The sequence below is a fragment of the Kitasatospora sp. NPDC054795 genome, from assembly GCF_053611565.1.
In genome coordinates, this window is record NZ_JBSHAP010000059.1 from 1 (window position 1) to 54,652 (window position 54,652).

General features: G+C 74.3%; 58 protein-coding genes and 1 pseudogene. 40 read left to right on the forward strand and 19 right to left on the reverse strand.

Annotation, left to right across the window (positions count from 1 at the left end):
- From ACWGJO_RS21630 to ACWGJO_RS21640, 3 genes and pseudogenes are all read left to right on the forward strand, one after another.
- A pseudogene (locus ACWGJO_RS21630) lies at positions 1-546 on the forward strand (NmrA family transcriptional regulator); the annotation flags it as partial.
- A 178-nt stretch (positions 547-724) separates the two neighbouring features.
- On the forward strand, positions 725-1,327 hold the full coding sequence (locus ACWGJO_RS21635; protein ID WP_452185961.1) for an anthrone oxygenase family protein: 603 nt from the start codon (positions 725-727) through the stop codon (positions 1,325-1,327).
- A 198-nt stretch (positions 1,328-1,525) separates the two neighbouring features.
- Positions 1,526-2,221 carry a polysaccharide deacetylase family protein gene (locus ACWGJO_RS21640; RefSeq protein WP_452185963.1) on the forward strand — a complete coding sequence of 232 codons (696 nt, stop codon included), beginning with the start codon at positions 1,526-1,528 and terminating at the stop codon, positions 2,219-2,221.
- A 74-nt stretch (positions 2,222-2,295) separates the two neighbouring features.
- Here the strand turns inward: ACWGJO_RS21640 and ACWGJO_RS21645 are convergent, their stop codons facing one another.
- A complete protein-coding gene (locus tag ACWGJO_RS21645) occupies positions 2,296-2,790 on the reverse strand; it encodes an anthrone oxygenase family protein (RefSeq protein ID WP_452185965.1) in 495 nt (164 codons plus the stop codon).
- A 177-nt stretch (positions 2,791-2,967) separates the two neighbouring features.
- Here ACWGJO_RS21645 and ACWGJO_RS21650 point away from each other — a divergent pair, with 177 nt between their 5' ends.
- The 4 genes from ACWGJO_RS21650 (at position 2,968) to ACWGJO_RS21665 (ending at position 6,137) form a co-directional block, all read left to right on the forward strand.
- Positions 2,968-3,975: an AraC family transcriptional regulator gene (locus ACWGJO_RS21650; RefSeq protein ID WP_387687813.1), complete on the forward strand. Its 1,008-nt coding sequence runs from the start codon at positions 2,968-2,970 to the stop codon at positions 3,973-3,975.
- 120 nt (positions 3,976-4,095) lie between these two features.
- The gene (locus tag ACWGJO_RS21655) at positions 4,096-4,674 is read left to right on the forward strand and encodes a TetR/AcrR family transcriptional regulator (protein WP_452185967.1); all 579 of its coding nucleotides are present in this window, start codon (positions 4,096-4,098) and stop codon (positions 4,672-4,674) included.
- Positions 4,675-4,715: 41 nt separating this feature from the next.
- The gene (locus ACWGJO_RS21660) at positions 4,716-5,873 is read left to right on the forward strand and encodes a GDSL-type esterase/lipase family protein (RefSeq protein ID WP_452185969.1); all 1,158 of its coding nucleotides are present in this window, start codon (positions 4,716-4,718) and stop codon (positions 5,871-5,873) included.
- Between the two features lie 120 nt (positions 5,874-5,993).
- The gene (locus ACWGJO_RS21665; protein ID WP_452185971.1) at positions 5,994-6,137 is read left to right on the forward strand and encodes a hypothetical protein; all 144 of its coding nucleotides are present in this window, start codon (positions 5,994-5,996) and stop codon (positions 6,135-6,137) included.
- Positions 6,138-6,367: 230 nt separating this feature from the next.
- On the opposite strand, the gene ACWGJO_RS21670 is transcribed toward ACWGJO_RS21665, so the two are convergent.
- The 6 genes from ACWGJO_RS21670 to ACWGJO_RS21695 form a co-directional block, all read right to left on the reverse strand.
- Positions 6,368-7,033: a 4'-phosphopantetheinyl transferase family protein gene (locus ACWGJO_RS21670; RefSeq protein ID WP_452185973.1), complete on the reverse strand. Its 666-nt coding sequence runs from the start codon at positions 7,031-7,033 to the stop codon at positions 6,368-6,370.
- Positions 7,034-7,038: 5 nt separating this feature from the next.
- Positions 7,039-7,932 (reverse strand): alpha/beta fold hydrolase, encoded by an 894-nt coding sequence (locus ACWGJO_RS21675; RefSeq protein ID WP_452185975.1) that lies wholly within the window; start codon positions 7,930-7,932, stop codon positions 7,039-7,041.
- Between the two features lie 26 nt (positions 7,933-7,958).
- Positions 7,959-8,429: an SRPBCC family protein gene (locus ACWGJO_RS21680; protein WP_452185977.1), complete on the reverse strand. Its 471-nt coding sequence runs from the start codon at positions 8,427-8,429 to the stop codon at positions 7,959-7,961.
- 93 nt (positions 8,430-8,522) lie between these two features.
- Positions 8,523-9,998: an FAD-binding protein gene (locus ACWGJO_RS21685; RefSeq protein ID WP_452185979.1), complete on the reverse strand. Its 1,476-nt coding sequence runs from the start codon at positions 9,996-9,998 to the stop codon at positions 8,523-8,525.
- Between the two features lie 451 nt (positions 9,999-10,449).
- Positions 10,450-12,399, reverse strand: coding sequence for a flavin-containing monooxygenase (locus ACWGJO_RS21690; protein WP_452185981.1), 1,950 nt, complete (start codon positions 12,397-12,399; stop codon positions 10,450-10,452).
- A 44-nt stretch (positions 12,400-12,443) separates the two neighbouring features.
- The gene (locus ACWGJO_RS21695) at positions 12,444-13,337 is read right to left on the reverse strand and encodes a class I SAM-dependent methyltransferase (protein ID WP_452185983.1); all 894 of its coding nucleotides are present in this window, start codon (positions 13,335-13,337) and stop codon (positions 12,444-12,446) included.
- 1,757 nt (positions 13,338-15,094) lie between these two features.
- Between ACWGJO_RS21695 and ACWGJO_RS21700 the strand changes: the two genes are divergently transcribed.
- The 5 genes from ACWGJO_RS21700 (at position 15,095) to ACWGJO_RS21720 (ending at position 19,216) form a co-directional block, all read left to right on the forward strand.
- On the forward strand, positions 15,095-15,355 hold the full coding sequence (locus ACWGJO_RS21700; protein ID WP_224279085.1) for a hypothetical protein: 261 nt from the start codon (positions 15,095-15,097) through the stop codon (positions 15,353-15,355).
- A 43-nt stretch (positions 15,356-15,398) separates the two neighbouring features.
- Positions 15,399-16,385 (forward strand): 3-oxoacyl-ACP synthase III family protein, encoded by a 987-nt coding sequence (locus ACWGJO_RS21705; protein ID WP_380355169.1) that lies wholly within the window; start codon positions 15,399-15,401, stop codon positions 16,383-16,385.
- On the forward strand, positions 16,382-17,137 hold the full coding sequence (locus ACWGJO_RS21710) for an SDR family NAD(P)-dependent oxidoreductase (protein ID WP_452185985.1): 756 nt from the start codon (positions 16,382-16,384) through the stop codon (positions 17,135-17,137). The genes ACWGJO_RS21705 and ACWGJO_RS21710 overlap by 4 nt, the downstream gene beginning before the upstream one ends.
- A 1,532-nt stretch (positions 17,138-18,669) precedes the next feature.
- Positions 18,670-18,798 (forward strand): DUF6191 domain-containing protein, encoded by a 129-nt coding sequence (locus tag ACWGJO_RS21715; RefSeq protein ID WP_452185987.1) that lies wholly within the window; start codon positions 18,670-18,672, stop codon positions 18,796-18,798.
- A 148-nt stretch (positions 18,799-18,946) separates the two neighbouring features.
- Positions 18,947-19,216, forward strand: a complete 270-nt coding sequence (locus tag ACWGJO_RS21720; protein WP_452186057.1) for a terpene synthase family protein — start codon at positions 18,947-18,949, stop codon at positions 19,214-19,216.
- 758 nt (positions 19,217-19,974) lie between these two features.
- On the opposite strand, the gene ACWGJO_RS21725 is transcribed toward ACWGJO_RS21720, so the two are convergent.
- From ACWGJO_RS21725 to ACWGJO_RS21735, 3 genes are all read right to left on the reverse strand, one after another.
- Positions 19,975-20,682, reverse strand: coding sequence for an SDR family oxidoreductase (locus ACWGJO_RS21725; protein WP_452185988.1), 708 nt, complete (start codon positions 20,680-20,682; stop codon positions 19,975-19,977).
- 368 nt (positions 20,683-21,050) lie between these two features.
- Entirely contained in the window at positions 21,051-21,551 is a 501-nt protein-coding gene (gene tpx, locus ACWGJO_RS21730; protein ID WP_452185990.1) for a thiol peroxidase, read from the reverse strand.
- A gap of 140 nt (positions 21,552-21,691) precedes the next feature.
- Positions 21,692-22,630 (reverse strand): oxidoreductase, encoded by a 939-nt coding sequence (locus ACWGJO_RS21735; protein WP_452185992.1) that lies wholly within the window; start codon positions 22,628-22,630, stop codon positions 21,692-21,694.
- A gap of 82 nt (positions 22,631-22,712) precedes the next feature.
- On the opposite strand from ACWGJO_RS21735, the gene ACWGJO_RS21740 reads away from it, so the two are divergent.
- Both ACWGJO_RS21740 and ACWGJO_RS21745 read left to right on the forward strand, forming a co-directional pair.
- On the forward strand, positions 22,713-23,417 hold the full coding sequence (locus tag ACWGJO_RS21740) for a TetR family transcriptional regulator (RefSeq protein ID WP_452185994.1): 705 nt from the start codon (positions 22,713-22,715) through the stop codon (positions 23,415-23,417).
- A gap of 119 nt (positions 23,418-23,536) precedes the next feature.
- The gene (locus ACWGJO_RS21745) at positions 23,537-24,058 is read left to right on the forward strand and encodes a hypothetical protein (RefSeq protein WP_452185996.1); all 522 of its coding nucleotides are present in this window, start codon (positions 23,537-23,539) and stop codon (positions 24,056-24,058) included.
- A 209-nt stretch (positions 24,059-24,267) separates the two neighbouring features.
- On the opposite strand, the gene ACWGJO_RS21750 is transcribed toward ACWGJO_RS21745, so the two are convergent.
- Positions 24,268-24,630 carry a hypothetical protein gene (locus tag ACWGJO_RS21750; RefSeq protein ID WP_452185998.1) on the reverse strand — a complete coding sequence of 121 codons (363 nt, stop codon included), beginning with the start codon at positions 24,628-24,630 and terminating at the stop codon, positions 24,268-24,270.
- Positions 24,631-24,940: 310 nt separating this feature from the next.
- Between ACWGJO_RS21750 and ACWGJO_RS21755 the strand changes: the two genes are divergently transcribed.
- The 3 genes from ACWGJO_RS21755 to ACWGJO_RS21765 all read left to right on the forward strand — a co-directional run bounded on the left by ACWGJO_RS21755 (position 24,941) and on the right by ACWGJO_RS21765 (position 27,605).
- Positions 24,941-25,258: an ArsR/SmtB family transcription factor gene (locus ACWGJO_RS21755; protein WP_387690705.1), complete on the forward strand. Its 318-nt coding sequence runs from the start codon at positions 24,941-24,943 to the stop codon at positions 25,256-25,258.
- A gap of 163 nt (positions 25,259-25,421) precedes the next feature.
- Positions 25,422-26,660 (forward strand): MFS transporter, encoded by a 1,239-nt coding sequence (locus ACWGJO_RS21760; protein ID WP_452186000.1) that lies wholly within the window; start codon positions 25,422-25,424, stop codon positions 26,658-26,660.
- Between the two features lie 360 nt (positions 26,661-27,020).
- On the forward strand, positions 27,021-27,605 hold the full coding sequence (locus tag ACWGJO_RS21765) for a S1 RNA-binding domain-containing protein (protein WP_452186001.1): 585 nt from the start codon (positions 27,021-27,023) through the stop codon (positions 27,603-27,605).
- A gap of 163 nt (positions 27,606-27,768) precedes the next feature.
- On the opposite strand, the gene ACWGJO_RS21770 is transcribed toward ACWGJO_RS21765, so the two are convergent.
- The 3 genes from ACWGJO_RS21770 to ACWGJO_RS21780 all read right to left on the reverse strand — a co-directional run bounded on the left by ACWGJO_RS21770 (position 27,769) and on the right by ACWGJO_RS21780 (position 30,556).
- Positions 27,769-28,737, reverse strand: coding sequence for a phosphotransferase family protein (locus tag ACWGJO_RS21770; RefSeq protein ID WP_452186003.1), 969 nt, complete (start codon positions 28,735-28,737; stop codon positions 27,769-27,771).
- Positions 28,738-28,839: 102 nt separating this feature from the next.
- A complete protein-coding gene (locus tag ACWGJO_RS21775; RefSeq protein WP_359911921.1) occupies positions 28,840-29,211 on the reverse strand; it encodes an ArsR/SmtB family transcription factor in 372 nt (123 codons plus the stop codon).
- Positions 29,212-29,683: 472 nt separating this feature from the next.
- Positions 29,684-30,556, reverse strand: coding sequence for an AfsR/SARP family transcriptional regulator (locus ACWGJO_RS21780; RefSeq protein WP_452186059.1), 873 nt, complete (start codon positions 30,554-30,556; stop codon positions 29,684-29,686).
- A gap of 468 nt (positions 30,557-31,024) precedes the next feature.
- On the opposite strand from ACWGJO_RS21780, the gene ACWGJO_RS21785 reads away from it, so the two are divergent.
- The 14 genes from ACWGJO_RS21785 to ACWGJO_RS21850 all read left to right on the forward strand — a co-directional run bounded on the left by ACWGJO_RS21785 (position 31,025) and on the right by ACWGJO_RS21850 (position 44,351).
- Positions 31,025-32,236: an aminotransferase class I/II-fold pyridoxal phosphate-dependent enzyme gene (locus tag ACWGJO_RS21785; protein WP_452186004.1), complete on the forward strand. Its 1,212-nt coding sequence runs from the start codon at positions 31,025-31,027 to the stop codon at positions 32,234-32,236.
- Between the two features lie 73 nt (positions 32,237-32,309).
- Positions 32,310-33,545, forward strand: a complete 1,236-nt coding sequence (locus ACWGJO_RS21790) for a beta-ketoacyl-[acyl-carrier-protein] synthase family protein (RefSeq protein ID WP_452186006.1) — start codon at positions 32,310-32,312, stop codon at positions 33,543-33,545.
- 44 nt (positions 33,546-33,589) lie between these two features.
- The gene (locus tag ACWGJO_RS21795) at positions 33,590-34,408 is read left to right on the forward strand and encodes a MaoC/PaaZ C-terminal domain-containing protein (protein ID WP_452186008.1); all 819 of its coding nucleotides are present in this window, start codon (positions 33,590-33,592) and stop codon (positions 34,406-34,408) included.
- A gap of 5 nt (positions 34,409-34,413) precedes the next feature.
- Positions 34,414-35,991, forward strand: a complete 1,578-nt coding sequence (locus ACWGJO_RS21800) for an AMP-binding protein (protein WP_452186010.1) — start codon at positions 34,414-34,416, stop codon at positions 35,989-35,991.
- Between the two features lie 86 nt (positions 35,992-36,077).
- Positions 36,078-36,359: an acyl carrier protein gene (locus tag ACWGJO_RS21805; RefSeq protein ID WP_452186012.1), complete on the forward strand. Its 282-nt coding sequence runs from the start codon at positions 36,078-36,080 to the stop codon at positions 36,357-36,359.
- Positions 36,360-36,364: 5 nt separating this feature from the next.
- A complete protein-coding gene (locus tag ACWGJO_RS21810) occupies positions 36,365-37,486 on the forward strand; it encodes a hypothetical protein (RefSeq protein WP_452186014.1) in 1,122 nt (373 codons plus the stop codon).
- On the forward strand, positions 37,479-38,363 hold the full coding sequence (gene trpA / locus ACWGJO_RS21815) for a tryptophan synthase subunit alpha (RefSeq protein WP_452186016.1): 885 nt from the start codon (positions 37,479-37,481) through the stop codon (positions 38,361-38,363). The genes ACWGJO_RS21810 and trpA overlap by 8 nt, the downstream gene beginning before the upstream one ends.
- The gene (locus ACWGJO_RS21820) at positions 38,357-38,731 is read left to right on the forward strand and encodes an ectoine synthase (RefSeq protein ID WP_359911895.1); all 375 of its coding nucleotides are present in this window, start codon (positions 38,357-38,359) and stop codon (positions 38,729-38,731) included. The genes trpA and ACWGJO_RS21820 overlap by 7 nt, the downstream gene beginning before the upstream one ends.
- A 226-nt stretch (positions 38,732-38,957) precedes the next feature.
- Entirely contained in the window at positions 38,958-40,103 is a 1,146-nt protein-coding gene (locus ACWGJO_RS21825; protein WP_452186018.1) for an acyl-CoA dehydrogenase family protein, read from the forward strand.
- Positions 40,100-40,819: a phosphoribosylanthranilate isomerase gene (locus tag ACWGJO_RS21830; protein WP_452186020.1), complete on the forward strand. Its 720-nt coding sequence runs from the start codon at positions 40,100-40,102 to the stop codon at positions 40,817-40,819. Before ACWGJO_RS21825 ends, ACWGJO_RS21830 begins: the two co-directional genes overlap by 4 nt.
- The gene (locus tag ACWGJO_RS21835; protein ID WP_380546407.1) at positions 40,816-41,517 is read left to right on the forward strand and encodes an indole-3-glycerol-phosphate synthase; all 702 of its coding nucleotides are present in this window, start codon (positions 40,816-40,818) and stop codon (positions 41,515-41,517) included. The genes ACWGJO_RS21830 and ACWGJO_RS21835 overlap by 4 nt, the downstream gene beginning before the upstream one ends.
- Positions 41,514-42,455 (forward strand): alpha/beta hydrolase, encoded by a 942-nt coding sequence (locus tag ACWGJO_RS21840; RefSeq protein ID WP_452186022.1) that lies wholly within the window; start codon positions 41,514-41,516, stop codon positions 42,453-42,455. The genes ACWGJO_RS21835 and ACWGJO_RS21840 overlap by 4 nt, the downstream gene beginning before the upstream one ends.
- 205 nt (positions 42,456-42,660) lie before the next feature.
- Positions 42,661-43,455, forward strand: coding sequence for an MBL fold metallo-hydrolase (locus ACWGJO_RS21845; protein ID WP_452186024.1), 795 nt, complete (start codon positions 42,661-42,663; stop codon positions 43,453-43,455).
- Positions 43,456-43,721: 266 nt separating this feature from the next.
- Entirely contained in the window at positions 43,722-44,351 is a 630-nt protein-coding gene (locus ACWGJO_RS21850) for an AraC family transcriptional regulator (RefSeq protein WP_452186026.1), read from the forward strand.
- Positions 44,352-44,364: 13 nt separating this feature from the next.
- On the opposite strand, the gene ACWGJO_RS21855 is transcribed toward ACWGJO_RS21850, so the two are convergent.
- Positions 44,365-45,033: a hypothetical protein gene (locus ACWGJO_RS21855; protein ID WP_452186028.1), complete on the reverse strand. Its 669-nt coding sequence runs from the start codon at positions 45,031-45,033 to the stop codon at positions 44,365-44,367.
- Positions 45,034-45,176: 143 nt separating this feature from the next.
- On the opposite strand from ACWGJO_RS21855, the gene ACWGJO_RS21860 reads away from it, so the two are divergent.
- The gene (locus ACWGJO_RS21860) at positions 45,177-46,649 is read left to right on the forward strand and encodes a hypothetical protein (protein ID WP_452186030.1); all 1,473 of its coding nucleotides are present in this window, start codon (positions 45,177-45,179) and stop codon (positions 46,647-46,649) included.
- A gap of 217 nt (positions 46,650-46,866) precedes the next feature.
- Here the strand turns inward: ACWGJO_RS21860 and ACWGJO_RS21865 are convergent, their stop codons facing one another.
- Positions 46,867-47,073 carry a DUF397 domain-containing protein gene (locus ACWGJO_RS21865; protein ID WP_452186032.1) on the reverse strand — a complete coding sequence of 69 codons (207 nt, stop codon included), beginning with the start codon at positions 47,071-47,073 and terminating at the stop codon, positions 46,867-46,869.
- The gene (locus ACWGJO_RS21870) at positions 47,063-47,899 is read right to left on the reverse strand and encodes a helix-turn-helix domain-containing protein (RefSeq protein ID WP_452186034.1); all 837 of its coding nucleotides are present in this window, start codon (positions 47,897-47,899) and stop codon (positions 47,063-47,065) included. The genes ACWGJO_RS21865 and ACWGJO_RS21870 overlap by 11 nt, the downstream gene beginning before the upstream one ends.
- A gap of 115 nt (positions 47,900-48,014) precedes the next feature.
- Between ACWGJO_RS21870 and ACWGJO_RS21875 the strand changes: the two genes are divergently transcribed.
- The 7 genes from ACWGJO_RS21875 to ACWGJO_RS21905 all read left to right on the forward strand — a co-directional run bounded on the left by ACWGJO_RS21875 (position 48,015) and on the right by ACWGJO_RS21905 (position 51,888).
- Positions 48,015-48,212, forward strand: coding sequence for a hypothetical protein (locus ACWGJO_RS21875; protein ID WP_452186036.1), 198 nt, complete (start codon positions 48,015-48,017; stop codon positions 48,210-48,212).
- 5 nt (positions 48,213-48,217) lie between these two features.
- Positions 48,218-48,463, forward strand: a complete 246-nt coding sequence (locus tag ACWGJO_RS21880) for a hypothetical protein (protein ID WP_452186038.1) — start codon at positions 48,218-48,220, stop codon at positions 48,461-48,463.
- Positions 48,464-48,476: 13 nt separating this feature from the next.
- On the forward strand, positions 48,477-48,944 hold the full coding sequence (locus tag ACWGJO_RS21885) for an NUDIX domain-containing protein (RefSeq protein ID WP_452186040.1): 468 nt from the start codon (positions 48,477-48,479) through the stop codon (positions 48,942-48,944).
- Positions 48,945-49,229: 285 nt separating this feature from the next.
- Positions 49,230-49,751, forward strand: a complete 522-nt coding sequence (locus tag ACWGJO_RS21890) for a MarR family winged helix-turn-helix transcriptional regulator (RefSeq protein WP_452186042.1) — start codon at positions 49,230-49,232, stop codon at positions 49,749-49,751.
- On the forward strand, positions 49,748-50,590 hold the full coding sequence (locus ACWGJO_RS21895; RefSeq protein ID WP_452186044.1) for an ATP-binding cassette domain-containing protein: 843 nt from the start codon (positions 49,748-49,750) through the stop codon (positions 50,588-50,590). The genes ACWGJO_RS21890 and ACWGJO_RS21895 overlap by 4 nt, the downstream gene beginning before the upstream one ends.
- Positions 50,550-51,431 carry an ABC transporter permease gene (locus tag ACWGJO_RS21900; RefSeq protein WP_452186046.1) on the forward strand — a complete coding sequence of 294 codons (882 nt, stop codon included), beginning with the start codon at positions 50,550-50,552 and terminating at the stop codon, positions 51,429-51,431. The genes ACWGJO_RS21895 and ACWGJO_RS21900 overlap by 41 nt, the downstream gene beginning before the upstream one ends.
- Before the next feature lie 145 nt (positions 51,432-51,576).
- Complete coding sequence (locus tag ACWGJO_RS21905; protein ID WP_452186048.1) at positions 51,577-51,888, forward strand: hypothetical protein; 312 nt, start codon at positions 51,577-51,579, stop codon at positions 51,886-51,888.
- Between the two features lie 62 nt (positions 51,889-51,950).
- On the opposite strand, the gene ACWGJO_RS21910 is transcribed toward ACWGJO_RS21905, so the two are convergent.
- The gene (locus ACWGJO_RS21910; protein WP_452186050.1) at positions 51,951-52,679 is read right to left on the reverse strand and encodes an SDR family oxidoreductase; all 729 of its coding nucleotides are present in this window, start codon (positions 52,677-52,679) and stop codon (positions 51,951-51,953) included.
- Positions 52,680-52,909: 230 nt separating this feature from the next.
- Between ACWGJO_RS21910 and ACWGJO_RS21915 the strand changes: the two genes are divergently transcribed.
- Complete coding sequence (locus ACWGJO_RS21915; RefSeq protein WP_452186053.1) at positions 52,910-53,452, forward strand: HEAT repeat domain-containing protein; 543 nt, start codon at positions 52,910-52,912, stop codon at positions 53,450-53,452.
- 114 nt (positions 53,453-53,566) lie between these two features.
- Here ACWGJO_RS21915 and ACWGJO_RS21920 read toward each other — a convergent pair whose 3' ends face one another.
- The gene (locus ACWGJO_RS21920; protein ID WP_452186055.1) at positions 53,567-54,511 is read right to left on the reverse strand and encodes a hypothetical protein; all 945 of its coding nucleotides are present in this window, start codon (positions 54,509-54,511) and stop codon (positions 53,567-53,569) included.
- Between the last annotated feature and the right edge of the window lie 141 nt (positions 54,512-54,652).

Sequence of the window (54,652 nt, forward strand, 5' to 3'; positions counted from 1 at the left end):
CGGTTGGTGCTGCTGTCGGGGCGTGGTGAGGAGGCGGCGGAGGCGGGGGAGAAGGCGGTGATGGAGTCGGGGGCCGCGTGGACGGTGGTGCGGTGCGCGTGGTTCGACCAGAACTTCAGCGAGTCGTTCTTCCTGGAGCCGGTGCTGGAGGGGGTGTTGGCGTTGCCGGTGGGTGGGGCGGTGGAGCCGTTCGTGGACGTGGAGGACATCGCGGACGTGGCGGTGGCGGCGTTGACGGAGGCGGGGCACGCGGGGGAGGTGTACGAGGTGACGGGGCCGCGGCTGCTGTCGTTCGCGGACGTGGCGGTGGAGTTGTCGGGGGCGACGGGGCGTGAGGTGCGGTTCGAGGCGGTTTCGCGGGAGGCGTACCGGGGGGTGCTGGAGGCGGCGGGGCTGCCGGCGGACTTCGCGGAGCTGTTCTCGGTGATCCTGGACGGCCGCAACGCCTCGCTGGGCGACGGTGTGCGGCGGGCGCTGGGGCGTGAGCCGCGGGACTTCGCCGACTACGCCCGCGAGGCCGCCGCCTCCGGCGTGTGGAACGCGTGACCATCCGGAAGGGCAACACCTGCCGTCCGTACGGCAGTTCAGTAGATCGTCGGTGCCGGGCCGCACCGGCCACCTGACCAGCCCCCGGCCGCGGCCGGGAGCGGTGAGGAGGCCGGCGGCCCGGACGCCGGGAGAGTCCCCGCACTGGGCGGGGACCGGGGAGACCGAAGGAATACCCATGCGCTCGAACCAGACCGCGACCCCTGCTTCCTACACCGTCGCACAGTCCTTCACCGGCCTCGCGCCGGGCGGCACGGCCCCGGCCGTGCCCGGCACCCGGAGCAAGGCCGCCGGCCCGCTCCTGGTGGGCGCCACCATCGCGATGGGCCTGATGGCCGGACTGTTCTTCGCCTTCGACGTCTCGGTGATGCCGGGCCTCGCGGAGGGCGACGACGGCACCTACGTGACGGCGATGCAGCACATCAACAAGTCGATCGACGGGAACGGGCTGTTCGGCCTGGTCTTCATCGGCGCCTTCCTCGCCACCGGCATCGCCGCCTGGCTCCAGCACAAGGCCGGCCGGCGGCAGGCGGCGCTCTGGGCGGCGGCCGCGACGCTGCTGTACGTGGTGGCGCTGATCGTCACCATGGGCGTCAACATCCCGCTCAACAACGAGCTGGCGGCGGCCGGCGACGCGGCGCAGATCCACGACCTCGCCGCCGTGCGGGCCAAGTTCGCGGACACCTGGGTCCCGGTCAACATGCTCCGCACCGCGCTCTGCGCCGGCGGCCTGCTCGCCCTGACCCGCTCCCTGGTGCTGCACGGCCGCGCCGGGCGCTGAACGCCGCTCCCGCACAGGGCCCCCGACGGATCCCGTCGGGGGCCTTCGGTCTGCCGGCGGGCAACTGTCGCCCGGCATCCGCCACCCGGCGCCCGACTGGCCGATTCCGTTCGCTCGCGACCGACGAAGGGTCGCGGCGGACGGGCCCGCGGGCGCAGACTGGCCGGTGCACGGGAGTTCCGACCGCAGGGGGCAGGCATGTCCGTACCACCCGTCAGGCGCAGGGCAGTTGGCAGGATCCGGACCGCGATCGGCGCACTGGTCGTCGCCCTGGCGGCGGGAGCGGCGGTCACCCTTCCGGCCGCCGAGGCGCAGGCGGCCGGCGCCAAGGGCGGCAAGGTGGTCTACCTGACCTTCGACGACGGCCCCAGCCCCGCCTACACGTCCAAGGTCCTGGCGACGCTCGGCCGGTACGGGGTGCGCGCGACCTTCTTCGAGATCGGGCAGAACGTCTCCGCCCACCCCGCGGTGACCGCGCAGGTCGCCAAGCAGGGCCACAGCGTGCAGAACCACTCCTGGTCCCACCCGGACCTGAGCAGGCTCTCCGCGGCCGCGTTCAACGCGCAGGTGGCCGACACCGACAAGGCCATCCGCGCGCAGACCGGCCGTACCCCGAGCTGCCTGCGCCCGCCGTACGGCGCCGTCAACGGCACGGTGCGTTCGAAGGCCGCGGCGCTCGGCAAGCAGATCGTGCTCTGGTCGGTGGACCCGGCGGACTGGTCCCGCCCCGGCGCGGCCGCGATCAGGTCGCGGGTGCTGAACAACGTCCGTCCCGGTTCGGTGATCCTGCTGCACGACGGCGGCGGCGACCGCAGCCAGACGGTGGCCGCGCTGCCGGGGATCATCTCCACGCTCAAGGCGCGCGGGTACGGCTTCGCCACCCTCTGCGGCTGAGTCCGGTCAGCGGCAGAGGGTGGCGGCGGCGGGCGGCGCGGCCGGGCCCGCCCGTCGAGCGGGTCCGGGCCCGGTCAGCTCTGCCCGTTGAGGACGAGCGCCCAGGCGAGGCAGGCCAGGGCGCCGGTCGACAGCAGGGCGCGCAGCACGTTGAAGCGCACCCAGCGCGCCTCGAAGCGGCTGCGCACCGCGGCCGGGTCGGCGATCCGCTGGGCCGACCCGGCGGCTTCGAGCTCGTCGTTCAGTGGGATGTTGACCGAGCGGGTGACCCCGATCATCGCGATGTACAGCACCAGCGCGGCGATGGTCGCGGGCAGGACGTCGTGCCCGTCCGAGGGCAGGTGCAGGGCGACCGCCGCCGCGGTGGCGAGCAGGGCGCCGACGAAGCCGAGGACGAACCAGCCGTTCAGGATCGCCTTGTTGACGCGCTGCATCACCTCGATGAACGTGCGGTCGTCGACCCGCGCGAGTGCCGGCATGACCGAGCACGAGTAGCCGTAGAACAGTCCCGCGGTCAGTCCACAGGTGACCGTGGCCGCCACCAGGACGAGTGTGCGTGCCGTTTCCATCGTCGTGAGCCCCTCACTTCTCGCAGCCGGTGTCGCCGTACCGCGGTCGCCGTGTTTCGGTCCGTACCCCCGTGCGCAGATCATCCGGCATTCGGGCGGTGCGAGCCACCTCGATCACTCAAGAGTCTCTCAAATGACGAAGCGTCAAATGATGTCCTGCCGTCTACACTTGGCGTCATGGACACTCTGACGGGACTCCTCGACGGCCCCAAGGCCCGTGGCGCGTTCCTGCTGCGCTCCATCCTCACCCCGCCGTGGTCGCTGCGGATCGAGGACCGGGCCCCGCTCTCGGTGGTGACGATGGTCCGCGGCGACGCCTGGATCCTGCCCGAGCGCGGCACCCCGCTGCTGCTGCACCCCGGGGACGTGGCGATCGTGCGCGGCCCCGAGCCGTACACCGTGGCGGACGACCCCGACACCCCGGTGGACGTGATCGTCGGCCCGGGCCAGGTCTGCACCAAGGGCGGGGTGGACGTCTCCGAGGTGATGTCGCTCGGCGTCCGGACCTGGGGTCAGGGCCGGGAGGGCGACCGGGCCTCCTCGGTGGTGCTGTCCGGCACCTACCAGGCCGAGCACGAGATCGGCCAGCGGCTGCTCGGCTGCCTGCCCGCACTGCTGGTCCGCCCGGCCGGCACCGGCGCCGACGACACCCTGGTGCACCTGCTGGCCGCCGAGATAGGGCGCAACGAGCCCGGCCAGGAGCTCGTCCTGGACCGCATCCTGGACCTCCTGGTGGTCTCCGTGCTGCGCTCCTGGCTGGCCGCCCCCGACTCCGGCGCCCCCGCCTGGTACCGCGCCCAGCACGACCAGGTGGTCGGCCCGGTGCTGCGGATGATGCACGACGACCCGGCCACCGCCTGGACGGTCGCCGAACTGGCCCAGCGGGTCGGGGTCTCCCGGGCCGGCCTGGCCCGCCGCTTCACCGCCCTGGTCGGGGAGCCCCCGATGGCGTACCTGGCGGGCTGGCGCCTGGCGGTCGCCGCCGACCTGCTGCGCGAGCCCGAGTGCACCGTCGCCTTCGCGGCCCGCAAGGTCGGCTACAGCAACGCCTTCGCCCTCTCGGCGGCCTTCAAGCGGGTACGCGGCGTCAGCCCGCAGGAGCACCGCCGGACGGCCGCCACGGGCACCCCGTCGCAGCAGGCGGGCTTCTCGGGGCCGGCGGAGACGGTGATCCTGGCGGGCTGAGCGGGCTGAGCGGGCTGAGCGGGCTGAGCGGGCTGAGCGGGGTGTCGCCATTTGCCTAATCCATTTAGGCAATCCCATACTGTCCGTAGACAGCCGACGCGACCGTACGGGAGAACGCACATGGCAAGGGCAGGGCTGACCGTCGAACGCCTGGTCGTCGCGGGCGCCGAGCTCGCCGACCAGGTCGGCTTCGACCAGGTGACCGTCGCCGCGGTCGCCCGCGGCTTCGGCGTCCAGACGGCCAGCCTCTACTCCCACGTCAAGAGCTCCCACGACCTCAAGACCCGGATCGCCCTGTACGCCCTGGAGGAACTCGCCGACCTCGTCGCCGACGCCCTCGCCGGACGGGCGGGCCGCGACGCCCTCGCCGCCTTCGCGGACGCCTACCGCGACTACGCGGCCCGCCACCCCGGCCGCTACGACGCCACCCGGCTGCGCCTGGACGCCGCAACGGCCGCCGCCAGCGCGGGCGTCCGGCACGCCCAGATGACCAGGGCGATCCTGCGCGGCTACGACCTGGGCGAGCCCGAGCAGACCCACGCGGTGCGCATGCTCGGCAGCGTCTTCCACGGCTACATCAGTCTGGAGGCGGCCGGCGGGTTCAGCCACACCGCCGTCGACCCGCAACGGTCCTGGGACTGGATCATCGACTCCCTCGACGCCCTGCTGCGCGCCGGCGGGCCCCGTACGACCGGTTGATCCACCCCTCCGCACGCCCCGACGAACCGAAGAGCAGCACCATGACGACGATCACCACCCCCGTCACCGAGGCCCTCCTCCACGGCCACCTCGACCTCGAACGCACCGCCCGCGGCCTGCTGCCGCACCGCCTGCCCGCCGCCACCCGCCGGCGGATCCCCGACGAACAGCTCGCGATGGCCGAGTCCCAGCCCTCCGGCGTCCGGCTCGCCTTCCGCACCCGCGCCACCACCGTCACGCTGCACGCCGTCCCCACCAAGCGCGCCTACCCGGGCGTCCCGAACGTCCCGGACGGCGTCCACGACCTCCTGGTGGACGGCAAGCTCACCGCGCAGAGCACCGTCCCCGGCGGCAACCTGCGCACCGTCGACCTCGCCACCGGCCGCTTCGAACTGACCGAGGGACCGTCCGGCAGCGCCCGGTTCACCGGCCTGCCGGAACGCGACAAGACCGTCGAGATCTGGCTCCCGCACACCGAGACCACCGAACTGATCGCCCTCGAAACCGACGCCCCGATCGATCCGATCCCGACCGGCACCCGCAAGCACTGGCTGCACCACGGCAGTTCGATCAGCCACGGCTCCAACGCAGCCCACCCCACCGGCACTTGGCCCGCCCTGGTGGCCAACGGCGCCGGCCTGGACCTGACCAACCTCGGCTTCGGCGGCGGCGCCCTGCTCGACCCCTTCACCGCGCGCGCCATCCGCGACACCCCCGCGGACCTGATCAGCCTCAAGCTCGGCATCAACCTGGTGAACACCGACCTGATGCGGCTGCGCGCCTTCACCCCGGCCGTCCACGGCTTCCTGGACACCGTCCGGGACGGCCACCCGAACACACCGCTGCTGGTCGTCTCCCCGCTGCTCTGCCCGCTCCACGAAACCGTGCCGGGCCCGCTCGCCCCCGACTTCAGCAGCGGCACCCTGCGCTTCCGCGCCACCGGCGACCCCGCCGAGGTGGCCGCCGGCCGGCTCACCCTCACCGTCATCCGCGCCGAACTGGCCCGCATCGTCGCCGAACGCCGGGCCGACGGCGACCAGCACCTGCACCACCTGGACGGCCTGGCCCTCTACGGCGAGCCCGACCACGACGCCCACCCGCTCCCCGACGGCCTCCACCCCTCCCCGGAGGCCCACCGCCTCATCGCGGAGCGCTTCGCCGAGCTCGCCCTCGCCCCCGGAGGCGCCCTGGCACCGTGACCCGCCGCGCTCGCCTCCCACCGGAGCGGCACGGCGGACCAGTGGCCGCGGACCTACGGGCAGTGGCAGCAGCTCCACCGGGCGCGGCGGGCGACCTGGCTGGGCCGACGCTGCCGCGTCGTGTTCCTCCCCGCCACGTCGCTCCGCCCCGGCGCCGTCGACTCCTCCGCGATGCCCGTGGCGCAGTTCCCGCAGTTCCCGCAGCGGTCGGTGACCATCGCGCGCCAGGAGGACCGCCCCGGCGCCCCGACCACGTCGGCCTGACCGCCCACCCGGCTGCGGCTCCCCGGAGGCCGCCCGGCTCGGCCCGGCGGCACGGCCGCGATGGGCCCCGGGACGGCGCGTGTCGCGGAATCTCCGGCCCGGGTACGGCCGTTCCCCGCGAACCACCCGGAACGGAGTGGGACCACACAGCCCCGCCCCTTGCCCGGCACCGGCCGTACCGGTGCCCAGCAAGGGGCGGGGCGTGGACGGTCCACGGACGGCAGGGCGCCTCATGCGGCGGCAGCCCGGGACGGCGGGAGCGCGAGCGCGGTGACCACCGTGCCGCGGTGCACGCCCCAGGCGCCGGTGCGGACGGCCGGGTGGTGCGGGTGCCGGGCCGCGAACGTACCGTCGGCGTACACGGCGACGGAGATGGCCGCGAGCGGGGCCCAGATTCCCGTCAGCGGATGGACGGCCTTGTAGGTGGCCTCCTTGGCGCTGAACAGGACCGTGTCCCAAGGGGCCCGGCCCTCCGGCAGCACGGCCAGGGCGCTGCGCTCGGCCTCGCTGCTGACCAACTGGAGCACACCCCGCGGGAGCGGCCGCGCGGGCTCGGCGTCGATCCCGAGCGAGGCCAGCTGCCCGGTGCCGGCGACGGCACAGGCCGTGTAACCGTCCGTGTGGGTGATGCTGCCCGCGACGCCCGCCGGCCACCGGGGCGCCCCGCCCGGCCCGGGCAGCAGCGGCACCGGCGGATGCCCGAGAGCCCCGAGCACCTGGCGGGCGAGCGTCCGGGCGGTGGCGAACTGCCGGCGGCGACGCGGCGACCGGTCCCGGATGTACGCCGCCTCCGACGGCAGCAGCCGGCCCTCGGACGGGACGCCGAAAGCCTCGGCGCAGTGGACATGGGGCGGGAGCAGCGCGGTCAGCACGCCGGCCGGAGCGGTGGTGGTCACGGTCGTCAGCGGCCGGCCGCGACCAGCAGGTTGACGTGGTGCGCGATGTGCTGGGGCGTCTCCAGCGGCACCATGTGACCGGTGCCGGGAATCCGGTGCAGCTCGGCGTGCGGCAGCGCCGACGTGAGCTCCCGGCTGAACTCGGGCTTCACGATCTTGTCCTCGGTGCCGGTGATGACCGCGGTCGGCGCGGTGATCCCGGCCAGACCCGCGCGCTGGTCCATCTCCCGCGTCGACGCGAAGCACGCCGCCCGGGTCGCCGGCGACGTGGCGGCGAACAACCGGCGGTTGGCCTCCCGCGCCGACAGCGAAGCACCCGGCCCGTGCGTCCCACCGAGCAGCCGACGGCCCAGCCACGGCGTCCGCAGTGCCCGGCTGAACAACTTCGACCCCATCATCCTGACCTCGCTCGCCGGCGTGATCTGCCCGTGCGAGGCCGTCGACACGAGCACAAGACCCGCCAACCGCCCGACACTTGCCCCGCCGTTCCCGGCCGACAGCCCCGCCGCCCAGGCCAGCGCCGCGTACCCGCCGCCCGAGTGCCCCACCACCACGACCGGCCGCTCCGGCGTGGTGAGCGTCCCGACGACGGTGTCCAGGTCCCGCGCCAACCGCTCGATGCCGATCGGCTCCCGCCCGGACGTCGACGAGGCGTGACCGCGCTGGTCGTACGTGGCCACCGTGTGCCCGGCCGCCGCGAGCTGCTGCGCGGTGGCGTGCCAGACGGTCCGGGAGGCGGCCCAGCCGTGGACCAGCAGCACCAGCGGCTGGCCCGGATCGGGCTCGCCCGGCTGGTGGACCGTGATGGCGAGGTGCGCGTGGTCGTCGGTCGTCGCGGTGTGGTCGGTGGTGGTGACGGTGTGCCGGGCGGGGAGCACGGGGATTTCGGTGACGGTCACTGGGGCCTCCTTCTCCGGTGGGGTTCCTACTTCTGGTTGTCGAGGTGGCGGCGGAGGTTGCTGAGGGCGTGCTGGGTGGCGGTGGTGTGCTTGGTCGTGAGGTTCGTGAGCTTGTGGAAGAACTTGGCCAGGCCGTGCGGGTCGGTGGCGAAGGTGATCGTCAGCAGCGTCCGGGTGCCGTTGTCGTGGGGCGTGAGCCGGTAGGTCGTCGTGCCCTGGAAGTGGCCGGTGTGGGACTGGGTGAGCTCGGCGTCCGGGACGACCTGCGTGGTGGTCGAGGTGAACCGCAGCTTGGGACCGGGCTTTCCGACACCCGCCGGGTGGACGGTGGTCGTGGTGGTGCCGCCGGTCTGCTGCGGGCCGGTGGACCCGGGCCGGTGGGTGTTGTGCGGGTGCCACCACGTCGTCCTGCCGTTGAGCTCGTCGACGAGGGCGTTCCAGACGGCGTGGGCGGGGTGGTTGAGGATGGTCCGGTCGGTGTGGTGAATGGCGCGCACGGGGAATCGGTCCTTTCGCTCGACGGGTGCGGCAGAGGAATCCGGTGAATCGCCGAATTCCCTTTCCTGTTGCGGTGCGTGGTGATTTTGGCGTCAGGAGAAGATGTTGTGGCCGGGCGTGAGGGTGTGCGTGGGGTCATAGGTGTTCTTGGCGTTGGTGAGGGTGGTCCACTGGGGGCCGTAGTGGTGTTGCCAGTCCGTGGGGCTCATGTTGGGGATGGCGCCGACGAGGTAACGCTTGGCACCGAGTTGGGTGGCGGCGTTGTAGAGGTCGCGGTTGCGGGTGAGGTGAGTGGTGGGGTTGATGCTGGGGTGGGGGAAAGCGAGGAGGTCGAAGAGGTAGGCGGTGGGTTCGTTGGGGGTCATGGCGAGGGGGTGGGTGAGTTTGTTGGTGTGGAAGGGATAGCAGAGGAGAAGGCCGGGGCCGATGTCGTCGGGGGTGAGTTGCGGGAGGGCGTGGTCGAGGAAAGCGGGGGTGGTGCTGGCGGGGAGGAAGAGGGAGAGCCAGGGCTTGGGGGTGTTCCAGTAGCCGAGATCTTTGATGGCGTCGGCGAAAGCGTCGGCACGGTAGGTGTATTCGCGGTAGGTCTGGTCGGCGACGGTGGTGGTGGCGGGGTTGAGGCCGGCGAGGAGGGGAGCGGGGTCGGGGGGCGTGGTGCCGTTGTAGTGGGCGACGGCTTCGATCTTGTAGTGGGGGGACTGGCCGTTGGGCTGGATGAGGATTTCGCCGACCTGGGAGGGGAAGCGGCCGTCGTTGAGGATGGTTTGTTGGTCGGTGAGGAAGGCGTGCCGGTCGGTGTAGGTGAGGGTGAGGACGCGGGCGTTTTGCGGGGCGGGGACGAGTTTGAGGGTGGCTTTGGTGATGATGCCGACCTGTCCGGCGCCGGCCAGGGCGGTGTGGAAGAGGTCGGGATTGTGAGTGGGGGAGGCGGTGAGGATGCGGCCGGTGCCGGTGACGATCTCGATGGATTCGACGGTGTCGGCCTGGAGGCCGTATTTGTGGACGGTGGAGCCGATGCCGCCGACGCTTATCGTGCCGCCGATGGAGAGATGGAGGTAGTCGGTGAGGCAGGGGGGTGTGAGGTTCTGGGCGAGTGCGGCTTCGGTGAGTTGGGCCCAGGTGACGCCGGTGTCGACGGTGGCGCTGGTGGGGGTGATGGCGTGGATGCGGTTGAGAGCACGGGCGTTGATGCTGATGCCGCCGGCGACGCCGGCCTGGCCGTAGTTGGAGTGTGATTCGAGGTCGTTTCCGGTGCCGCTCTGGCCGTTCATGGCGACTTTGAGGTTGTTGCGGCGGGCGAAGCCGATGACGGTGGCGATGTCGGGGGCACCGGCGGGGTTGAGGACGGCGTAGGGAGTGTTGGTGGTGAGACGGCCGAAGTCGTGGGCGTGGGCGGTGCGGGAGGCGGCGGCCGTGGTGAGGGTTCCTTGGATGGGGGGCAGGGGGGCGATGCGGCCACGGGTGGGGGTGTCGGTGGTGGCCCAGGTGCGGGTGGTGGTGTTGTAGCCGATGACGGTGGCGGCGGCGCCGGTGAGCAGGGTGCGCCTGGACAGGGGGGTTCGGTTCATGCGCGGTGGTCTCCTCGGAGTGGTGGGCGGGCCCGGCGGGTGCGGGTGCCGGTGGTGGGTGGTGGGTGCCGGCTCTGCGGGTGCTGTCGGCGGTAGCCCGGCCGGTCGGTGGTTCCGGTCCTGCCGGTCGTGCGGGCTGTTGCGGTGGTGGGTGCGGGGGTGTTCCTGCCTTTTGTGACTGCGGTGCTGGTCATGCCTGTTGCGCTGGTGTCGGTGCGGGGGCCGGTTCCTTTGCCTGCCGGCCCCGTCTGCCGGGCGTGTGTGTTGGTCCGGGTGTTCCGGTCGTGTGTGCCGTAGCGGTTCTTGCTGCCTGTAACTGGCCTGTTGGTCCTGCTTGTTGTGCTGGTTCTGCGGGTCTTGCCGGTTGTGGTGGTGCTGTGTCCGGGGTGGTGGCCGGGGTGCTGTTGGTGGTTGGTGGCCGGGTGCTGCCGGTGCTGCCGGGTGTGTGGTGTTAGGGGTTGGTGTGGGTGGTGGTTTGGTAGTTGGTGAGGTCGAAGGTGCGGGTTTGTCGGTGGAAGCGCCAGGTGTAGGTGGGCCAGATGTTGGGGTTGTTGCCGTGGGTGTCGGTGTACCAGCTGGTGCAGCCGCCGGTGTTCCAGACGGTGTTCTTGAGGCGGTTCTGGAGGGTGGTGTTGTAGGTGGTTTGGGCGTGGGGGTGGACGTCGAGGGTGGTGAGGTGGTGGGTGCGGAGGGTTTTGAGGGCGGCGAGGATGTAGGTGATCTGGGCTTCGATCATGACGGTTTGGGAGGAGTGGCCGAGGGTGGTGTTGGGGCCCAGGAGCATGAAGAGGTTGGGGAAGCCGTGGATGGTGGTGCCGCGGTGGGCGGTCATGCCGTGGGTGGTCCAGGTGTCGTGGAGGGTGTGTCCGTGGCGGCCGTGGATGAGGTGGGCGATGGGGCGGTCGGTGGCGGTGAAGCCGGTGGCGAGGATGATGGTGTCGATGTGGCGTCGGGTGCCGTCGGTGGTGGTGATGTGGGTGGGGCCGATGTGGGTGATGGTGTCGGAGACGATGTCGACGTTGGGTTGTTGGATGGCGGGGTACCAGGTGTTGGAGAAGAGGAGGCGTTTGCAGCCGACGGTGTAGTCGGGGGTGAGGCGGGCGCGCAGGGTGGGGTCGGTGACGGATTTTTTGAGGTGGCCGGCGGCCATGTTCTTCATGCCGGTGGTGCGGGAGGGGCGGGACATGAAGAACGCGACGATTTCGCGGCCGTGTTTGTTGAAGGTGCGGCGGAAGCGTTGGTAGCCGGGGAGGTGGCGGAGCATCCAGGTGTGGCGGGGGGTGTTGGGTTTGTCGGGTTTGGCGGCGACCCAGGGGGGTGTGCGCTGGTAGAGGTCGATGTGTGCGGCGTGGGGTTGGATGGCGGGGACGAACTGGATGGCGGAGGCGCCGGTGCCGATGACGGCGATGTTGCGGCCGGTGAGGTCGTGGTCGTGGCGCCAGCGGGAGGAGTGGAAGACGGTGCCGGTGAAGGTGTCGAGGCCGGGCAGGTCGGGGACGGCGGGGTCGGAGAGGTAGCCGGTGCCGGTGACGAGGACCTGGGCGGTGTAGCGGCCGTGTGTGGTGCGGATGTCCCAGTGGTGGTGGGTGTCGTTCCAGGTGGCGTTCAGGAGTTCGTGGTCGTAGCGCAGGTGGGGGTCGACGCCGTAGCGGGTGGCGCAGTTCTTGAGGTAGGTGTGGACCTCGGTCCGGGTGGCGAAGGTGGATTTCCATTCGGGGTTGCGGGCGAAGGAGAAGGAGTAGAGGTGGGCCTGGACGTCGCAGGCGCAGCCGGGGTAGGTGTTGTCGCGCCAGGTGCCGCCGAGGTCGTGGGCGCGTTCGAAGACGAGGAAGTCGTCGATGCCGGCTTTGAGGAGGCCGATGGCGGTGCCGAGGCCGGAGATGCCGGCGCCGATGATCGCGACTTCGAGGTGGCGGACGGCGAGGTCGCCGGCGGTGCCGGCGCCGGTGGCCGTGGCGGTGGTGGTGCCGGCGGTGGTGGCGGGGGGTGTGTCCGGGTCGGTGTCCGTGGTGGCCGGGCGGGTGTCCGTGGTGGTGGTGGTGGCCGTGCCCGCGCCGGCGGCCGTGGCGGCGGCGGTGGTGCCCGCGGTGCCGGTGGTGGTGGCGGTGGTGCTGCCGGCGCGGGTGCCGGTGGTGGCGGTGGTGCCGGTGTCCGCGGTGCCGGTGGTGGTGGCGGTGTCCGTGGCGCGGGCGGTGGTGGTGGCGGTGTCCGTGGCGCGGGTGGTGGTGGTGTCGGTGCCGGCGGTGGTGCTGCCGGCGCGGGTGGTGGTGCTGGTGGTGCTGGTGGTGCTGGTGGTGGTGTTGGGGGTGGGGGTCACCCCCGCCGCCGGGGTTGTGGGGGGTGTCGCCGGGGTGGCGGTGGGGGTGTTGGTGGTGCGGTTGGGGGCGGGGGTGGTGGTCATGGCGTCGGTGTCCTCTTCTCGGGTGTCCTCGGTGGGCCCGGGGGTCAGGCGCGGCGGGTGAGGGTGACGCGGAAGTTGTTGAAGATGTGGTCTTCGAGGGTGTAGGCGAAGATGTCGAGGTAGCGCTCGAAGCGGGCGACGGTGGTCTCGTCGGTCATGGTGACGGCCTCGTCGCGGCGGGCGGCGAGGAGTTGGAGCCAGGCGCGGCAGGCGCGGGCGAAGGACTCGGGTTCGTTGCGGATCTCGGTGACCTCGAAGAGGCCGTCGAGGCCGGCGGCGAGTTCGGGCAGGCGCGGGATGTGGCAGCCCTCGAACTCCTCGCGCTGGAGGAACTTCAGGTCGTCCAGGAGCCGGCGGCGCAGTGGGGGGTTCTCGACGGTCATGGTGTGCAGGACGAAGCGGGCGCCGGGCTTGAGGAGGGAGTGGACCTGCTTGAAGAAGACGCGGTAGCGCTGGGTGCGCTCCTTGGGGGTGAGGGAGGAGAGCACGAAGTGTTCGAGTGCGTTGATGCAGAACGCGGCGTCGTAGGGGGCCTGGCCGTCGGCGAGGCGGTGGTCCTCCCAGCTTTCGACGCGGGCTTCGATGGCGGGGTTGGCGAGGGCGTGGACGAAGTCGGCCTGGGTGCGGGAGAGGGTGACGCCGACGGCTTTCTTGACGCCGTGGACGGTGGTGAGGCGGTTGAGCATGGTGCCCCAGCCGCAGCCGATGTCCAGGACGGTCTCGGTGCGGGCGGCGCGGGCGAGGTCGGTGAAGGCGTCGAGTTTGCGTTCCTGGGCCTCGTCGAGGACGGCGACGAGGTCCTCGCCGTCCTCCCAGTAGCCGCCGGAGTACATCATGGTGGGGCCCAGGATGAGCCGGTAGAGCTCGTTGGGGACCTCGTAGTGGTGGCGGATGGCCTCGATGTCGGGGTTGATGGAGCGGGCTTCGACGGTGGTCATGGGATGGGGCCCCTCGGTTGACGGTGGTGGGTGTCGGACGGGTGGGCGGCGGCGGGGCCGGCGCCCGGTGACGGGTGGACCGGCCTGCGGTGCCCGGTGCGTGGTGCGTGGTGCGTGGTGCGTGGTGCGTGGTGCGTGGTGCGTGGTGCGTGGTGCTTGGTTCTCGGCGCCGCGCGTGGTGCGTGGTGCGTGGTGCGTGGTGCGTGGTGCGTGGTGCGTGGTTCTCGGCGCCGCGCGTGGTGCGTGGTGCCCGATGGCCGGCGCGTGGTGCGTGGTGCCGCTCGGGCCGCCGTGGCGGCCGTGGCGGTCGTGGGGCCGGTTGTTGCCGGTTGTGGTGCGGCCGGTCGGGCGGTGTTCTGTGCCGGGACCGGGCCGCGTGCGGACCTGTCGACTCCGGCCGGGGTGGACGGCCTGGCCGGGCCGTTGCCCTCGGTGCCTGCCGTGTCGGGCGGCCGGGTGCCGTCCGTGGTGCGGTGTGCCGGTTGAACCCGGCTTCTGGCGCGGGCGGGTGGTTGGGTGCCGACCGGTGGGCGGTGTGCCGGCCGAGCCGGGCCGAGGTTCCCGGGGTTTGACGCTGTCCGGGGTGGACGGCCGTCCCGGGCAGCCGCCCCGGTGCCTGCCGTGCCGTGCCGTTTCGGGCGGCCGGGTGCCGTCCGTGGTGCGGTGTTTGCGGTCGAACCGGGTTGCTGTCCGGGGTGGTTGGTTCCCGGGGTCGGCGGCCGTGCCGTGTCGTTTGGGGCGGTTGGGTGCCGTCCGTGGTGCGGTGTTTGCGGTTGAACCGGGTTGCTGTTCGGGGTGGTTGGTTCCCGGTGCCTGCCGTGCTGTGCCGTGCCGGGTGGCTGGGTGCTGCCCGGTGCGGTGGGTGCGGGCGGTGGGTGGGTTGGTTGTCCGGTTCGGGTGGGGTGTGCGGTCGGCCGTTGTTGTGGGTGGCCGGGTGGCCGGGTGGCGTTCGTGGTGGTTGGTGCCGTTCGGACCGGGTGGTGGTGCCGGGTGTTCGGGCGGCGGTCCGGGCCGCGGGCCGTGGTGCTTGTGGTTGCGGGTGGCCGGGTGCTGCCCGGGGGCGGGTGGTTGCGTGCGGGTGCGGTGTGTTGTGGGTCAGGTAAGCGTGTGTCTCGCAAGCGGTGCGCAAGGCAGCGGGGGCCGGGTGGGTTGCGGGCCGGTTGCGTGGGAGCGGGTTTCATGCGGTTTCGGCAAGACGCACGGTTTCCGGGGTCCGTCCTCGGGGGGTGCTTCGGTTCCCGGACGGCGTGTTGTGCGCTGGTGCGGGGGTTGTGGGCGCTGTCGCCGTTGTGTTTCCGGTGTTGTCGGTGCCGGCTGTCCCGCCTGCCCGCCTGCCCGCCTGCCCGCCTGCCCGTCCGCCCGCCTGTTCGTCCGCCCGCCTGTTCGTCCGCCCGCCTGTTCGTCCGTCCGGCCGTCCCGGTCGTTCGCCTGTTCGTCCGGCTGTCCCGGCCGTTTGTCTGTTTGTCCGTGTTGTTGTTCGTGTCTGTCGGCCGGCCTGTTGTCGGTGTTCCTGTTCGTCCCTGCCCCCCGTTCTTCGGTTGTCGGTTGTGTGGTGTGTTGCCGGGGGCGGGGGTGCGGGGAGTGCCGGGGCCGGGGGTGCGGGCGGGGCGCGTGGCGGGCGGCGGGCGGCGGGCGGCGGGCGGGGGTGTGGGTGTGGGGTTGGGGGTGGTGGTGTGTCGGCGGTGTTTTCTGTCCTGCTTCTTTCGATGCGTTGACGGCGTCCACCGTGTGGTGGGCGTGGAGAGGAACGATCACTGATGTCTCAGATCCCCACGATCGAGGACCTGGCCCAGCAGCTCCAGGCGGTCTCCGGTGCCCAGGAGATCGACGCGGACGCGGCGTTGCAGCACATCGCGGACGTCGATTCGCTGGACCTGATGGAGTGGCTGTACGGCTTCCAGAACCAGTACCCGCACATCCCGGCGGACGAGTCGCTGTTCGCGGACATCGACGACACCACGACGCTGCGCGTGGTCCACGAGCGGATCCTGGCGCTCGTGCCGGCCGCCGGTAACTGAGCGCGGGCGAGCGGCGGACCGGGAGAGGGAGAGGGGGCGTGTGGTGAGCGGTTTCGACGTCACCGGCTGGGGGATGTCGGTTCCCGAACGGGTGGTGACCAGTGCCGAACTCGCGCAGCGTTTCGGTGTGGACGAGCACTGGATCGTCTCGCGGTGCGGGATCCGTGAACGCAGGGCCGTGGGCGAGGGGCAGACCACGGCGTCGATGGCCGTGGAGGCCGGGCGCCGGGCGCTGGAACGCGCGGGGCTGACGGGTGCGGACATCGCGCATCTGATCGTGGCGACGGCGACGCCGGAGCAGCCCTCGCCGGCGACGTCGGCGTTCGTCCACGACGAGCTCGCGATCGCGGGCAGCGCGCACGACGTGAACTCCGAGTGTGCCGGGTTCGTGTACGCGCTGGTGACGGCGGCGGGCCTGTTGCGGATGGATCCGCGTCCGATCCTGGTGATCGGCTCGGACACGCACACGCTGACCGCGAACCCCGCCGACCGGGACCTGTCGATCCTGGTGGGCGACGGCGCGGGGGCGGTGGTCCTGCGGCCGGGCGCGGTGGACCGGATCCGGGCGTGGAACCTGGGCGCGGACGGCTCGTGCAAGGACAGCCTGAAGGTCCTGGCGGGGGGTTCGCGGATGCCGACCACCGCGGACACCGTCGCCCGGGGCCTGCACTACGCGCAGATCAACGGCAACGAGATCTATCTGAACGCGGTGCGCTACACGGTGCGTACGATCCGCGAGACGCTGGAGCAGGCGAAGATCACGCCGGAGCAGGTCGACCACGTGGTGCCGCACCAGGCGAACATCCGGATCATCAACTCGGTGCTCTCCCACACCGGTATCCCGGCCGACCGGCTGGTGACGAACCTGGAGCGCTACGGCAACACCGCGTCGGGGTCGATCCCGATCGCGTTGGCGGAGGCGCTGGACGCGGGGCGGATCAAGGACGGTGACACGGTGCTGCTGGCCGGGTTCGGCGCGGGTATGACGTGGGGTTCGGTCCTGCTGACGTGGGGAGGGGTGGCGCGGTGAGCGGCAGGGACGTCTTCGGTGTGCGGCCGCCGTCGCCGGTGGCGCTGGTCACCGGTGCCTCCGGGGGGCTGGGCAGTGAGCTGGCGCTGGCCCTGGACGCGGCGGGCTGCCGGGTCGCGGTGCACTACAACAGCTCGCGCGAGGGCGCGGAGAAGGTCGCCGCCCGGCTCGTCAACGAGCACGTGCTGGTCACCGGCTCGGTCGCGGACTGGGACGCGGTCGGCGCGATGTACGGGCGGATCGAGGCGGCGCTGGGGCCGGTGGACGTGCTCGTCAACAACGGGGCGATCCGCAAGGACGCGCTGATGGCGATGCAGGACCCGGCGCAGTGGCGGCAGGTGATCGACACCAACCTCGTCGGCTCCTTCCACACCGCGCGCGCGTGCGTGCCGGCGATGCTGCGGGCGCGCTGGGGGCGGGTGGTCAACATCGTCTCCCCGTCGGCGCTGATCGCCACCGCCGGGCAGACCGCCTACGCGGCGTCCAAGGCCGGCCTGATCGGGCTGACCCGTACCCTCGCGGCGGAGTGCGGCCGCAGGGGGGTGACCGTCAACGCCCTGTCACCCGGCTTCATGATCACCGGCATGACGGACACCCTGCCCGAGCACGTCGTGGCGGGCATGCGCGAGAAGGTCCCGGTGCCGCGGTTCGTCACCCCGCGCGAGGTCGCCCGCTCGATCACCCTGTTCCTCGACCAGGACTGCATGACCGGCCAGGTCATCAGCATCGACTCCGGGGCCTCCATCACCTGACCCCCCCCGGGGGGCCGGGACGGTCCCGTCCCGCCCGCCCGGGGCCCCCGGGGGCGGCCCGCCCCCGGGTGCTCGGCTGCCCGGCCGGCCGGTTGCCCCGGGCAGTCGGCCGCCCCGGACCCCGGCCACGGCGGTCGCCCGCCCCGGACCCGGGCCGCCCCCGCACCCGGGGGTGGCCCGCCCGTGTCCGGGCCCGCCTGCTCGTGTCGGGGCCGGTCCGCCCGGCCCGGGCCGCTTCGGGGCTCGTGTTCGGGTCGGCGGGTGCGGGGCCGGGTCCGTCCGCCGGACCTGTGCCGCGACCTTGGCCCGTCCGCCGTGCCCGTCCCGGGGCCGGGACCGGGGACAGGGGCCCGTCCGCCGGGCCCGCTCCGAATGCCTCACGCCTCCCTTCGGTCCCGTCGGGTCCTGTGCCCCGGGGGGATCCCGAGGGGGGCGTAGCCGTGCCCGCCGTGTCTCGTCCGGCTCGTGCGCGGTCTCGCCGGTCGGGCCGGGTCCCGGCCGGTGGTGGCCGGCGAGGTCGCCGCTGTTCGCGGTTCGGCCGTGGCCGGGGCCGCAGCGGTGCGGTGCCCGTCCCGGGCGGGGGCCGACCTGTGGGTGGTGCCGGTGCTTGCGCGCTACCGGTACCGGGGCCGCGGGAGCCGTCCCGACAGGGCGCCGTCCCCTCCCCTCGGGGTCCGACGGGGCCTGTGGGGCCCGGCCGTTCGGAATGTCCTCCCGTCCCGTCCCGTCCGACGTCGACGTCGACGTCGACGTCGACGTCGCAGAGCAGAGCAGAGCAGGGCGCGGTGCGGTGCGGTGGGGTGGGGTGGAGTCCTGCTGTCGGCACGGCGGGCGTGGCCCGGCTCCTGCCCGGCGGTGACGTTCCTGGTCACCGCTCGTTTCGGTCGAGGCCGTCCGTCCACGCGTGGTGCGTACCGCCCGCGATCTGCGTGCGGTACGCCGGGGCCTGCTGCGGGCTGCGGGTGGCGGGTGGCGTGTGGCGTGTGGTGCGGACGTGGCATCCGGTGCACGGGCCCGGACAAGCGCGAGCGGATCGCCGACCGCGAGAGGCGCGGCTCGCGCGGTGGCCGGCCGCCGGAGTTCGACGAGGACGTCTGCGGGCAGTGCCGCGTGGTGGAGCGCGGGAGCGACCGGCTGAAGCGGAACCGCGCGACGGCCGCACGGTGCGACGGGCTCGCTGTCCGCTGCGAAACGACGGTGCCGGTCGCCGCGATCGGCGAACGGCCCTTGACGGGCGCCGCTGCGACGGGCGCCGCTGCGACGGGCGCCGCCCTGACGGGCGGCACCGGCCGGGAACGGGTGTGTCGCTTTCGCGTGTTGGGCCGCCGTGGTGATGACGGCGGGTCTGCTTTTCATGGCAGTGCCGGTGATCGTGCCCTTCGCACTGGCCTCGATCCGGTATCTCGTGGTGCGATCCGGCCGTCCGGGACGGTTGTGCGGCCGCCCGACCACGCGGCCGCGAAGCGGCGGGCTCGGTCTCGGCGCCACCGCGACCGAGGAGTTGCACGCCTTCTTCAATTGCCGACAAGCGCGTGCAGATCGAGCAGCGGCGCACTCGGCCGGTCGTGCGGGACGACGACCACGCCGGTGCCCCGCCGCGCACGGGTGTCGACCTGGCCGGCGGCACCGCCGTCGTTCGACAGCGGGAGAGGACGGTGTGACAGGGGGCGGGGCGTCCGTGTCCGGACCGGCCCGCTCGTGCCGGTGCCGGTCCGCCGACCGTGAGGAGCGCGGCTCCGTCGGCGGCCGGCCGCCGACATCCGGCGGGGCCGGCGGCGGCGGGCAGCGGCACGTGGTCACGACCGGGCGCTGCGTACCGCGGTGGACGCGTTCGTGGACGCGGTGGGCCTGCACGACGACATCGTGTCCTACGACCGCGAGGTCGAGGAGGGCACGGTCGGGAACAGCGCCGTGGAGGTGAGCGGCAAGGCCCCGGGGGGCCTTGCCGCCCGACGGGCCGGCGTTCGTGGTCTGCCTGCCGCTGGCCCTGGCCGGCCGGCTCGTGCCGCTGGCCCTGGCCGGTCGGCCGCTTCGACCGGAGGACCCCCGCGACGCTCGTGGCGCCCGGGATCCCCGTGACGGCCCCCCGGCTCCCGTGACGCCGGGCCCGTGCGGTGCGCCGTCGGACCCCGCCGCCCCCGGGACCGGTCCTTCCCGGCCCCCCCGGCCCCCCGCCCCCCGCCCCCGGGCGCTCGGGCCGGTGGGCGGGTGGGTGGGCGGGGTTCGGGCGGAGGAGGCGGCCGGTTCCGCGGGCCTGGCCAGTGCCTCCTCGGCGTCGGCGGTTTCGAGGTCCACCGCGGGCGGCCGGTCGGGCGGGGCCCGGGTGTGGACGAGGTGGCGGCCTTCGGGGACGAGGGCGGCGGTGTGGGCCGGGACCTCGCCGTCGCCGAGCCATCATCTGGGTCCTGTGCCGAAGCGCGGCGACGCACGGCTCGTGACGGGGTGGCGGCGGCTCGGCGGGGTGTTCCTCGCGGCGAGGACCGGGTCCTCGATCGAGGATGGGCGGGACCCGGGACCGGTCGGGAACGCGGCCGTACTCGTCCCGGTCCGCCGCGGCCCGCAGTCGCAGGTCCCGCGCCCGGCTCGCAGGATCGCTCATGCGCCGGTCGTGTCGTGGCCGTCGGGTTTCTCCGAAGGCGGTGCCGTCGTGGCCCGGCCGCACATCCGGGCCGGCCGGTGCGGGACGCGAACGCGCGGCCGGCACGGCGGCGTTGGGCCGAACGCCGCCACCACCGGGACCGCCCCGACGCGGCCGGCACCGCCCCGACGCGGCCGGCACCGCCCCGACGCGGCCGGCACCGCCCTCGCCCGTCGCTGCTGCGCCCGGGCGCCGGGGGCTACAGCTGCTCGAAGTGGAAGGAGCGGATGAAGCAGTCGCGGGGCCGGCCGATCGCGAACATTACGCAGTCGAGGACGGAGCGGGCGCTCAGCGGGTCGTCCGCGCTGCGGGGGGCGTGGTCCCAGTCGGGGTGGAGGGGGTCGCCGTCCGTGAAGTCCGGCGGGTGGAGCGAGATGACCCGGATGCCTTCGGGGCGCAGTCGGTGGGACAGGATGTCGGCGAAGCCGGCCCGGGCGGCCTTGGCGGCGTAGAAGGCGGGGTGGGCCTCGGAGCGGTGGTCGCGGGTCTCGGCGGAGCAGGAGACGAGGTTGACGACGTCGGCGCCGCGGGAGGCGCGCAGCAGGGGCAGGAAGTGCTTGACGGTCAGCAGGGTGCCGGTGGCGGCGGAGGCGACGGTGTCGGTGATCGCCTCGTCGTCGGCGTCCCACAGGTCGGGGCCGTGCAGGTAGCGGGCGCCGTTGTTGACGAGGACGTCCACCCGGTCGGTGCGGGCGGCGACGGCCCGGGCGAAGTCCCCTGCGGTGGCCGGGTCGGCGAGGTCGCAGGCGAACGCGTCCACGTGTGCGCCGCTGTCGGCCGTCACCTCCCGGGCGGTGCCGTGGGCGGCGGCCGCGGTGCGGGCGGAGAGGAACAGGCGTGCGCCGCTGCGGCCGGCGTGCAGGGCCAGGGCCCTGCCGAAGCCGCGTCCGGCGCCGGTGACCACCACGGTCTTCCCGGTGAGATCCGTGCGTGCTCCTCCTGCGGCCGGGCTGCGCCGGTCACGTCGGGGTGGGGCCGGCCGTGGCGTCGGTGCCGCCGGTCGCCTCCCCGGGCGCGGGCGCGGGCGCGGGCGGGGAGGGCGGGCCGGGCCGTGCCCGGGGCGGGGGTGCGTGCCGTCCGGGTGTCGCCGAGGAGCGCTGCCGGCGCGGGGCAGGACGGCGGGAACGCGGCGCGGACGCGGGTGTGCGGGCGGGTGCGCCGGCGGCCCGCCGCCGGCGCTGCCCGCCGCCGCCTTCGGGGGCGGGACGGGCAGGGCGCGGGGCGGGCCGCCGCGGACGCCGGGGGCGGCACCGGGGATGTGCGGTGCCGGGCGGGTCAGTTGAGGGCGGCGAGCGCGGCCTCGTAGTTCGGCTCGTCGGCGATCTCCGCGACCAGCTCGGTGTGCAGGACGGTGTCGTTCTCGTCCAGGACGACGACGGCGCGGGCGGTCAGGCCGGCCAGCGGGCCGTCGGCGATCGCCACGCCGTACACGTCGTGGAAGTCCCGCCCGCGCAGGGTGGAGAGGGTCTTGACGTTCTCCAGGCCCTCGGCGCCGCAGAACCGGGCCTGCGCGAACGGCAGGTCGGCCGACACGCACAGCACCACGGTGTTGTCCAGCGAACCGGCCTTGGCGTTGAACGTGCGCACCGAGGTCGCGCAGGTGGGGGTGTCGATGCTGGGGAAGATGTTCAGGACCTTGCGCCTGCCCGCGAAGTCCTTCAGGGACACGTCCGCGAGCCCCTCGCCGACCAGCGTGAACGCGGGCGCCTGGCTGCCGGCGGCGGGCAGCGCGCCACCGACCTGCACCGGGTTCCCCTTCATCGTGACCTGAGCCATGAAAAGCCTCCTACCAGCGGTGTGTACGGGATGCAACGCCGCCGATCCTACTGCCCGCCCCGGCCGCCGCCAGGGGGCGGCCACCGACCGGACACCCCACCCCACCCCGCCCCACCCCGCCCCCGGCGCGGGCGCGGGGGTCAGGCGTTCCCGGCCCCGGGGACGGTGAAGGGCACCCCGGTCAGTTCCTGCGACACCTCCCACAGCCGCCGCCCCACCGCCTCGTCCTGCGCGCGGGGCGCCGGCGAGGTGAGCGCGGGCGCCCCGCGCAGTTCGCCGATGCCGCTCGGCCCGTACAGTTCCCCGCCGCGCACCTGCGGCGCGGTCGCCGCGTGCAGCTGGGCCAGCGCCCCGCGGGCGGGGGACTGCGCGAGCGGGCGCAGCAGGTGTCCGAACAGCAGCCGCACCCCGGCGACGGTGCCGGCGCGGGGCAGCGCGGTGGCGGCGTAGCCGGGGTGGGCGAGCACGCTGCGCACGGGGCTGCGGGCGGCGTTCAGGCGGCGGTGCAGTTCGAGGGCGAAGACGGCGTTGGCGAGTTTGGACTGGTTGTAGTGGCCCATGGGGGAGTAGGCGTGTTCGCCGTTCAGGTCGTCGAAGTCGATGCGGGCGCGGCGGTGGTTGGCGGAGGTGACGGTGACCACGCGGGGGTCGCGGCCGCGGGCGAGCAGGTCGATGAGGTGGGCGGTGAGGGCGAAGTGGCCGAGGTGGTTGACGGCGAGCTGGAGTTCGTGGCCGTGGGGGGTGAGGGTGCGCGGGGGTGCCATGACGCCGGCGTTGTTGACCAGGACGTCGGGGTGCACGCCGTCCTCGCGCAGGCGCCGGGCGAAGTCGCGCACGCTGTCGGGGTCGGCGAGGTCCAGGCGGCGTACGTCCAGGCGGGCGCCGCTGCGTTGCGCGTTCAGGTGGGCGGTGGCGCGGTGGCCCCTGGCCTCGTCGCGTACGGCGAGGACGACGTGGGCGCCGCGGCGGGCGAGGGCGGCGGTGGTGGCCAGGCCCAGGCCGCCGGCGGCGCCGGTGACGACGAACACCCGCCCGCTGAGGTCCGGGGCGGGGTCGGGGGTCCGGTTGCTCGGTGTCATACGGCTCACGCTGCCCTGCATGTCACCAAGTGTCAAGACTGACGTTCGATGACGTGAATGGCGTGGGGGCTAGGATGGGGCGGTGACCACCCGACCCGCCGCCACCCTGGCCCAGCGCAAGCGCCAGCTCGTCGCCGACGAGCTGACCCGCGCGGCCCTGGACCTGCTGGCCGGCGGCGGGTTCGACGCCGTCACGGTGGACGAGATCGCCACCGCCGCGGGGGTGTCCAAGCGCACCTTCTTCCGCTACTTCGCGTCCAAGGAGGACGTGGTCGTCCAGTTCCTGGCCGCGCTCGGCACCGCCATGCGCGAGGAACTGGCCGCCCGCCCGGCCCGGGAGACGCCCTCGGTCGCGCTGCGGCACGCGGTGTGGCGCTGCGTGGAGGACTGCGCCGGGCACGAGGAACGCGCCCGCAGGGTGGTGCGGCTGATCCTCACCACCCCCGCCCTGCTCGCCCGCTTCCTCGAACGCCAGGCGCAGTGGCGCGACGAGCTCGCCGCGCAGCTCGCCCGGCGCCTGGGCCTGGACGCCGCGCGCGAGCTGTACCCGCGGCTGGCCGCGGACATGGCGCTGGCGGCCTTCCACACCGTCCTGCAGCGCTGGAGCACCGCCGACGCCGACGCCGACGGCAACGGTGAGGGCGCCGACGACGGTGAGGGCGCGGGCGGGGACGGCGCCGGGGTGGACATCGCGGTGCTGACGGAGAACTGTTTCGCCGTCATCGCCCCGGCCCTGGACGCCGTCGTGCGCACCCCCGCCCCCGGCGGGGCCCCCGCCACGGCCTGAGCCCGCCACGACCCGAGCCCGCCACCCCGGCCCCGGGGGGACGGACCGGGCGGGCCCCGGGGGGCGGACCGGGCGGGGAGGGAGGCGCGCGAGCGCGCGAACCCCCTACGATGCGGGGCATGGAGACCACGGCGGAACTCGTCCACCTGGAGCGGACGCTGGTCGACTTCGGGGACTTCGGCTTCGAGGGGAACCGGCACGCCTTCCGGTGGGTCGACATCAAGCGCTTCGGGCTGGGCGGCGCCGTGGCGCACGACCGGGACGTGCTGGCCGCGCTGATCGCGCACCCGCAGTTCCGGGACACCTACGACGGGGCCGGGGCCCGGGACTGGCCGCGGCACGGGCAGTGGTGGGTGGAGCGGATCACGCCCGACAGCTACGCGCCCGTGCCGGCGCAGGCGGCGGTCGACCTCCTCGAGGCCTGGACGCTGCAGCACGGCCCGGTACCGCCGGCGCTGCTCGCACGGCTGGAACGGGAGGTCCACGCCCCCGCCCGCCGGGCCCGCGCCCGCTACCTGCTCGTGCACCCTCCCGAGGACGCCCGCCACGACTACGGCCCCGTCCACACCGACTTCCACGAACTCGTCCTCGTCGACCGCGCCACGGACACCGTCACCCTCCTGGTCGCCGCCGACGACTGACCCGCCCCGGACGGCCCCCGCGCCCGGCCCCCGCGCCCGGCGCCCGGTGCGCGTCGTCCGGCGCCCCCGGAGCCCGGAGCCCGGAGCCCGGAGCCCGGCCCGGAAAGGCGCTCACCCCGCGGCGTCCGCGGGGGGATCCGCGAACGCGACGGGGCGAGGGGCACCGGTGCGTCACCGCGACGGTGCGGCCACCGGCCCGGCAGGCCGGGTCAGTTGAGGACCACGACGTCGGTGCGCATCGTCAGCGGGCTGCTCCAGCCGATACTGATCTTGAAGGTCACCACCCCGTTGCCGGGGGCGATGCTCGACACCTGGAAGGGCGCGGCACCGACGAACCGGTTCCCGTTGGAATCGGTCTCGCAGGCCGTGACGACCACCGTCGAGTCGATCCCGATCACGTTCCACGGGATCTGCAGGTTGAACGTCCCGTTGCCCGGGCCCCACATCACCCACCCCCGCCACACGGCACCGACGTTGCCGCCGACGTCCGCGAGGCGCTGCTCCCCGCCGGCGGGGAGCAGGCGGCCGGTGATCTGCGGGACCTGGGAGGCGGTGGGTTCGCTTGCGGCCATGACGGCTCTCCTCGCGCCGGGAGAGCCCCCACGAGCCCTCCGGATACCCAGAGTGTCCGCTTATGTGCACAGCGTCACAATCACTCGCGGGGGTGAATCACCGGCGCGCCGCCGCACCACCCGCGCCACCGTGGTCCGGGGCCGCACGCCACCCGGCGCGCACCCGCCCCGCCCGCCGGTCCCGGCCGCCGTTCCGGCCCGTCCGCCCCGCTGTCCGGCCCGGCGCGCACCCGCCTTGACACCTCAAGGTCGTATCCAGAATATTAGATACGTCCGGCGAGGGGTCGGGCGACGGGAAGGAGGGTGTGCGGTGGAGCTGGACCCGCTGGCCGTGCACAAGGCGCTCGCGAACCCGGCGCGCGCGGACTTCCTGCGCTGGCTCAAGACGCCCGAGCGCTACTTCGACGAGCCGTACTACCGCGAGCGCGGCGTCGGCTTCCACATCGGCGTGTGCGTCACCGACATCCAGGAGCGCTCGGGGCTGGCCCAGTCGGTGGTCTCCGGCTACCTCCAGATCCTGCGCGAGGCCGGACTGCTGGTGTCCGAGCGCGTCGGCAAGTGGACCTTCTACCGGCGCAACGAGGAGACCATCGCCGCCTTCGCCGCCTACGTGCGCGACGAACTCTGACACCCGCGCACAGCGCACACGCGCAACACCCGCGCGTACACACCCGCACGCACGCGCGTGCGCACCGCACTCCCCTCCGAGCGGGGGCGCCCGGCCGGCGCCCCCTTTTCTTCGGCCCTTACGCATCCAACTATCTAGATTTGTGTATCCATTGGAGGCTGTCGTGCACCGCACCGCTCCCGCCCGAAACGCTCTGGCCGTCCCGGTCCTGGCCCTGGGCGTGTTCGGCATCATCACCACCGAGATGGGCGTCGTCGGCGTCCTGCCCGCCCTGGCCGAACGCCTGCACGTGGCCCCCGCCACCGCCGGATGGCTCGTCGGCGCCTTCGCCCTCACCGTCGCCGCCACCGGCCCCGCCGGCGTCCTGCTCGCCTCGCGCCTGCGCCGAAAGACCGTGCTGGCCACGGCACTTGCCGTCTTCGCCGGCTCCAACGCGTTCTACGCGCTCAGCGACTCCTTCCCCCTCGTCCTCGCCCTGCGGATCCTGCCCGCCCTGTTCCACCCCGTCTTCTTCGCCCTCGCCCTCACCGCCGCCACCCGCCTCGCCGCGCCCGGAAAGGCCGCGCGCGCCGCCACCACCGTCTTCGCCGGCGTCAGCGCCGGCTTCGCGTTCGGCGTCCCCCTCACCTCCTACCTCGCCGACCACCTCTGCCTGCCCGCCGCGTTCTGGAGCGCCGCCGCCCTCGACCTGATCGCCTGCGCCGGCGTCCTCGCCTTCTTCCCCGACCTGCCCGACACCCGACGCCCCACCTACGGCGGCCAGCTGGGCATCCTGCGCCGGGGCCGGCTGTGGCTGGCCGTCGCCGCCGTCACCCTGGTGTTCGCCGCGATGTTCAGCGGCTACGGCTACATCGCCGAATACCTCCAGAACGTCACCGGCCTCGACACCTCCCTCACCGGCCCCGCCCTGATGGCCTTCGGCGTCGTCATGACCGCCGGCAACCTCGTCTTCGGCCGCCTGCTGGAACGCTCCCCCCTGCGCACCGTCACCGCCTACCCGATCCTCTACCTCGCCCTCTACCTCCTCCTCGACGCCGCCGGCCCCCACCCCGCCCCCATGCTCGCCACCGTCCTGCTCTGGGGCGCCGTCCACTCCGGCGGCCTGGCCGTGACCCAGGCCTGGCTCGCCCGCGACGCCACCGACGCCCCCGAGTTCGGCAACAGCCTCTTCATCTCCTTCTCCAACCTCGGCATCACCCTGGGCACCACCCTCGGCGGAGCCGTCGTCACCACCGCCGGCCCCCGCCACCTGCCCCTGGCCGGCGCCGCCCTCGCCGCGGCCGCCCTCACCGCCGTCCTCCTGCGCCGCCGCCTCGACCCCGGCCAGGACCGCCAGGACCGGTCGGAGCGGTCGGAGCGCCAGGACCGGTCGGACCGGGCACGCCCCGCCCCGACCCCCTGACCCGCACCCGCACCCGCACCCGCACCCGCGCCGGCCCCGAGAAGCGCCGGCCACGGCCCCTGACCCACCGTCGGCCCCGGCCCCGGCCGGCCCCCGGAGACCACCGGCCACGCGCCGCGCCCCGCCGATCCCGTGCGGGGCGCGGCGCGTGCGCCCTCCCGGTGCGCCACCCCCGGGAGGACGGCGCGGGGCTGCGGGTCCTGCGGGATGCCGCGCCCGTACCGGGCAGGTGTTCTGGGTGCAGGCACGGATCTCGTGAAGTCGATCGCGAGGCCGCTACGGTCTGTTGTCGGTCCGGTCGGTCCGGTCGGTCCGGTCGGGGCGTCGTCGGGCCACGCCGCGTGTGCCAAGGTGGCGGGTATGGATTGGCAGTCCGAGAGCCCGGGCCTCTGGGCGTTCCTGGAGTCACTGCGCCGCGGCGAGATCCTTTCCGGCACCGTCGCGGCGATCGAGCGGTTCGGGGTCTTCGTGGCCCTGGACAACGGACCGGACCATCCCATGTTCCCCGGCGTCGGGTTCGTCACGATCCCCGAACTGTCCTGGCGGCACATCGGAGCTGCGACCGACGTCGTGGAGGTCGGACAGCGCGTCTCGTGCGAGTTCCTCCAATTCGACACCCACAATGCGGAGGCGAGGCTGTCGTTGCGCGCACTGCTGCCCGACCCCTTCCAGGCCTTTGCCGACGGCACGGTGGTGGGGCAGACGCTTCGCGGGACGGTCGTCGAGGTGCTCCCCTTCGGCGCCTTCGTCGACGTCGGGGACGCAGTCGTGGGACTGGTGCCCTTCAAAGAGGTCCACGGCAGGCCCGCAGTCGCTCTGCCGGAGGTCTTTCAGGTCGGCGACGAGATGTCGGTCGTCGTCACGGACGTCGAGCGGCCGCAGCGAAGGGTGTTCCTCTCCCGGCAGCAGGACGCCCGGCATGCCGGTGCCGCGCCGCTCGGGTGACTGCTCCACTCCCGGCTCGTCGGTCGGTCAGGGGGTCGTCCGCCCGTGGTCCGGGAACGGCTTCGTCGTCGGCGCGGGCGGCGCTCGCACGTACGGGGGCGTCGCCCGCGACCGGAACACCGGCGACACGGGGGAGGCCGCGGCCCGAACCGCCCGGGCCCCCTCAGGCGTAGCGGTCGAACAGGCCCTGCAGGTAGTCCTCCAGGCGCCCGGTCAGCACGGCGGGTGTCAGGTCGGTGCGGCCCAGTTCCCGCCAGGGCTCGGCGACCTTCTGCGCGTCGGGGGCGAAGGCGAGGGCGTCCAGCAGCCGCCAGTACAGGTGCGCGCGGCCCTCGGCGAGTTCGCGGCCGCCGGCGGCGGTGTAGCGGTCGGCGAAGGCCAGGCCCGCCCGGGGGCCGTGCAGCAGGGCCAGGGCGGTGGCGCAGTGGGCGACGTCCAGGTCGGCCGGGCCCCAGGAGGTCTCCACCCAGTCGACGACCCCGGCGACCGCGAGGCCGACGCCCGTGCCGGTGAACAGCACGTTGCCGGGGTGGAAGTCGCGGTGCAGGAAGCAGGCGCGGTGCGCGGGCGCCTCGCCGCCGATCACCTCCACCGCCCGCTCCCACAGGCCGGTACGGGCGGTGTGCGCGGGCACGGCGACCCGGTCGGGGGCCGTCCACGCCTGCCAGGCGCGCGGCCGCTCCCGCTCGCCGACCGCCAGGGCGTGCACGGCGGCCAGCTGGGCCGCCAGCAGGTCGGCGCGGGCGGGCGCGTCGCCGTCCTCGGCCAGGCGCACGCTGCCGGGCAGGTGGGTCATCACCAGCGACGGGTGCTCGCACACCGCCCCCGCCGCGTCCACCGCGACCAGCCGCGCCGCCGGGACGCCGCTGCCCTCCAGCAGGCGCAGCACGGCGGCCTCGCGGGCCAGCAGCCCCGGGGCGTGGCGGCGGTAGAACGGCTTGACGAAGGAGCGCAGCACCAGCGCGTACGGGTCCGCGCCGCCGGGGCGTTCGACGTCCAGGCGGCGCATCCGCGAGGTCCAGCCGCCCTTGAGCGCGGTCACCGCGGTGACGCGTTCACCGGGCCCGAGGTGCCCCTGGACCCACCGGCGCGTGCCGTCCCGTCCCCGGCCGGGGACGTCGCTGTCGATCATGGGCGGCAAGCCTACGCCCCGCCCCCGCCCGCCCCGCCCCACGGGGTGCCGGAGCCGGCCGACGCACGCTCGACCCCCGTACCGTCGCCGACCGGCCCGCCCTCAGACCCCCGGCCCCGCGCACACCCCGCCGCCCTGCCCGGCCTCCGCGTCCGCGGCCGCCACCACCGCCGCCAGCAGCCCCGGGAACCGCCGCTCCAGCTCCTCGCTGCGCAGCGCGTTCATCTTGGTGGTGCCCACGTAGTACTGGCGCAGCAGCCCCGCCTCGCGCAGCACACCGAAGTGGTGGCTGGAGGTCGAACGCCCCACCGGCAGGTCGAAGGAACCGCAGCTCAGATCGGCTCCCGAGTGCGCGAGCGTGCGCACCACCGTCCTGCGGGCCGGATCAGCGAGCGCCTCCAGCACCTGCTGGACGCTCACGTCCTCCACACCGGGGTGCACGATCACCCGCGCCGCCACGCGTGCCCGTCCCACACCCACCACCCCTTCCCAACACTCGACCCCCGTCCGTTCGATGGTCAAAGACCGCGCCGTGTGCACGACTTCACGTACACGACGCTACTATGCCCGACCCGGCCGCCACGCTCACCGCAACAGCCGCGCAACACGCCCCCGGGCCGGGCGGCCCGGCGCCGCGACCGCGCAACGGCCGCCGCGCCGCCTCGACACGGCGCCGGCACGACAGGCACCGGCGACGGGCATCGCCGCAGGCCCCGCACCCCCCCCGGGACGCCGACGGGACACCGACGGGACACCGGCGGGCCGCCACCGGCCGCCACCGGCCGCCACCGGCCGCCACCGGGCGCGACCGGGCGGCACACGCGCGCGCCCCGCCGGACGGGGGACCGGCGGGGCGACGGAACACGGCGGACACGGCGCACGGGCCGGGCGCGCCGGGCGCCGGGTGGCGGGTGGCGGAGGAGGAAAAAGAGGGGCGGGGCGGGCCTCAGGCGGCCCGCACCGGCGCGGGCGCCGGACGGGCCAGGCGGGCCAGCGCCAGCGGCTCGAAGATCCCCATCAGCACCGGGTCCACCGCCCGCACCGCCGCCGGAGCGGGCGCCGCGGGGACCGCAGTGCGCAGCAGCGCGAGGTAGAGCTCCTGGGTCTCGGCGGCCGGGTCGATGCCCAACTCCTCCGCCAGCACCTGACGCAACTGCTGGTAGCAGCGCAGCGCCTCGGCCCGGTTCCCGGCGGCGGCCAGCGCCTCCATCCGGCAGCGGTAGGCGCTCTCGCGGAACGGGGCCCGGCGCACCGCCTCGTCGGCCCAGCGCAGCGCGTGGTGCTCCTCGCCGAGCGCGGAGGCCGCCAGACTCGCCGTCTCCAGCGCACCGATGCGCAACTCCTCCACGTGCTCGCGCACCCCCTGCGCCCACTCGCCCTCGTGGTCGGGCAGGAACGCCCCGCGCAGGTTCGACAGCGCCCCCGCGGCCAGCTGCTGGGCCACCGCGTGGCCGCCCGCCGCCAGCGCCTCGCCGGCCTCGCCCACCGCCGAGGCCGCCGCCTCCAGGTCCACGGCCGCGTCCGCGGGCAGCCGCAGCACGTACCGCCCGCCCTGGGCGATCAACGGGGTCGCGCCCGGGCCCTGACCCGGCGCGGTGACGAAGGCCCGCACCCGGGAGACCACGCTGCGCAGCGCGGAGGCCCAGGTGTCGGGCAGGCCGTCGGGCCAGATGGTGTCGGCCAGCTGGTCGCGGCTGGTACCGCTGGAACGCTCCAGCACCAGGCGGGCGAACGCCACCTGGGCCTGGGCGCTGGACAGGTGCTGCGGGGCGCCGTCCTGGTGCTCGACGGCCACCAGACCGGTGAGGCGGATCAGCATGCGCACGCCCCCGATCTGCCGGACGGACCGTCTTCCCTGAAGCCTTTCGACACGAGCTCCAACCCCCTTGAGTCAAAGCAGAAGTGACGGCCGTTCCGGCCGTCGGCGCGGGAAATCGCGGATCGGAACAATAAACCGCCGACCAGCCGTTCGGTTTCAGCGGATTTCGACCATACATTCGCCGCATCGCGCGGTGTCAACACCGGCCGGGAAAACATACCCACCGGCCGGTCAATGCGTCGTGGACGCAAGGTTTCTGCACGTCAGAGCGTTCCCGCAGGCCAGGAAAGCGGCTATTGCGGACGCCTTGCGCATCCTGCCGTAGAAATGTAGCCATCCTTGAGCACCCCGCGTGAAGGCTTCGAGAAAACACCCCCGCAGCCACCCCGCGCCCCCGCCCCCCGCGGACGGGAAGCCGAATGCCCGCGAAAGCCGTGAAAACCGTGACGCCGTGAAGGAGAAACGCCCGTGAACGCCACCGGAGCATGGAACCGCCTGGAGCCGAAGCTCGCCGCAACCAACGCCCGCGTGGCCGCACTGGAGTCCGACCCCTCCCGGCGCAACAGCTTCGTCGCCTACACCATGGAACGCGACAGCGCCTACTGCGACCTCGACGGCGAGCGCCTGCTCATGATGTCCGGCTACAGCTACCTCGGACTGGCCGGCGACGAACGCGTCGTGGCCGCCGCCAAGGCCGCCGTCGACGTCTACGGCACCGGCAACCACGGCGTACGGGCCCTGGCCGGCACCATCCCCCTGCACGAGGAACTGGAGGCCGAGGTCGCCCGCTTCGCCCGCCGCGAACGCGCCCTGGTCTTCGGCTCCGGCTACGCCGCCAACGTCGGCACCGTCGGCGCCCTCGTCGGCGCCGGCGACACCGTCCTGATCGACAAGTACGACCACGCCTCCATCGTCGACGGCTGCCGCCTGTCCGGCGCCACCGTCACCCGCTTCCGCCACAACGACGTCGACCACCTCGAACGCCGCCTCAAGGCCGCCGCCCCCACCGGCGTACGCCTGGTCATCGTCGACAGCGTCTACTCCATGGACGGCGACATCGCCCCGCTGCCCGAACTGCGCGAGGTCTGCGACCGCCACGACGCCCTGCTCATGGTCGACGAGGCCCACGCCCTGGGCGTCATCGGCAAGACCGGCGGCGGCATCGAGGAACACTTCGACCACAAGGTCCGCGTCGACGTCAAACTCGGCACCCTCTCCAAGGCCATCCCCTCCATGGGCGGCTGGGTCGCCGGCAGCCACGACCTCATCGGCCACCTGCGCTACGCCGCCCGCCCGTTCCTGTTCTCCGCCGCCCTCGGCCCCGCCCAGACCGGCGCCGCCCTGGAATCCCTGCGCATCCTGCGCCGCGAGCCCGAACGCGTCACCCACACCCAGACCCAGGCCCGGCGCCTGCGCAAGCGCCTCAACGACGCCGGCATCTCCACCATGCACTCCACCACCGCCGTCCTGCCCGTCATCGCCGGCAGCGACGACGCCGCCTACGACTACGCCACCGCCTGCCGCAAGGCCGGCGTCATCGGCCTGCCCGTCGTCACCCCCGCCGTCCCCAACGACCTCGCCCGGCTGCGCATCGCGGTCACCGCCCGCCACAGCGCCGCCGACATCGACTTCGCCGCCGAGGCGTTCCTGACCGCCGCCGCCCGGACCGGCCTGATCTGACCGGCCCCGCCCCCTCACCCCCCTTATTTCCCACCGCCGGGCCGCCCGCGTGCAGCGCGAAGGAGACGAAGCCATGGCCCCCCACCACCGGCCCCCGATCGCCGTCACCGGCCTCGGCGTGGTCAGCCCCGCCGGCCACAGCGTCGAGGACCTGTGGCGCACCGTCGCCTCCGGACGCTCCACCGCCACCGCCCTGACCGACCCCGCCCTGGCCCGCCACCGGGTACGCCTGGGCTGCCGCGTCACCGACCCGCCCGACACCGCGCAACTGCCCGCCAAGGACGCCCGCCGCCTGGACCCCTTCGCCCGCTACGGCACCCTCGCCGCACTCGCCGCCCACGCCGACGCCGGCCACCCCGAGCCCGAACCCGGGCGCAGCGCCGTCGTGGTCGGCACCGCCGTGGGCGGACGCACCACCAGCGACCGCGAGTCCGCGCTGTACACCCAGCACGGCCCGCTGCGCGTCTCCCCGCTGATGCCGCTGGTCACCATGCCCAACGCCGCCGCCGCCCAGATCGCCATGCGCCTGCACTGGAGCGGCCCGGCACTGACCATCGCCACCACCTGCGCCTCCAGCGCGGACGCGATCGGCCACGCGGCACTGCTGCTGGAGAGCGGACGCGCGGACGTGGTGATCGCCGGCGGCTGCGAGGCCACCTTGACCCCCGTCACCCTGGCCGCGTTCGGCAACCTCGGCGCGCACTCCCTGCGCAACGACGAACCCGCCCGCGCCTCACGGCCCTTCGACGCCGACCGCGACGGCTTCGTGATGGGCGAGGGCGCCGGCTTCCTCGTCCTGGAACGCCTGGACGACGCCCGCGCCCGCCGCCGCACCCCCTACGCGCTGCTCGCCGGGTACGGGGCAAGCGCGGACGCCTACCACCTGTCCAACCCGCGCCCCGACGGCGCCGGCGCCGTCGCCGCGATGCGCGCCGCCCTCGCCGACGCGGGCCTGGCCCCCGGCGACATCGCCCACGTCAACGCCCACGGCACCTCCACCGTGCACAACGACCGGGCCGAGGCCGCCGCCCTGCGCGCCGTGTTCGGCCCCCACGGCGTGCCGGTCACCTCCACCAAGGGCGCCATCGGCCACCTGATCGGCGCCGCCGGCGCCGTCGAGCTGATCACCGCCATCGAGGCCATGAACGAGCGCACCGTCCCTCCCACCGCCAACCACGAGAAGACCGAAGAGGGCCTGGACCTCGACGTCGTGCACACCGCGCCGCGCCCGATCCGCGCCGGCGCGGCCCTGTCCAACTCGTTCGGCTTCGGCGGCCACAACACGACCCTGGTGGTGACCCCGCTATGACCCCGCCCACGACCGCACCCGCCCCCGCCGCACCCCCTGTGGCGGTGGGACCCCTCTCGCGCACCCGCCTGCACATCCGCGCGCAGGACCTGACGGCCTACCGCGCCGCCGCCCGCGCCCACCTGGGCGCCCCGCGGCGCGACGGGGCCAGCCCCGCACACCCCTTCGTCGCCGCCCACGCCCTCGCCCGGCACACCGTCACCGCCCTGACCGCCGGCGACCCGGGCTTCACCGGCGTGGTCCACCTCGCCCAGGAGATCCGCACCCACGCCCCCCTCGCCCCGGGCGACCTCGACATCACCGTCGAGGTCACCGCGGTGCGCCGCGAGGCCCGCGGCACCCGCCTGGCCCTGACCACCCGCCTCACCGACGCCGCCACCGGCGCCCCCGTCGCCGACCTCGCCACCGCCGCCCTCCTGCTGGGCGCCACCCGCACCGAACCCCACGGCACCCTGCCCGCCGCCGCCCACCCCGGCACCGCCCCCGACGGCACCGCCCACGTCTCCACCCACGTCCTGAGCGCCGCCGACACCACCGCCTACGCCCACGCCTCCGGCGACCTCAACCCCATCCACCTCGACGAGGACGCCGCCAGGGCGGCCGGCTTCCCCACCGCCATCGCCCACGGCATGCACCTCGTCGCCCTGGCCGCCGAACGGATCACCGACCTGCACGCCGACGGCGACCCCGCCCGCGTCACCGCCCTCGGCGCCCGCTTCGCCGCCCCCACCGTGCCCGGCACCGAACTGCGCCTGACCCTGCAGCCCCACGACCGGGGCACGGTCGTGCGCTTCACCGTCGCCACCGACACCGGCACCGCCGTCAAGGCCGGCTGGGCGCGCATCGCACCGGCGGGGGAGTGAACCCCGTGACCACGAACCCCACCGCCACGAACCCCGCCACCGGCACGCCCGCGACGGCCGCGACCGCCACGAACCCCGCCACCGCCACCGGCACGAACGCGACGGCCGCGCCGCCGGCGCCGCTGGCGCTGCCCGACGCGTTCACCGCCCACGCCCGCACCCGCCCCACCGCCCCGGCCCTGCTGTGGCACGAGGACACCGTCACCTACGGCGAGCTCGCCGAGGCCGCCGAGGCCGAACGCGCCCGCCTGAGGGCCCTGCGGCTGGCACCGGGGGAGCCGGTGGGCCTGTACGCCGTCAAGTCGCCCGGCGCGATCGCCCTGGTGCTGGCCTGCCTGATGGAACGCCGGCCCTTCCTGCTGCCCTCCCCGCAGCTCGCCCCCGCCCTGCTGGCCGCCCTCTTCGCCCAGGCCGGCGCCCGGCGCCTGCTCGCCCCCCTCGGCCAGGACACCCCCGCCCTGCCCGCCCTGCCCCACCCCGCACCGGTGCCCACCCTCGCGGCCGGCACCTCCTTCATGCTCACCACCTCCGGCTCCACCGACCTGCCCAAGATCGTCCCCCTCGCCGGGTCGGCCGTGGACCGCTTCACCGCCTGGGCCCACGACACCTTCGACCTCGGGCCCGGACGCGTCGTCGTCAACTACGCGCCCCTCAACTTCGACCTCGCCCTGCTCGACGTGTGGGCCACCCTCGCCGCCGGCGGCACCTGCCTGCTCATCGACCCCGCCCACGCCCTCAACGCCCGCCACCTGCTCACCCTGCTGACCCGCCACCGCCCCCACGTGCTGCAGGCCGTCCCCCTGGCCTACGCCCTGCTCGCCCAGGCCGCCGGCCCCACCGCCGCCGTACTGGACAGCGTCGAGCACGCCGCGTTCACCGGCGACGCCATCGACGCCCGCACCCTCGCCGCGCTGCCCGCCCTGCTGCCGAACGCCCACCTCTACAACATCTACGGCTGCACCGAGACCAACGACAGCTTCCTGCACCGCCTGGACCGCCTGGACGCCGCGGCCGCCCTGCCCGTGCCCATCGGCGAGCCCCTGCCCGGCGTGCGCACCCTCATCACCACCGACGACGGCACCCCCCTCACCGGCCCCGGCAGCGGCGAACTCCACGTCTCCACCCCCTTCCAGGCCGCCGGCTACCTCGACCGCTCCCGCGACACCGGGCGCTTCACCACCCGCCCCGAGGGCGCCGGCGAGGGACGGCGCTGGTTCCGCACCGGCGACCTCGTCACCCGCGACGACAGCGGCCGCATCCACCTCACCGGCCGCGCCGACTTCCAGGTCAAGGTCCGCGGCGTCGCCATCAACACCGCCGAGATCGAACGCGTCCTGCTCGCCCACCCCGACGTGCGGGAGGCCGCCGTCGCCGCCGCGAGCGACCCGCTCACCGGCAAACGCCTGCACGCCGCCGTCCGGCGCACCCCCGGCTCCACCCTCAACAGCCTCGTCCTGCGCGAGCACCTGGCCCGCAACCTGCCGCGCGCCGCCGTCCCCGAGAAGCTCGCCATCCACGACACCCCCCTGCCGAGGACCGCCACCGGCAAGGTCGACCGCAAAGCCGTCCTGCCCGCCCCCTGAAACCCCGCACCCCGCGCCCCGCACCCCGCGCCGCACCTCGCACCACCGAACACCAACCACCCATCCACGCAAGGGAGTTGCCCGCCATGAGCAACATCGACCGGATCAAGCGGTTCCTCATCGAGGAGTTCCTGCCCGACATCACCCCCGACCAGCTCGCCGACGACCACGACCTGCTCTCCGACGGCGTCATCGACAGCCTCGGCGTCCTCAAGCTCATCGCCTGGGTCGAGGACCACTTCACCCTGCCCGTCGACGACACCGACCTCGACCCCAACAACTTCCGCTCGGTCGCCGCCATCGACGCCTTCATCACCGAACGCCGCACCGCCGCCACCGCCGCCGCCACGGCCACCGTGGGCGGCTGACACCCGTGCACCCGGCCCTCACCGCGCTCCTCGCCGCCCGCCCCGTCGACGCCGAGGCCTGGCACTCGTGGTGGGACCAGCTCGAACACCGCACCCTGGGCCCGGCCGACACCGACCGGGCCCAGGCGGCGGCCCTGCTGGCCGGCCTCACCACCCGCCTGCCCGACCCCGACACCCTCGCCGCCCTGGTCACCACGCTCACCGAACGCACCCCCCACCCCGGCCCCGCCCACCCCCACAGCGTCAACATCGTCGGCACCGGCGGCGGACCGGCCACCTTCAACCTCTCCACCGCCGCCGCCCTCACCGCCGCCGCCATCGGCATCCCCGTCGTCAAGACCGGCTCCCGCGCCTACACCAGCGCCGCCGGCTCCGTCGACCTCCTGGAACGCCTGGGCATCACCCTCACCTCCGGCCACGCCGCCACCGCCGACCACCTCGCCCGCCACAACATCGCCTTCGCCGGCCCCCACGTCTACCCGCCGCCCCTGACCCGCCTGGCCCGCACCCTCTACCCCCTCACCCTCAAACCCTTCGGCGCCTTCCTCAACACCCTCGGCCCCCTGCTCGCCACCGTCCCCGTCACCGCCCAGCTCACCGGCGTCTCCACCCCCGCCGCCCTCGACGCCCTGCGCCCCCTGGCCGCCCGCCTGCCCGCCCGCACCGTGTGGCTGGCCCACAACCGCACCGGCGCCGACGAACTCCTGCCCTTCGCCGACAACACCCTGCACACCCCCACCGGCACCGTCCACCTGCCCGCCGGCTGCGTCGCCCCCGACACCGGCACCCTCGCCGACCTCGCCCCCCACCCCGGCGACCTCACCGGCCACTTCCTGCGCGCCCTCGCCGGACAGGCCGGCACCACCGCCACCCGCACCATCGCCCTCAACGCCGCCGCCCTCGCCCTGGCCTCCGGCCGCCACACCCACTGGAACACCGCCTACGACGCCGCCCTGGACGCCCTCGCCGACGGCACCCCCCGCGCCCTGGCCGAACACCTCGCCACCGCACCCGCCCGCCCCGCCCGCCCCGCCCGCCCGGCGCCACCCGCGGCACCGGCGCCACCGGCCGCCGAGACCGCCGCCCCGGACCCGGCGGCCCGCCGACCGGAGGCCACCCGTGCCTGAACCCCTCTTCCCCCGGGACCGCCCCGGCCTCGCCCTGTTCCTCAACGCCGGCGACCCCGCCGACCGCCTCACCGACCTCGCCCTCATGCTCGACGAGCAGCGCGTCGACGTCCTCGAACTCGCCGTCCCCTTCCCCGACTCGCCCACCGACGGCCCCGTCATCCGCCGCTCCGCCGCCCGCGCCCTGCAAACCGGCACCACCTGGGACACCGTCCTCGCCGACCTCACCGACCTCACCCCCCGGCTGCGCCACCTCAAGGTCGTCCTGCTCGCCGACTGGAGCCACAGCCTGCGCCACCGCGACCCCGCCGCCACCGCGCGCGCCGCCACCGCCGCCGGAGCCCGCGCCCTGCTCGTCCACGCCCTGCCCCCACGCCTGCGCCCCGCCTGGCAGCAGGCCCTGCGCGACGAAGGCCTCCCGCAGGTCACCACCTGCTACCCCGCCTCCGCCCCCGACGTCCTCGCCGCCGCCGCCCGCGACGCCACCGGCGCCTACGTCTACCTCGTCGCCCACTACGGCCGCTCCGGCACCACCCCCACCACCGGCCACCGCGCCCTGGCCACCACCGTCGCCACCCTGCGCACCGCCGCCCCCGCGACCCCCGTCGCCATCGGCTTCGGCGTCAGGACCGCCGCCGACCTGGACGCCGTCACCGCCGCCGGCGCCGACGCCGCCATCGTCGGCTCCGCCGCCGTCGCCCGCCTGGAACACGCAGCCGCCCACGGCCTGGACGCCGTCACCGAACTGCGCGCCTTCCTCACCGACCTCCGCCCCGCCCGCCCCCCTCACCCGGACGCAAGAGGCGGACCCCGCACCACCGCGCACACCCCCACCACCCCCGGCACCACCACCCGAGAGGAACAACCCGCATGCTGATCCGCGACCTGGCCGACGTGAAGACCGTCGAGTGGGGCAACGGCCTGTCCCGCCGCTTCCTCGTCGAGAGCGACAACCTCGGCTACAGCCTCACCGACACCATCGTCAACGCCGGCACCAAGTCCCGCCTGGAGTACCGCAACCACCTGGAGGCCTGCTACTGCATCGCCGGCTCCGGCGAGGTCATCGACATGGACGGCAACTCCCACCCCATCACCCCCGGACGCCTCTACGCCCTCGACGAGCACGACGCCCACTACCTGGTCGCCGGCCCCCACGAGGACCTGCGCCTGGTCTGCGTCTTCTCCCCGGCCCTGCGCGGCGACGAGGTCCACCAGCTCGACGCCCACTCCTCCTCCGCCTACTAGGCCCTGTCCGGCCGATCTTGCCGGGCGTGCGAGATCGACCGGACAGGACCCAGAAACCAAGGCACCCCCGCCAGGCACCCCGCGCCCCACCGGGGCCCGCAGCCCCCACCCACCGCCCGGGGGCCCGGGCCCCCGCACGGGCCCTGGAACCGACGTCAGCCGGCGCCACCGGGCGCCGGCCTGCCACCCCGGGCCCCGACGGCCCGGGAGGAAGGCGGCACCCCCGATGATCCGCTGGAACGCCGACCAGACGGCCCTGCGCGAGGGCCTGGCCCGCTTCGGCGACGACCTCAGCGCCGGCCACATCGAAGGCGACGAACAGGCCGCCTTCTCCCACGACAAGTGGCGCCTGATCCAGAAGACCGGCATCCTCTCCCTGCCCTTCGACGAACGCCACGGCGGCCTGGGCCAGTCCCTGCTCACCACCATGTACGTCCTCGAAGGCCTCGGCCACACCTGCCGCGACGGCGGCCTCAACTTCTCCGTCACCACCTCCATGGCCTCCACCGGCGTCCCCCTCCAGGCCTTCGGCTCACCCGCCCTCAAGGACGCCTACCTGCCCCGCATCGCCTCCGGCGACGCCATCGGCGCCCACGCCATCACCGAGTCCGAATCCGGCTCCGACGCCATGCAGATGCGCACCCGCGCCGTACGCGACGGCGACCACTTCGTCCTCAACGGCTCCAAGACCTTCGTCTCCAACGGCCCCGTCGCCGACGTCGTCGTCGTCTACGCCCGCACCCACCCCCAGGGCGGAGCCCTCGGCGTCACCGCCTTCCTCGTCGACGCCGACACCCCCGGCCTCACCACCGGAAACCCCGTCAAGAAGATGGGCCTGCGCACCTCCCCCCTCTCCGAGCTCTACCTCGACGACGTCCGCGTCGGCGCCGACCGCGTCCTGGGCCGCGTCGGCGGCGGCTTCCTCGTCCTCGACCACGTCATGAAACGCGAGATTCTCTACACCTTCATCGTCAACACCGGCGAGATGCAGCACCGCCTCGCCCGCTGCCTCGACTACGCCAAGACCCGCATGTCCTTCGGCAAACCCATCGGCTCCTACCAGTCCGTCGCCAACAAGATCGTCGACACCAAGATCCGCCTGGAAACCGCCCGCAAGTGGCTGTACGACACCGCCCAGCGACTGGAAGCCGGCGACAACGTCACCGTCGACATGGCCATCGCCAAACTCCTCACCAGCGAATCCAACCTCGCCACCTCCCTGGCCGCCGTCCAGGTCTTCGGCGGCAACGGCTACATGTCCGAATACGGACTGGAGAAGGACGTGCGCAACGCCGTCGCCGGCACCATCTACTCCGGCAGCAACGAGATCCAGTACAACCGCATCGCCGCCATGCTCGGACTCGGCAAATGACCGCCCCCGCCGCCCCGCTCGCCCCCACCCGCAGCGGCCACCTCAAAGTCTGCGGCGCCCGCACCCGCGCCGACCTCACCCTCCTCGCCGACACCGGCCCCACCCTGGTCGGCCTGTGGCACGGCATCCCCGGCGGCCCCGCCGACCTCGAGGCCGACCGCCTCGCCGACCTCGCCGCCACCGCCATCCGCCTGGGCCTGGAACCCGTCCTCGTCACCTTCCTCGACCACGCCCCCACCCTCGCCGCCCTCGCCCGCGCCACCGGCATCCGCTGGATCCAGCTCCACGCCTACCAGAGCCCCGCCCTCGTCGCCGAACTGCGCGAACACCTGCCCTACGCCGTCCTCGTCAAAGTCCTCCACCTCTCCCGAGGACGCTGCCTCGAACGCGCCTTCACCGGCGCCTTCGCCCGCGCCGGCTGCGACCTCTTCCTCCTCGACACCGTCACCGACGACGGCCGCGTCGGCTCCACCGGCCAACCCCTGGACCCCGCCCACGTCCACGCCCTGCTGCCCCGCCTCACCATCCCCTTCCTCCTCGCCGGCGGCCTCAGCACCACCAACCGCGACACCTACCGCACCATCACCGACCACCCCCTCTACGCCGGCGCCGACATCGACTCCGCCGCCCGCGACCGCACCGGCCGCTTCACCCACGAGAACGTCACCGCCCTCACCCGCGCCTGGCACCCGCGCCTCCAGGAGACGACCGCATGAGCCCGAGCTTCATCGACGCGCTGCTCACCGCCGCCCGCCCCCTGGTCATGGAAGTCAAACTCCGCGACCCCCACGGCACCGACCTCCTGGGCCCGCGCACCGTCACCGACCTCGTCACCCGCTACGAACAGGCCGGCGCCCCCTGCCTGTCCGTCGTCACCGGCCGCTGGTTCGGCGGCACCCCCCGCCTGCTGCGCGAGGTCACCGCCGCCACCGAACTGCCCGTCCTGCAGAAGGACTTCCTCACCCGCCCCGCCCAACTCGAAGCCGCCCGCGCACTCGGCGCCTCCGCCGTCCTGCTCACCGCCGCCCTGCTGCCCGCCACCTCCCTCGCCCGCCTGGTCACCAGCGCCCTCGACCTCGGCCTGACCCCCTTCGTCGAGATCACCGACGAACGCGAACTCGACACCCTGCCCCGCATCGCCGACTGCGTCGTCGCCGTCAACAACAAGGACATCCGCACCCGCGAACGCGACCGCGGCGACCTCGGCCGCAGCCTGCGCCTGCTGCCCGCCCTGCGCGCGGCCGGCTGCCGCGCCCCCGTCTCCGCCTCCGCCATCACCGACCCCGCCGACGCCGCCCGCCTCCTGGACGCCGGCTACGCCGCACTGCTCATCGGCACCTCCCTCATGCGCAACCCCGACCTCACCGGCTGGCTCGCCGACCTCGACAACGCCCGCACCGGAGTCGCCGCGTGAGGAACGACCTGCGCACCCGCTCCCTGGTCCTGGACGCCGCCGGCATCCCGCTGTCCGCCCTGGTCGCCGAACCCGAGAACCGCGCCCCCAAAGCCGTCGTCCTCGCCGTCCACGGCCGCGGCATGCGCGCCGCCTACTTCGCCGGCCCCGCCCACCCCGACACCAGCCTGCTCACCCTCGCCGCCGACCTCGGCTACACCGTCCTCGCCGTCGACCGCCCCGGCCACGGCGCCTCCGCCCACCGCCTGCCGGCCGGCCAGCTCATCGCCGACCAGGCCGCCACCCTCCACGCCGCCCTCACCGACTACGCCCGCGCCCACGACACCGGCGCCGGCGTCCAACTCCTCGCCCACTCCTTCGGCGGCAAGATCGCCCTCCAACTCGCCGCCCACTGGCCCGACCACCCCCGCCTGCCCCTGCTCGGCTGCGACATCTCCGGCCTCGCCCAGCACTACGCCCCCGGCGCCTGGGAGCGCCCCGACGACCTCGCCGGCGGCGGCCGCCTCAACTGGGGCCCCCTCAACCTCTACCCGCCCGGCACCTTCCACGCCGCCCGCACCCTGCTCACCCCCGTCCCCGCCCTCGAATCCCGCGAACTGGCCACCTGGCCCGCCCGCTACAGCGCCCTCGCCGCCCGCGTACGCGTCCCCGTGCGCCTGACCCTCGCCGAACACGAACACTGGTGGCGCCTGGACGAGGCCTCCCGCGCCGCCCTGACCGCCGCCTTCCCCACCGGCCTGGCCCACCTGGTCACCGCCCACCGCGCCGGACACAACCTCTCCCTGGGCCACGCCGCCCGCCCCTACCACCTGCGCGCCCTCGCCTTCACCGACGACTGCCTCACCCGGCCCGCCACCACCGCCGCCGCCGCCGCGCCCGCCGCACCGGCCCCCGGCGCGGCCGCCGCCGCGCCGGCCCCCGCCCTCGCCACCGTCTGACGAGGGACCACCGACCACCTGGCGCAGGGTGGCAGGAAGGCCCCGCCGTCCCCCCCCCCCGGGCAAGGGGACGGCGGGGCCCGCCCCCCCCGGCGCGCCGAGCGCGGGAATCCCGTGCCGCCCGGGAAGGTTGCCGTCGACAGCCCACGAACGGACCCCGGTCCGCTGCGGGCACACCGACAGCCGGCCACAGGAGGGCACGCACATGAGGATCGGCGACATCGACGTCCAGGCGATCACCGACGGAACCGGCAGCGAACGCGCCGCCGACATCCTCACCCGCCCCGGCACCGACGACCCCTGGGCCTGCCACCGCCACCACCTCGAACCCGACGGCACCCTCACCCTGCCCCTGGGCGGCTTCCTCGTACGCAGCGGGCAGCGCACCGTCCTCGTCGACGCCGGAGTCGGCCCCCACGACGACGGCAAGTACCGCGGCGGCGCACTCCTCGACTCGCTCGCCGCCCACGGCGCCACCCCCGCCGACATCACCGACGTCCTCTTCACCCACCTCCACTTCGACCACGTCGGCTGGGCCTCCGTCGACGGCCGGCCCGTCTTCCCCAACGCCACCTACCGCGCCCACCGCGCCGACTGGCAGCACTTCGTCACCGGCGACTGCGCACCCCCCGAGGCCGTCGCCAAACTCGCCCCCGTCGAGGACCGACTCGAACTCTTCGACACCGACACCATCCTCGCCCCCGGCATCGACGCCCTCCACACCCCCGGCCACACCCCCGGCACCACCGTCTACGTGCTCTCCTCCGGCGACCGGCGCGCCCTGCTGCTCGGCGACGTCGTCCACTCCGTCGTCCAACTCGCCGAACGCGACTGGCAGGTCGTCTGGGACATCGACCCCGCCGCCGCCTCCGCCGCGCGCAACCGCATCGCGGACCGGGCCGCCGACACCGACGACCTCCTCGTCGCCGCCCACTTCCCCGGCATGCGCTTCGGCCGCATCCTCGCCACCGACGGCCACCGCCGCTTCGTCGCCGTCTGAACCCCACCCGCCGCAGGGCACCCACCGGCCCGCTGCGGTCCGCCGCCCGCCCCATCCCTTTGGCCCGGACACCGGCGCATGCGCCCGGCCCGCCGGGGAAGCCGAGTGGGCGGCCCGCACCGGCGCCGCTCCCGGCCGGGCCCCCGGGGAGCCCCGAACAGGGTCCCGGGGCGCCGCCCGCACCCGCGACAGGACCCGCGGATGCGGGCGGCGCACGGCACACTGGGCGCAGCCGGACATCCGATGCCGCATGAGGGAGTGGTGTGATGGTGCAGGTAGCCGTGGTCACCTTCGACGGGTTCAACGAGCTCGACAGTTTCATCGCCTCCGCACTGATCAACCGCTGCCGCAAGGACGGCCTGGAGGCCTTCATCACGACGCCCACGCCTCGGGTGACCTCGATGAACGGTGTCGAGGTCGCCGGGCAGCGCCCGATCGGGTTCGTCACCGAGGCCGACGTCGTGCTGATCGGCAGCGGGGTGAGCACCCGTGACGTGGTCGCCGACGCGCCGCTGCTCGCCCGGCTGCCGCTCGACCCCGCGCGGCAACTGATCGGCTCCCAGTGCTCCGGCGCGCTGGTGCTGGCCCACCTCGGCCTGCTGGGCGCCATGCCGGCCTGTACGGACCTGACGAGCCGCCCGTTCGTCGAGGCCCGCGGCGTCACCGTCCTGGACGCGCCCTTCCACGCGGAGGGCAACATCGCCACCGCGGGCGGCTGCCTGGCCTCCCAGTACCTCGCCACCTGGGTGATCACCCGCACCCTCGGCGAGGACGCCGCCCGCGCCGTCCTCGACTACGTGGCCCCGGTGGGCGAGCACCGGGAGACCGCGGAACGCGCCCTGCGTGCCGTCGGCGCCGGGGGTGCCGCCCGCGCCGGCTCCGCGGCCCGGGCCTGACCGGGGCGGGTGCTCACAGCGGCGGGAGGCCCTCGGGGATCCCCGCGGGCGGCGGCCCGAGCTTCAGCCTGCGCCGGCACGAGGAGATCCGTTCGGCCGCCCAGGCGTGGAGGGCGCCGGTGTCCTCGGCCAGGTCGCGCAGCTCCAGGGCGCTGCGGTGGGCGTCGACCATCCAGGGAATGTCCGTGCCGGACAGCTGCTGGACGGCCCGGGTCAGCCGGTCGCGGGCCGTGGCGGCGTCACCGGCGAGCCCGGCGGCGATGCCGGCGTGGTAGTTGTCCCACGGGTTGCCGCGCCGCGCGGGGTGGGCCGTCAGGTGCCGGGCGGTGCTCGGCAGGTCCGCGAACCGGGCGCGGTACTCGACGATCCGGTCGGCGGCCCGGTGCGCGAGTCCCGCCGCGAGGGGCGTGAACCGCTCCTCGTCCTCGAACGCCTCGTGGCCGGCCTCCCGGCCGCCGACGTGGAACTCCAGGCGGTCGCAGTCCTGCCACAGCCACATCACCGCGGTGTTGAGGTAGGAGCCCTGGCTCCAGCTCGACGGCTGGAACTCCACCACCCCCAGCCACCAGCCCCGGTCGTCGATCCACGTCCGGGAGCGTCCGCGCTGTCGCAGCCCCAGGGGGCGCAGGACGTCACGGGCCGCCTGCGTGACCAGACGGGAAGCGGGGGAGGGGGCTGCCACGGCGGACATTCTGCCCGATGCCACCGACACCGCCCGCCGCGGCCGCCGGCGCCGCCGCCGCACCCGGGGGTCGAGCGGGCCGGGCCGGTGTGCGGGCCGGGCCCGGCGTCCGCGCATCGCAGAGCGCCTGACACCCTGGCCGCATGGACGCCGACGACCTGAATCCGGTCCACCTCGACCACGTGTTGGACGGGCTGGAGGTGAACCCCGCCCTGCCCGCCGCGATGGTCCGGCGGCTGTTCGCCCGGCGGCACGGGTTCGGGAAGGTGGCGGGCCGTCCGGACCTCACCGAGGACATGATCGACGAGATCGTCGCGACCGACGACCACTGGCTCCTGCACAGCCTGGCCCTCAACGACCGGCTGCCGCACCGCTTCCGGCTGTGCCTGGCCGCCCATCCGGACGAGGGGGTACGGGCCGCGCTCGCCAGCCGTGCCGCGACCGCGCCGCGGCAGATGCTGCAGCAGCTCGTCGACGATCCCGACCCGAAGGTCCGCGAGTACCTGGCCCAGAAGGACGGCACCCCGCCCGATCTGCGGGCCCGCCTCGCCGCCGACCCTGCCCCGGCGGTCCGCGTCGCGCTGGGGAAGCACTGGACGCAGGCACCGGAGGCGGTGCGCCGGATCCTGCTCACCGATCCCGAGCCGCAGGTCCGCGCCGCGGCCTGCTCCACCTACTTCGCGCGGCTGCCGCATCCGGTACCGCCCGCGGACCTGCTGCCGGCGCTGCTGGCGGACCCGGTGACCCGGGCCGGCGCGGTGATCCACGCCGTCCTCGACGCGGACACCGCCCGGCGCCTCGCCGAGGACCCGGACAGCAGCGTGCGCGCCGAACTCGCCCGGCACCCCGACCTGCCGCCGTCGCTGCGCGAGGCCCTGGCCGCCGATCCGGCCCTGAGCGTGCGGGTGAAGGTCTTCGTCCGGCCGGACACGCCGGAGCACGAGCGGGCACGGATCCACACCTCGGTCCACGAGTTGTCGCACTCGACGGCCGAGCCGGACCCCGACGCCGACGACGAGGCGGTCCTGCGGTGGTACGAGGACGTCGCCGCGTCCACAGAACTGCGGATGCTGCACCTGCCGTGGGTGACGGACGATCCGCTGCCGCACCTCGACTCGCCCTACGTCTGCTTCCGGCTCTCGGCGGCCCGCAGCAAGGACCTTCCCGCCGACGCGGTGGCCCGACTGCTCGCCGACGAGGCGGAGACGGTCCGCCTCACCATGGCGCACACCGCCCCGCACCTGGTCGACCCGGCGACCGCCGAGGACATCGAGCGCCGCTACCGAGGACGCGACAAGTTCACGTTCTGGTGGGACAGGGTGCAGGTCCTGCAGCTCCCCCCGCAGACCCTGCGCCGCTTCGCCACCGACCCCGGGCCCCGGCTGCGCTCCCTGGCGCCCCGCGATCCGGACCTGCCCCCGGAACTCGCCGAGCAGCTGGCCGGCGACTCCGAGGAGCGTGTGCGCCGGGCGGTCGCCTCCCACCGCAACCTCCCGCTCCTGTCCCTGCTGCGGCTCCTCGCCGACCCCTCCGAACACGTCGCGCAGGCCGCCGCCGCCTCGCCGTTCCTTCCCGCGGAGCGCATGGACCAGTTGCTGACCCGGGCGGGCCTGTAGCCGTCGCCGGCCCGCCCGGCACCGAACCCGCCGCCGGGCCCTTGGGGCCTCAGGGCCTCAGGTCCTCGGGGTTCCGGTCACCGCTGGGGTGCTGATGTTCACGGCGGCACCTCCCGGCCGGGCGATGGCACGGGATGTCGGCGGGGCCGACTTCCCGTGCCGGGGGTTGGGTTCGGCGCCGCAGTCCCGGGCCGGGGCCGCGGCGCCTGGGGTGCGATCAGGGGGTGTCGAACTCGCCGGTGCGGACGGCGGTGACGAAGGACTGCCAGGCGGGGGAGGGGAAGAGGAGCGCCGGGCCGCCGGGGTCCTTGGAGTCGCGGACCGGGACGATGCCGGTGAAGCCGTCGGCCACCTCGACACACTGGCCGCCGCCGCCGCTGTAGGAGCTCTTGCGCCAGCGAGTGCCGGATAGGTCAAGATGCACTTTCAAAATCCTTCCGTACCGCGCGGATCAGCTCAAGCGACGCAGCCAGCGGCAGCGCCTCAACCTGGAGCCGATCGTACTCCCTGGCCCAGCCCGCAAGGGTTTCCGCGTTGCGCTCCAGAAAGCCACGCTGGTGAGTCTCCGAATAGCCGAGAAGTGAACGGTTCGGCATCGTGAGGAGCGTCACCGGGTGCGCGAACGGCCGGTTCTCTCCAAGGCTGATCGGGGTGACCTGAATGGTCAGGTTCGGCTCGCTGGCCAGGCGCTCCAGGTGGGCCAACTGTCCGGCCATCACGGTGTGTCCGCCGATGGGGCGCCGTAGGCACCACTCGTCGAGCACGGCATGGATGTGAGGTGGGGAGGGCCGGTTGACCTTTTCCTGGCGGGCGAGGAGAAAGCGTAGGCGTTCGTCGGCTTGTTGTTGGCTTACGGCGCCACGCCGGACGAAGGCCTGCTCGTAGGCGGCTGCGTACTGCGGGGTCTGAAGGAGCCCGGTGACGACACCGATCTCGAAGAGACGCAGCGCGGTGGCTTCGGCCTCCCGCTCGGCGTACTCGGGGAAACCCTCTATCAAGATGCTGTGTTCGAGTTGGTCGAGCATCAGAGCGAGCGTTCCGCCCGTGGTGAGAGCCTTGTCCGCGATCTCCACAAAGCGGCGGCTCGGCCGTCGAGCACCGCGTTCGATGCTGGAGATGTAGGAGCCGGAGTAGGAGATGAGTTCTCCGAACTCGTCCTGTGTCATCCCGGCCGCATCGCGGAAGCGGCGGAGCTGAATCCCGAGGGGAGCATAAGGAGATGACGTGGGGTCAAGATCCTTGCGGTTCATGAGGCTTCCCAACTGAACCAAACTGAACTGGCGACTTCAGATGCTTCCGCAGGAAGGGGTCCTTCCGCAACCCTTTCCCTACAGAACGTGAAACTCCGATCGCAGAGGGTTCCCCATGCCCCACGACCAAGCCCCCCGACTCCTTGGCTACGGCGTCCGGTTCGACACCAGGGCCGACCGCTACCGGGTCCGCAACGAGATGACCGGCGAGTGGCTGCGCCAGTCCACCGGTGAACTCGCCTTCTTCACCTTCTTCGGGGACGCCTACAGCGCCTGGCGCGTCTTCGAGGCCCACAAGCGGCCGGGGGAGTGAGCCCCTTGTCCTCCACCCTCCCCCGCGCCACCGCCGAGCAGCGCCGGCAGGCCGCCGACGTCCTCGACGACCTCACCACCGTCCTCGCCCTCGGCGGCGTGCGGCCCCCCACCCTCGAAGTCGACTGGAACACCGGCCGCATGACGTGCAGTTACCTCCTCCGTCTCACCGCCCGCCCCCTCGACCTGCTGCGCATGGTCGACCTGCTCCGCAAGGGCCTGCGCTACGAGCGCCTCACCTTCGACGACTGAAAGCGACACCCCCGTGCACGACCCCCGCCTGCTCGCCGAGCCCCCCGTCTGCCGGCTCGGCTGCCTCGTCCTGGTCCGCAACCGGCGCGGCGACGTCCTGCTCGTCGACCCCGACTACATGGACGGCATGATTCTGCCGGGCGGCGCCGCCCGCCCCAACGAATCCCCGCACCTGGCCGCCGCCCGGCACCTCCACGCCGAGACCGGCCTCCACCTGCGCCTGGGCGACGTCCTCGCCGTCGACTTCACCCCCGCCGACCGCTTCCTGGAACGCCTCAACCTCGTCTTCGACGGCGGCACCGTCCCCGACGCCACCCGCCTCGCCGTCCCGCCCCGGCACGGGAGCGGCCTGCTCGGCGCCCGCTTCGTCCCCGCCCGCGACCTGCCCGACATCATGGCCCCCTCCCAGGCCGCCCGCGTCAACGAGGCCCTCGCCAACCGCACCCTGCCCCTGCTCGTCCACGGCCAGCGCGCCGCCTGAAACCCGCCCGAACCGCCTGCGGCCGGTGCACCGGCGGGTGCACCGGCCCCGGCACCCGGGTCACCGTGGTCCGCGACCCGCGGCGGGACGGGCCGCAACCGGCAACCGACGGGCCGAGGACGGCGAACCGGCCTACGGGGGTCGCCTTCGACGCACCGCAGGACGACGGCGCCGGCGACGGCCCCCACCGCAAGGCCCGCAGCCGGGCCCGCCACCCGCGCGGCGGGCCGGAAACGGACGCGCACGACTCGGCGGATAGCTCTCACTGAGAGCTAAAATGAGGGTATGACCGCGACAGAGCCGCAGACGCTCGACGTCGCGCCGGCGGACGAGTTCTCCACCCTCCTCGCCGGCATCCAGCGCCTGGTCCGCCGCCGCCTGCGGCACACGATGGACGAACCCCGCCTGCGCGGCGCCCAGGTCGAACTGCTGCGCCTGGTGACGGAAACCCCCGGACTGCGCGTCTCCGAAGCCGCCGAGGAGCTGTGCCTGGCCGGCAACTCGGTGTCCACCCTCGTCAACCAGCTCGTCGCCCTCGGCCTGCTGCGCCGCGAGAGCGACCCCGCCGACCGCCGGGCCGCCCTCCTGCACGCCACCCCCGAGGCCGTCGAACGGATCGAGGCCTGGCGCCGGCGCCGCCGCGCGCTGATGGAGGACGTCGTCGCCGGCCTGCCCGCCGACCGGCGCGAGGCCCTGGCCGCCGCCCTGCCCGCCCTGCGCCAGGTCGCCGAAGGCCTGCGCACCCTGCCCGCTACGCCCGCATCACCCGCAGCACCCGGAGGAGCCTGCGGGGAGGAGGAGCCATGAGCACCGAGGACGCGGTGGTGTGCCAGGGCCTGGAGTACGTCTTCCGCCACGGCCACGGCAAGACCACCCGGGCCGTCGACCGGATCGACCTGACCGTGCGCACCGGCGAGGTGTTCGGCCTGCTCGGCCCCAACGGCGCCGGCAAGACCACCACCATCCGCGCGATCACCACCCTGCTGCCCGTCGGCACCGGCATGGTCCGCGTCTTCGGCCACGACGCCACCCGCCACCCCATGCAGGTGCGCCGCCTGCTCGGCTACGTCCCCCAGCAGCTGTCCGCCGACGCCGGGCTGACCGGACGCGAGAACGTCGCCCTGTTCGCCCGCGTCTTCGACGTACCCCGCGCCGAACGCGCCCGCCGCGTCGCCCAGGCACTGGCCGCCGTCGACCTCACCGAGGCCGCCGAGCGGATGGCCGCCACCTACTCCGGCGGCATGGTGCGCCGCCTCGAACTCGCCCAGGCCCTGGTCAGCGCCCCGCGCCTGCTCGTCCTGGACGAACCCACCATCGGCCTGGACCCGATCGCCCGCACCGGCGTGTGGGAACGCGTGGACGCCGTACGCGCCGCCACCGGCATGACCGTCCTGGTCACCACCCACTACATGGACGAGGCCGACCGCCACTGCGACCGCATCGCCCTCATGGACCGCGGCCGCATCCGCGCGCTCGGCACCCCCGCCGAACTCAAGGAGCAGGTCCACCGGGCCGACCCGGCCCGGCCGGACCCCACCCTCGACGACGTCTTCCGCCACTTCGCCGGCCGGCAACTGGCCGACGCCACCGAAGGAGACTTCAGCGATGTCCGCCGAACCCGCCGCACCGCAGGCCGCGTCGGCTGAACCCGCCACCGCCACCGGTACCACCGACGCCGGCCCCGACCTGTCCCTGCTGCTGGTGCCCCCACGCGCCCGCACCGGCTGGCGCCTGGTACCCGCCCGCATCGGCGCGATGTGCGCCGTCGAACTGCAGAAGCTGCGCCACGACCGCACCGAGCTGTACACCCGGGCGGTCCAGCCGGCGCTGTGGCTGCTGATCTTCGGCCAGACCTTCACCCGCCTCAAGGCGATCCCCACCGGCGGCATCCCGTACCTGGACTTCCTCGCGCCCGGCATCATCGCCCAGTCCGCGATGTTCATCGCGATCTTCTACGGCATCATGATCATCTGGGAGCGGGACTCCGGAGTCCTCACCAAACTGCTGGTCACCCCGACCCCGCGCGCCGCCCTGGTCACCGGCAAGGCCTTCGCCGCCGGAGTGAAGGCCGTCCTGCAGGCCGCGGTGGTGGTGCTGATCGCCGCCGCCCTCGGCGTCGCCATGACCTGGAACCCGCTGCGGCTGCTCGGCGTCGTCGCCGCCGTCCTGCTCGGCTCGGCGTTCTTCTCCTGCCTGTCGATGGCCATCGCCGGGATCGTGCTCACCCGCGACCGCCTGATGGGCATCGGCCAGGCCATCACCATGCCGCTGTTCTTCGCCTCCAACGCCCTCTACCCGATCGCCCTGATGCCCGGCTGGCTCCAGGCCGTCAGCAAGGCCAACCCGCTCAGCTACCAGGTCGACGCGCTGCGCGGCCTGCTCATCGGCACCCCCTCCCACCTGCCCCTGGACTTCGCCGTCCTCGCCTTCGCCACCCTCCTGGGCATCGCCGCCTCCTCCGCCCTCCTCGGGCGCCTCGCTCGCTAGGAGGCCGCAGGGCCGGGCCACGGCACCGGGAAACCCGGCGACAAGCGCGCGCCGCACCGGGAGACTTCCTCCCGACGGACGGACGGACGGACGGACGGACCGGCGGACCGGCGGACGGACCGGGGACCGGGAGGGAGGCACCACCGTGGCACTGGCCGGGAAGGGCGCGCGCCGCATCGTCGTCGACGGCGTGACGTACCGCTGGCGCGTCCGCAGACAGCACTGGTGCTGCGACTACGAAGGCACCACCCTGGGCTACGCGGTCCAGGACGCCGCGCGCCCGGGCACGACGCTCGTCGTGGACACCGGCCGGCCCACCGCCAGGACCCCGCAGGCGGTGCCGCGGCAGGTGGTCATGCCCCGGGAGGTCGCCGCGGGCATCCGCTGCGCGCGCTCGAAGGGCTGGACGCCCACCGCCCACGGGTCGCCGTTCACGCTGCGCCTGTCCGCCGCCTGACCGGCCGCGACCGGATTCCGGGGCGTGCGCCTGACGGGTTGCCCGGCGGGGGTGCGGGCGGGTCAGGAGAGCCAGTCGGCGTAGCGGGTGGGGGCGAGGTGGGCGCCCCGGTCGGTGAGGACGTCCCCCGGGACGGCGGCGAACATGCCGGCGGTGGGGTCGGTGACGACGGTGCGGGGGTCGCCCTTGGCGGCCAGGGTGATGCGGCCCAGCTCGTCCAGGGGGAAGACCTCGGGGCCGGCGATGTTGCGGATGCCGTTCAGCGGGGCGCCCGCCGCGACCGCGGCCACCTCGGCGGCCACGTCCTTGGAGGCGATCGGCTGGATCGGCGTGGCGGGCAGCCGGACGGTGTCGCCGTCGGCGGTCCAGGACAGGACGGCGTCGACGAAGTCCATGAACTGCGTCGCCCGCACGATCGAGTAGGGGATCGGCCCGGCCGCGAGGATCTCCTCCTGGAGGGCCTTGGCCCGGTAGTAGTCCAGCTCCGGCACCCGGTCCGTGCCGACGATGGAGAGGATGACGACGTGGCCGACGCCGCCCTTGCGGGCCGCGGCCAGGAGGTTGTCCATCGAGGTCCGGAAGAAGGCGGGGGAGGCCTCGTCGAAGGTCGGGGAGTTCGTCAGGTTGACGACGACGTCGGCCCCCGCCACCGCCTCCTCCAGCCCCCGCCCGCTGATGACGTCGACCCCGGTGGACTGCGCGTGCGCCACCGCCTCGTGCCCGGCGGCGTTCAGGTTCCTGACGACCTGTGAGCCGATCAGCCCGGTGCCGCCGATGACTGCGAACTTCATGACATGCCCTTTCGTCGGAACTATGTCCGCAATATGGCATACGACCCCCCGTGCGGGCGTGGCACGCACCCGACCCGAACGCCCCGGGGCCGCCCCGGTGCAGGCAGGGGGAACCCGTTCGGAGAAGACGGCCGCGCGGCGGCGAACGGCGGGCAGTGGTCGTGAACGGCCGTGGCGGCGGCGGGGAAATCCCGTTGCCGGGCCCCGCCGTGCGGCCGGACACTGGACGCATGCTCGGATTCGTCAGGACCGACAACGAAGCCCTCGTCTCCTGCCTGGGCGACCCCCAGCGCACCGTGGCCGCCTACCGGGAACTGCTGCGGCGCCGGGAGAGCGCGCTCGGCGCCGTCCGCACCGGCCTGGCCCACGAGAACGCGGCCGTCCGGGAGGGCTGCTGCCGACTGCTGGACCACCTCGTCGACACCGACTCCATGGACCAGCTCATCGCCATGGCCGACGACCCCGACGCCGGGGTCAGGATCGCCGCCTTCCACGCCCTGGCCTGCGACCGGTGCAAGGGCGACACCTGCGCACCCGGCGCGGACCGGGTCCTGGAACCCGCGCTGCGCCACCTGGCCGACGACCCCGACCCGCAGGTGCGGTCCAGGGCCGCCGAACTCGTCGGCCGCTTCGCCCGTGCCGAGGAGCGGGCCGTGGCGGCCCTGCGGGCCTGCCACGAGCGGGACCCGAGCCCGGCGGTCCGCAAGAAGGCCGGCTGGTACATCCCCGGCGGGGCGATCTACGAACGCGCCGCCGCCCGCACGGCCCACTGAACGGACCGGCCGCCGCGGGGCCGGCGGCCGGGCACGGGCAGGTGGCCGTTCACCGCGAGGCGTGCGCGCGCGAACGCCGGGAGGCCGTTCACGGGGTCCGTTCCCGGTGCGGGGTCAGGAGCCGGTGTGGCGCAGCGGGTGGCCGTCGGGGCCGGTGGTGAGCCAGGAGCCGTCGCCGAGCGGGTGGATGTCGTCCGGGTCCTCGGTGCGGGGGTCGAACGGGCCGTGGACGCGGCCGGTGCGGGCGTCGAGGCGGTAGTGGCGGAACCAGTCCTCCTCGTCCTCGTCCTGGCCGACGAGGGTGGCGACGATGGTGTCGGCGCTCAGGTGGCCGCCGCTCCATTCCAGGTAGACCGTGTCCGGGTCGTGCCCGAAGTCGGCGGCGGTGCGGGTGAACAGCACGTCGCCGCCGGGGAAGGCGTGGACGGCGAGGTCGTTCTGCGCGTGGTCGACGGTCAGGAACCGGTGGCCGTCGGGTGACAGGTCGATGAGGCAGCGGTCGTCCCAGGGGTAGCGGGCGAGTTCGATCCGGCCGCCGGTCAGCGACGCGCGGTGGATCACGGTGCCGTCCTGCCCCTCGCCGACGTTGAGGAGCATCTGGCCGCTCGCCGGGTGCGCCAGCTGCACGGCGCCGTGCCCGACGGTCTCCAGGTCGGCCCGGGCCAGGACCGTGCCGGTCGCGGCGTCCAGGGCGACCCACTGGTCCGGGCGGCCGCGGCCGGCCATGGCGTCGGGCCGGTAGACCCACAGCACCCGCCCGTCCGGGGACAGTTCGCAGTCCGGTCGGTGGCCGAAGACCTCCTCCGCCTGCGGTTCGAACCGCGAGCGCCACAGCTGGGTGCCGTCCGCCGCCACGCCCACGGCCGCGTCCAGGGTGGTGCAGTAGGCGCGGTCGAGGCTCGCGGCGACGGCGTGGGCCACGACCTCGTCCCCGGGCAGGGGCCGGAAGGACGCCGCCGGGGCCAGCGCGCCCACGGCGCCGGCGTGGGGGGTGTAGGCGTGGACGAGCCCGTCGACGAGCCGCGTGACGGGCCGTACGGCACGGGGGGAGGAGACCATCCCCGGAGGCTACCCAACCCCTCCGTCGCCGCCCCGCGCGGGGGAGGCGACGAAATCGCCGGGCACCGCCCCCGCCCGTACCCCGGCCACCTCCGTGCGGGCGGCAGGGGGGCGCGCGCGGAGCCGGGCGCCGGCCGGCTC

Excerpts from the sequence above, each read along its gene's own strand:
- ACWGJO_RS21870 (WP_452186034.1), bottom strand. The coding sequence starts at position 47,899 with ATGAACCGCAAGGATCTTGACCCCACGTCATCTCCTTATGCTCCCCTC.
- ACWGJO_RS21850 (WP_452186026.1), top strand. The coding sequence starts at position 43,722 with ATGGTGCAGGTAGCCGTGGTCACCTTCGACGGGTTCAACGAGCTCGAC.
- ACWGJO_RS21780 (WP_452186059.1), bottom strand. The coding sequence starts at position 30,556 with ATGCTGATCCGCCTCACCGGTCTGGTGGCCGTCGAGCACCAGGACGGC.
- ACWGJO_RS21835 (WP_380546407.1), top strand. The coding sequence starts at position 40,816 with ATGAGCCCGAGCTTCATCGACGCGCTGCTCACCGCCGCCCGCCCCCTG.
- ACWGJO_RS21655 (WP_452185967.1), top strand. The coding sequence starts at position 4,096 with ATGGCAAGGGCAGGGCTGACCGTCGAACGCCTGGTCGTCGCGGGCGCC.
- ACWGJO_RS21900 (WP_452186046.1), top strand. The coding sequence starts at position 50,550 with ATGTCCGCCGAACCCGCCGCACCGCAGGCCGCGTCGGCTGAACCCGCC.
- ACWGJO_RS21690 (WP_452185981.1), bottom strand. The coding sequence starts at position 12,399 with ATGACCACCACCCCCGCCCCCAACCGCACCACCAACACCCCCACCGCC.
- ACWGJO_RS21820 (WP_359911895.1), top strand. The coding sequence starts at position 38,357 with ATGCTGATCCGCGACCTGGCCGACGTGAAGACCGTCGAGTGGGGCAAC.
- ACWGJO_RS21635 (WP_452185961.1), top strand. The coding sequence starts at position 725 with ATGCGCTCGAACCAGACCGCGACCCCTGCTTCCTACACCGTCGCACAG.
- ACWGJO_RS21770 (WP_452186003.1), bottom strand. The coding sequence starts at position 28,737 with ATGATCGACAGCGACGTCCCCGGCCGGGGACGGGACGGCACGCGCCGG.
- ACWGJO_RS21695 (WP_452185983.1), bottom strand. The coding sequence starts at position 13,337 with ATGACCACCGTCGAAGCCCGCTCCATCAACCCCGACATCGAGGCCATC.
- ACWGJO_RS21920 (WP_452186055.1), bottom strand. The coding sequence starts at position 54,511 with ATGGTCTCCTCCCCCCGTGCCGTACGGCCCGTCACGCGGCTCGTCGAC.
- ACWGJO_RS21875 (WP_452186036.1), top strand. The coding sequence starts at position 48,015 with ATGCCCCACGACCAAGCCCCCCGACTCCTTGGCTACGGCGTCCGGTTC.
- ACWGJO_RS21910 (WP_452186050.1), bottom strand. The coding sequence starts at position 52,679 with ATGAAGTTCGCAGTCATCGGCGGCACCGGGCTGATCGGCTCACAGGTC.
- ACWGJO_RS21765 (WP_452186001.1), top strand. The coding sequence starts at position 27,021 with ATGGATTGGCAGTCCGAGAGCCCGGGCCTCTGGGCGTTCCTGGAGTCA.
- ACWGJO_RS21830 (WP_452186020.1), top strand. The coding sequence starts at position 40,100 with ATGACCGCCCCCGCCGCCCCGCTCGCCCCCACCCGCAGCGGCCACCTC.
- tpx (WP_452185990.1), bottom strand. The coding sequence starts at position 21,551 with ATGGCTCAGGTCACGATGAAGGGGAACCCGGTGCAGGTCGGTGGCGCG.
- ACWGJO_RS21805 (WP_452186012.1), top strand. The coding sequence starts at position 36,078 with ATGAGCAACATCGACCGGATCAAGCGGTTCCTCATCGAGGAGTTCCTG.
- ACWGJO_RS21735 (WP_452185992.1), bottom strand. The coding sequence starts at position 22,630 with ATGACACCGAGCAACCGGACCCCCGACCCCGCCCCGGACCTCAGCGGG.
- ACWGJO_RS21750 (WP_452185998.1), bottom strand. The coding sequence starts at position 24,630 with ATGGCCGCAAGCGAACCCACCGCCTCCCAGGTCCCGCAGATCACCGGC.
- ACWGJO_RS21745 (WP_452185996.1), top strand. The coding sequence starts at position 23,537 with ATGGAGACCACGGCGGAACTCGTCCACCTGGAGCGGACGCTGGTCGAC.
- ACWGJO_RS21790 (WP_452186006.1), top strand. The coding sequence starts at position 32,310 with ATGGCCCCCCACCACCGGCCCCCGATCGCCGTCACCGGCCTCGGCGTG.
- ACWGJO_RS21685 (WP_452185979.1), bottom strand. The coding sequence starts at position 9,998 with ATGAACCGAACCCCCCTGTCCAGGCGCACCCTGCTCACCGGCGCCGCC.
- ACWGJO_RS21645 (WP_452185965.1), bottom strand. The coding sequence starts at position 2,790 with ATGGAAACGGCACGCACACTCGTCCTGGTGGCGGCCACGGTCACCTGT.
- ACWGJO_RS21650 (WP_387687813.1), top strand. The coding sequence starts at position 2,968 with ATGGACACTCTGACGGGACTCCTCGACGGCCCCAAGGCCCGTGGCGCG.
- ACWGJO_RS21915 (WP_452186053.1), top strand. The coding sequence starts at position 52,910 with ATGCTCGGATTCGTCAGGACCGACAACGAAGCCCTCGTCTCCTGCCTG.
- ACWGJO_RS21660 (WP_452185969.1), top strand. The coding sequence starts at position 4,716 with ATGACGACGATCACCACCCCCGTCACCGAGGCCCTCCTCCACGGCCAC.
- ACWGJO_RS21700 (WP_224279085.1), top strand. The coding sequence starts at position 15,095 with ATGTCTCAGATCCCCACGATCGAGGACCTGGCCCAGCAGCTCCAGGCG.
- ACWGJO_RS21860 (WP_452186030.1), top strand. The coding sequence starts at position 45,177 with ATGGACGCCGACGACCTGAATCCGGTCCACCTCGACCACGTGTTGGAC.
- ACWGJO_RS21640 (WP_452185963.1), top strand. The coding sequence starts at position 1,526 with ATGTCCGTACCACCCGTCAGGCGCAGGGCAGTTGGCAGGATCCGGACC.
- ACWGJO_RS21890 (WP_452186042.1), top strand. The coding sequence starts at position 49,230 with ATGACCGCGACAGAGCCGCAGACGCTCGACGTCGCGCCGGCGGACGAG.
- ACWGJO_RS21895 (WP_452186044.1), top strand. The coding sequence starts at position 49,748 with ATGAGCACCGAGGACGCGGTGGTGTGCCAGGGCCTGGAGTACGTCTTC.
- ACWGJO_RS21825 (WP_452186018.1), top strand. The coding sequence starts at position 38,958 with ATGATCCGCTGGAACGCCGACCAGACGGCCCTGCGCGAGGGCCTGGCC.
- ACWGJO_RS21845 (WP_452186024.1), top strand. The coding sequence starts at position 42,661 with ATGAGGATCGGCGACATCGACGTCCAGGCGATCACCGACGGAACCGGC.